Consider the following 48,950-nt stretch of genomic DNA (forward strand, 5'->3'; position numbering starts at 1 on the left):
CTGCGCGCCGTGACCGAGGGCGGTGCCGGCTTCCTGCTCAAGGACACCGCGCCGCACGAGCTGATCCAGGCCGTCCGGGCGGCGGCGGGCGGGAACGCCTTCCTCTCGCCGGCCGCGACCCGGCACATCGTCGACTCGCTGGCCTCCGGGCGCAGCGCCTCGCTGGCCGCCCGCGCCGTCGCGGCGCGGCGTCGGCTGGAGGTGCTCACCCCGCGCGAGCTGGAGGTGTTGGCCCTGCTCGGAGAGGGTCTGTCCAACGCCGACGCGGGGGCGCGGATCCACATGAGCGAGGCGACGGTGAAGACCTACGTCAGCCGGATCCTGGCCAAGCTGGGCTGCGACAACCGGGTCCAGGCGGCGCTGTTGGCGCGGGACGCGGAGCTCGACGGCCGTCGCTGAGGGTGTTCGCGCGGTCGCCGTACGTGTCGGGCGTGACGGATGCCACTCGACGGCGGCGCGGAACCGGGAACTCCGGGTGCGGTGGTGACGGTGCGTCAGTTGACGGTTCCTCCGCGTGGATGGTGTGACGGCTTTCTCGGGCGGACAGGTGTGAGTGAGGGCACGGAATTTGACCGTTTGATCTTGGAAATCTGGTCAAAAATGGTCAAATCGGGCATGATTTTTTGACCCGTACCGCCGGTAACAGTCAACTGACCTGCGACGTCGAAGAATTGCTTGCTGCGTCCGGGTGATGCCCCCTAGCTTCATTGGCGGCGCAACGAGCGCCACCCGGGTTCACCCCGACGCACTGCCCGCCGACTGACCCGCGGCGTGAGGGCGGTGCCCGCCGACGAGACCGGCTCGAACAGGCCGTCGGCGTGCGGAGGTGACCGGGGCGGCACGGCACGTCCGACACGTGTCCGGCCGCCCGTCGAGTGAGGTGAGCGAAAGACTGCCGGCCCATGTCCCGGGCCTGGTTCCGCATGCCCACCCGGGACTTGTCGAGAGGAACTGTATGAATCCCCGTCACGAGACCGCCGCTGCCACCGACACCACCGCCACCACCAAGCGCCACCGCGTGCGGATGGCGGTCCTCGCGGGCGCCGCCGTCGCGGCCCTGCCGGTGGCCGGCCTCGTCACGGCCACCTCGGCCTCCGCCGCTACCTCCTCGACCTGGGACGCCGTCGCCCAGTGCGAGAGCGGCGGGAACTGGAGCACCAGCACCGGCAACGGCTTCCACGGAGGACTGCAGTTCAGCCCGTCCACCTGGGCCGCGTACGGCGGGACCGCGTACGCCTCCCAGGCCAACCAGGCGACCAAGGCGCAGCAGATCGCCGTCGCGGAGAAGGTCCTCGCCTCGCAGGGTGCGGGCGCCTGGCCCGTCTGCTCGCAGAGGGCGGGCCTGGGCAAGGGCGGCGCCCCGGCCGTCGCCGACACCTCGGGCGGCACGGCGGCCAAGGCGGCCAAGCCCGCCGCCAAGCCGGCCACGAAGGCCGCCAAGCCCGCGGCCAAGCCCGCCGCCAAGCCGGCGGCCGCGCAGCAGGCGCCCAAGGGGCAGCCCTCGGCCAAGCCGGCGCAGTCCGCGCCGGTCGCGCCGAAGAACACCGCCGCGGGCGGCTACACCGTCAGGAGCGGTGACACCCTGAGCGACATCGCGGCCAAGTTCGACACCGACACGGACAGCCTGTACCAGAAGAACCTGCGCACCATCGGCGCCGACCCGGACCTGATCTTCCCGGGCCAGACGCTGACCGTCTGACCGACTGACCGTCTGACGGCTGTCCGACCGGCCGATCGTCCGACGGGGCGCCGCCCGACGGAGCCCTGCCGACCGGCCGAGCGGCCGCCCCCATCAGGGCGGCCGCTCGGCCGGTCCCGGCGCGTTCGCGGTCCGTTCCCGCTGGAGCCCCGGACCGGGCGGCCGGCGGTCGGACCGCACCACCGGTGGTCGGCGCACACGCCGGGGCACGGGAGCACGTCGAGACTTGGTTGAACGTTGAACGCAACGTCCGAATACCGCCGGAGGTTTGAAGGTCCCCGGGCCAGGATCGAGTCATGTCCGAGATCGGAACGAGGAGTTCTGGAGATATGACGATGAACGGTGCGGCAGTGCTCGACAGCCTCGACGGCAAGGTGGCCCTGGTGACCGGCGGCAGCCGGGGGATCGGGGCGGCGGTCGCCCTGCGGCTCGCCGAGGACGGCGCCCACGTGGTGCTGACCTACCAGGGCGGCGCGGAGCGGGCCGAGGAGGTCGCCGCGAAGATCACCGCGATGGGGCGGACCGGCTGGGCCGTACGGGCGGACAGCGCCGACCCGGAGGCGGTGCGGGGCGTGGTCGAGGCCGTCGTCGAGCGGTTCGGGAGGCTGGACGTCCTGGTGAACAACGCGGGCGTCGGCGTCCTCGGCCCGATCGGCGACCTCACGCTGGAGGATGTCGACCGGGTCCTGGAGGTGAACGTCCGGGCACCCTTCCTGTACGCCCGGGCCGCCTCCGCGCACCTGACCGAGGGCGGGCGGATCGTCAACCTCGGCAGCTGCATAGCCCAGCGCGTCGCCTTCCCCGGCGCCACGCTGTACGGGACCAGCAAGGCCGCGCTGATCGGCCTGACCAAGGCGCTGGCCCGGGAGCTCGGGCCGCGCGGGATCACCGCCAACCTGGTCCACCCGGGGCCGATCGACACCGACATGAACCCGGCCGGCGGCCCCGCGGCGGAGGGCCAGCGCGAGCTCACCGCGCTCGGCCGCTTCGGCACCGGTGCGGAGGTCGCCGCCGCGGTCTCCTACCTGGTCGGCGAGGGCGGCCGGTACGTCACCGGCGCCGAGCTGGCGGTGGACGGCGGCTTCGCCGCCTGACGCGGGTTCGACGGCAGGTCCCCGGGGCGTGTCCCGCAGGCCCGGCAGGGATCCGCGGGGCGCGCCCCAGGCGGCGGCGGGCCCGGTGTCGCGCCGGGCGGTTGTCGGCGCACGCGCTTACGATCGCCCGGCACGACCCGTGCTCCCGGACCGGGACCCGTACCGAGAGGTGTGCCATGACCGCAGCGGAAGACCCGATCGGGCTGCTCGCCCGGGCGCTCGCGCAGACCGCCGGGCTGATCGACGGCACCGGCGTCGAGCTGGCCGGCCACCCGACGCCCTGCCGCTCCTGGGACGTCGGGGACCTGGTCAGCCACCTCCTGCACGACCTGCGGCAGTTCACCGTCCGGGCGAAGGGCGGGCAGCCGGACTGGTCGCAGCCCTTCGAACGGGTCGAGGAGGACTGGCTGCACGCCTTCGAGGCCGGGGCGGAGGAGCTGGTCGACGCCTGGCGCGCGGCCGGCGACCTCGGCGGCACCCTGGAGGTCCCCGGCGTCGGCACCCTCCCGGCCCGCTTCCCGGTGGACCAGCAGACCACCGAATTCGCCGTCCACGGCTGGGACTTGGCCCATGCCACCGGCCAGTCCACCGAGGGCCTGGACCACGAGGTCGCGCTCGCCGCGCTCGCCTGGGCGACCGGCGCGCTCAAACCCGAGTACCGGGGCACCGAGGAGGAGCAGCACGCCTTCGGGCCCGCCGTCGACGTCCCCGAGGACGCCCCGGCGTACGACCGGCTCGCCGCCTTCTTCGGCCGCGACCCGGCGGCCACCTGACGGGGTCGGCGCCTACCGGCGGCTCCAGCGGAACTCGATCTCCGGGTGGCGCGGGGACGGGGCGTCGAGGAGCGGGGCGGGGCGGTCGCGGAGGAAGTGGTCGGCGAAGGCCAGGACGTAGGCGCGGGTGAGTGCGGTGGCGCGGGCGGGGGCGATGGTGCCGAGCAGGGCGGCGTAGAGCTCGGGGGGCAGGTGGCCCGGGAGGTTGCCGGGGACGGCGGCGTGCGGCAGGTCGGTGAAGCTGAAGTGGCCCGCGCCCAGGGTGCGCAGTTGGCGGCCCCAGGCGTGGTGGTGCTCGCGCCAGCGCCGCCAGGTGTCGTGGTCGTCGAGCGAGGTGAGCAGCAGGAACGGCCGGTCCAGCCCGAGCTCCGGGACGGGGGAGCCGAACAGGCCGCCGTCCAGGTCGAGGCCGATCCGGAAGCGCGGGTCCTGGCGCAGCGCCTCGGCGGCCGCGGCTCCGCCCATGGAGTGGCCGAGCACGCCGATCCGCGCTTCGTCGACCCGGAACGGCAGCCGGCCGCCGGTCAGTTGGCCGGTCACGAAGCGCAGGTCGCCGACCCGCGCGGCGATCTCCTCGCGCTCGGCGGCGTCCCAGTCCGGCGGCTCCTCCGACAGGACGCTGCGCACCAGCCGGCCGTCCGGGAACTCGACGGCGGCGGCGTCGTAGGTGTGGTCGAGAGCCGCGACGAGGTAGCCGTGCGCGGCCAACTCCTCAGCCAGCGCGGTGCAGTTGCTGCGCCCGCCCTTACGGCCGTGGCCGAGCAGCAGCAGGGGGAGCGGGCCGGGGTGGGCGGGCGCGCCGGCGCGGGCGGTGGGGCGGACCAGGCCGAGGGTGCCCGGGTCCATCGGCAGGGCCTGTTCGATCACGGCCGCGACCCGGGGGGTGGTGTACGGCGCGAGGGGCCGGCCGGCGGTGCCGCGCGCCGGGTACCAGAGCTGCACCATCAGCTCGCGCGCGCCGGGCGTGGGCGCGAAGGGGTCGAGCCGGTCGTGGTCGACCAGGTGCAGGCTGGTGGTGCCGACCGGCCGGCCGACGGTGGGCGCGGGGAGGTCGATGGTGCGCGGCGGGGCGGTCGGGGCGGTCGGGGCGGTCGGGGCGGCGAGGCCGGGCCCGGCGGGGAGCAGGGCGGCGGTCCCGCCCAGGCCGGTGAGGGCGAGCAGTGAACGGCGCCTGATCATGCGTCATCCTTGCCGGCTCGGCGACGGGGCCCGGTCAGTCTAGGCCCTCTCTTTCGGATCACGCCGGGCGCGCGACGCCGGAGCACGCACCTCGCCGCGTTGTCGTCGGTCGCCGATGCTCCGCATGGACTCCCTCCTCCGCCTTGCGATGCACGCACTCCGACGCCGCGCGCTGATCCGACGTGATCCGAAAGAGAGGACCTGGGTGGTCTGGACCGGTGACGCCAGGGTTCGGGCTGGCAGCGGGACCGAACCCGAACCCGAACCCGGGCCCAGGGCTCAGGGCTTGGCGCCCTGCCGGGTGGCGGCCTGCTTGATCGCCTCGCGGATGCGCGGGTACGTGCCGCAGCGGCAGATGTTCTGGATCTGGTCGATGTCCGCGTCCGTCGGGTTCGGGGTGCGGCGCAGCAGGGCGACGGCGGTCATGATCTGGCCCGGCTGGCAGAAGCCGCACTGGGCGACGTCGCAGGCGAGCCAGGCCTCCTGGACGGGGTGGAGCACCTCGCCGTCGGCCAGGCCCTCGATGGTGGTGACGGTGTGGCCCGCGCAGTCCTTGACGGAACGGGTGCAGGGCTGGAACTCCTGGCCGTCCAGGTGGCTGGTGCAGGCGCGGCAGACGCCCACCCCGCAGCCGTACTTGGGGCCGGTGACGCCGAGCTTGTCGCGCAGCACCCAGAGCAGGGGCATGTCGTCCGGGGCCTCGACGGTCACGGGCTGCCCGTTGAGGACGAAGGTGTGGCTGGGCATGGGGGTCGCGGTTCCTCGGCTGGCTCGGCTGGTGGTCAGAAGTTGATCGGGAAGGAGCGCGGGCTGGTGCCGGTCGCGCGGGCGTAGGCGTTGGCGACGGCGGCGGAGGCGGCCGGGACGCCCAGCTCGCCCGCGCCGCCGGGCGGTCCGCTCGGCGGCATCAGGTGGATCTCGACCACCGGCGGGGTGTGCCGCTGCCGGGCGTAGTGGAAGTCGCCGTAACTGCCTTCCCGGAAGGCGCCGTTGTCCAGGTGGTTGCCGGCCTGGAGGATCACCGAGATGCCGTCGACCAGCGCGCCGGTGAGCTGGGCCTCCAGGCCGGTGGGGTTGATCACCCGGCCGACGTCGGCGACGACGACGGCCTTGGTGACCCGGGGGTTGGCGCGGTCGGTGGCGTCCAGCTCGACGAGGTAGGCGACGCAGGCGCTGTGCTCGTCGTGGTAGCCGATGCCCTGGGCCTGGCCGGGGGGCATCGGGCGGCCCCAGCGGCCCCGCTTGGCGAGCTCGTCCAGCACCGCCCGCCCGGTGGTGCTGCGCATCCGGTCGCGGCGGAAGGCCAGTTCGTCCTGGCCCATCCGGCGGGCGAGTTCGTCCATCATGATCTCGTCGGAGACCCGGACGGTGCCGGAGTAGACGGAGCGCCAGCTGCCGGTGTGCAGTTCCAGCGGCACCTCGGCGAGCAGCTGGTTGGTCACCCCGACGTCGTACGGGATCTTCTCGGTGAGCAGGAAGAACAGTTCGGCGCCGGTGAGTCCGGCCAGCGGGAGCTTGTAGCCGGCGGCGGTGAACACGTCGCCGAGGCCGTGTCCGAGGTCGGTGCGGACGCCGGCCACGTGGTGTTCCCAGCTGAACACCTGGCCGAGGCCGTAGGTGGCCCGGACGATGTGGTGGCTGGCGGGGCGCATCCGGCCGTGGCGCATGTCGTCGTTGCGGGTCCACATCAGCTTGACCGGGTGGCCGGCGGCCTTGGAGACCTGGGCGGCCTCCAGGGCGGCGTCGAAGAACAGCCGGCGGCCGAACGAGCCGCCGCCGCGCACCACGTGGACGGTGACGGCGTTCGTCGGCAGGCCGAGTTCGGCGGCGATGGTGCCCTGGGCGAGGATCGGACTCTGCGCGGCGAACCACAGCTCGGCCCGGTTCGGCCGGACGTCGGCGACGGCGGTGAGCACCTCCATCGGGGCGTGGTTGACGAAGGCGAAGTCGAACTCGCCCTCCACCCGGTGGGAGAGCAGCGGCGGTGGGAGGGACGGCAGGTGGGCGGCGCGCAGCCGGGACCGTACGTCGGCGTCGGACAGGCCGGCGACCGGCCCCGGGTTCCAGGTGGTGCGCAGTGCGTCGCGGGCCTTGAGCGCCTGGTCGAAGGTCTCGGCGAGGACGGCGACGCCGGTCGGGATCCGCACCACCCCGAGGACTCCGGGCATGGCGCGGGCGGCGGAGGCGTCCAGGGACTTGAGGGTGCCGTTGACGGTGGTCGGGCGGGCGACCACGGTGGGCACGGCGCCCGGGACGTCGAGGTCCCCGGCGTACTTGGCACGGCCGGTGACGATGTCGCGGGCGTCGATCCGGCCGGTCGGCCGGCCGACCAGGCGCAGCTGGTCGGGGGTCTTGGGGAGGGCCGGGACGGCGGGCGCGGCGACGGTGGCCGCCTCGGCGGCGAGGTCGCCGTAGCCGAGCCGGCGGCCGTCGGGGGCGAGGACGGCGGAGTCGGCGGTGCGCAGGGTGGGCGCGGGAACGTTCCAGCGCCTGGCGGCGGCGGTCACCAGCCGGGCCCGGGCGGCGGCGGCCGCGGCGCGCACCGGGTCGTACAGCGAGCGGATCGAGTTGGAGCCGCCGGTCAGCTGGTTGAAGAGCAGTTCGGGGCGGGCGTCGGAGAGCGGGACGTCGACGTCGGAGAGCCGGGCGTCGAGCTCCTCGGCGACGATGACGGCGATCGCGGTGGTGAGGCCCTGGCCGACCTCCAGCCGGGGCAGGTGCAGCACGGCGCGTCCGGCGGGGGTGACTTCGAGGACCAGCAGGTGGGCGGTCGGCAGCCCGGCGATGATCATCGCGTCGCCGAGGTCGACGATGTCCGGGATGCCGGGCAGGCCGATCAGCTGCTGGGGGAGGGCGGTCTCGCGGACCGGCACGGCGGCCGCGGCGGGGGACGGGACGGGGCGCGGGGCGGCCTGTGCGGTGGCGGGTGCGACGGCGTCGGCGCCGAGGCGGGCGCCGACGGTGAGGGTGGGCGCGGCCAACAGGTAGGTGAGGAAGCGCCGGCGGCGGGTGCCCTCCGGGCCCGGGGCGTCCGGGTCGGCCGGAGCGCCGGAGGTGCCCGGGGCGTCCGGGTCGGCCGGAGCGCCGGCGGTGCCCGGGGCGTCCGTGGCAGCAGCCGTACCGTGCGGGTGCCCGGCGTCGCGCGGTCGGCCGTTGGAGTCCGAGGGGGCGAGGGAGGTGCTGATGGGAGGACACCCTTCGGGCCGGAGACGGCGACGGAACGGGCGGGCGGGGCGGCCCCGGGCCGGTGCCGGATCGCGAACGCCGTTGAGCATAAAAGGAGGCTACTGACGGGTCAACACGGTCAAAGTTGGCCCTTGGTCGGCCCGATCACGGTTGTGCGGCGGTCGGCGGGAGCGGAGTCGGAGCGGGTACGGACGGCGCTTCGGAGCTGCGGGCGGGGCCGGAGCAGGGCCGCCGGGACGGGCTCGGAGGCGCCAACTGGCGCCCCTCGCACGCGGGTTCAGGGGTCGGTCGACGGTGCGGCGGCAGGGGGAATTGGCCCAGGAAATTCCTTGATCACTGGACCGTTCCACTGGGCCGGTTCTTCCGTAGGCTGGGGGCGCACCCGAACCGGCGGTTGCGAAGACCGACTCCGCGCGCCGCCCGTCCGGGGGCCGCGAACAAGGGTGACGGTCCGTGAGGCGTTTACGGCCGCGGGGCGTTGACGGCCCTGGGGGCGCGTGCGGGCGACCGCCCGGACGCCTCCGGCCGGTGGCGCCCGCGAACGAGTGAAGGAGGGGCATGCCGTCCGACCGAACCGCCCGTTGGGGCGCCCTGCCGCCCGCCGGGCCCCAGCGGACCCTCGCGGCCGCCCAGTTGGCCGCCGCCGTGGGCGACGGCGCGTACTACACCTGCTCCGCCCTCTACTTCACCCGGGTGGTCGGGATGTCCCCGACCGCCCTCGGGCTCGGCCTCACCCTCGCCTGGGCGCTCGGCTCCCTCGCCGGCGTCCCGCTCGGACACCTCGCCGACCAGCGGGGCCCGCGCCGCACCTCGATGGCGCTCGCGCTCGGCACGGCGGCCGTGGTCGCCGCCTTCCTGGTGATCCGCTCCTACCCGCTGTTCCTGCTCGCGGTCTGCCTCTACGCCACCGCGCAGTCCGGCCTGACCGCCGCCCGGCAGGCGCTGGTCGCCGCCCTGGTGCCGCCCGCGCAGCGGACCGCGCTGCTCGCCCACATCCAGTCGACCCTCAACGGCGGACTGGCCGTCGGCGCGGCGATCGGCGGCATCGCGCTCAGCGTCGGCACCCGCGCCGCCTACCTGGCCGCCTTCGCCGTCACCGCGCTCGGCTTCCTGATCGGCGCGCTGGTCCTGCGGCGGCTGCCCGAAGCCCCGCCCGCGACCGGGCCGTCGGACGCCGGGCCGCGCCTGGCCGTGCTGCGCGACCGCCGGTACGCCGCCGTCACCGCGGTCAACGCCGTCCTGCTGCTGCGGATGCCGCTGCTCAGCCTGATCATCCCGCTCTGGATCGCCGCGCGCGCCCCCGGGATCGGCTGGCTCGGCTCGGCGCTGTTCGTGCTCAACACCCTCGCGGTGCTGGCCTTCCAGGTCCGGGCGGCCCGCGGCATCACCGGACTGGAACCGGCCGCCCGGGCGGTCCGCTCCGCCGGGCTGCTGCTGCTCGGCTCCTGCGCCGTGTTCGGGCTGTCCGCGCTGGACGTGCCGGTCTGGGCGGTCGGCGTGCTGCTGGTCGCCGCCTCCGTCCTGCAGGTGGCCGGGGAGATGCGGCAGTCGGCCGGCAGCTGGCAGATCGCCTTCGACCTCGCCCCGCCCGGGCGGATCGGCCAGTACCAGGGCTTCTTCGGCACCGGCGTCGCCGTCGCCCGCACCCTCGGACCGCTGCTGCTCACCGCGCTGTTGCTGGAGGGGGGCCTGGCCGGCTGGCTGGTCCTGGGCGGGGTGTTCCTCGCGGCGGGGTACGCGATGGGGCCGGTCGCCCGCTGGGCGGCCCGGGACCGCGGTCACGCGGTGTCACCGCCGGCGCCCCCGGTGGTGGCGGGAGCGGCGCCGGGGGCCTGACCGTACGGGACGGGAACCCCCAAGGCGGCCCGGGGAGCGTCCGACGGGACCGGACCGGACCGGACCGGAAACCCGGTGGCCCCGGGCCGCCGCCCGCTGGCATGCTGGCCGCGTGGACCGACCCCAGATCCAGCTCGACTTCGCCCCCGAGCTGCACCTCTTCGTCTCCGCGCCCCGGCGGGCCGGCCGTACCGCGCTGCGCACCGACGGCGCCTCCACCCTCGGCCACGTCGTCGAGTCCCTGGGGGTGCCGCTCACCGAGGTCGGCGCCCTGCTGGTGGACGGCCGGGCGGTGCCCGACAGCCACGTCCCGGCCGACGGCGAGGAGATCACCGTCCGGGCCGTGGCCAGGCCGCAGCCCTCGCCCGTCCCGGCGCGCTTCCTGCTGGACGTCCACCTCGGCACCCTCGCCCGCCGGCTGCGCCTGCTCGGCGTGGACGCCGCGTACGAGAACCCCGACATCGGCGACGCCGCCCTGGCCGCCCGCTCGGCCGCCGAGCAGCGGATCATGCTCTCCCGCGACCGCGGCCTGCTGCGCCGCCGCGAACTGTGGGCCGGCGCCTATGTCTACAGCCACCGCCCCGCCGAGCAACTGCGCGACGTGCTCTCCCGCTTCGCGCCGCCGCTCGCCCCGTGGAGCCGCTGCACCGCCTGCAACGGCAGGCTGCACCCGGCCACCAAGACCTCGGTGCGCGAGCAGCTGCGGGACGGCACCGAGCGCTCGTACGACGCCTTCGCCCAGTGCGAGGACTGCGGCCAGGCCTACTGGCGCGGCGCCCACCACGCCCGGCTGGAGGCGATCGTCGCCGAGGCGGTGCGCGACTTCGGGCCAGGCCGGGCGGGCGGACCGGGCCAGGAGCCCGGGCCGGTCGGGGAGTTCGGGGAGGTCCACGGGTCCGGGGAGGGCCAGGGCCGGATCGGGGTCGTCTCAGGGTAGCGCGCTCTGGCGGACGGCCCGGCGCCCGTGGTCCCATCGGCGGTGGGGGACGAGACCACGCTACTCGCTCGCAGGAGAGAGGCCAGGTCGTCGTATGAGTACTCAGCCAGGGCAACAGCCCTTCCGCACCACGGACACGGGGGTTGCCGCGGTGCCGACCGCCCCGGACGGGGCCGGGGGGTACCCACCGCCGCTGCTCAAGGTATCCGGGACCGACGGCGGGGCACGCCCGGAGGAAGGCCCCCGGAAGGCGACCGTCCGATGAGGCGGGGAGTGCTGCGCCGCCCGCTGGCGGCGCTGGTCGCCGCCGCGGCCGTGCTCGGGCTCTCGGTCGCCCCGGCGGCCGCCGCCGGGCCGTCCGGGCCCGCCGAGCCGCATCTGCGGTCGCGCTACGTGACCATGCCGGACGGGGTCCGCCTCGCCGTCGACGTCTACCTGCCCGAGGGCACCCGGGCCGGCGCCGACCTGCCCACCGTCCTGGTCACCCAGCGCTACTGGCGGGCCAGGGTCAAGGCCGGCCAACCCGGCGGCACCAGTGGCGAGGCCGAGCGGTGGACCGCCCGCGGCTACGCCTACGTGGTCGCCGACCTGCGCGGCACCGGCGCCTCCTTCGGCACCCTCACCTCCGAACTCGGCGCCGACGTGACCGCCGACAGCGGCCCGCTCAGCGACTGGATCGCCGCCCAGCCCTGGTCCAACGGCCGGATCGGCACCACCGGCATCTCCTACGGCGGCGACACCGCGATGCTCGCCACCTCCCTCGGCAACCACCACATCACCGCCGCCGCCCCGATCTCCTACGACTTTGACCCCTACGAGGACCTGGTGCGCCCCGGCGGCCTGCTCATCGAACCCCGGGTCGCCCCGTACGCGCTGCTGCTGCGCATCCTCGACCAGGCCGGCGGCACCACCTGCGAGACGGACGAGGACACCCGGCAGCTCTGCGCGCGCATCGGCCTCACCGGCCTCCAGCCCCGGCCGGTCGACGGGCCCGACGGCCCCGCCCTGCTCGCCGCCGCGCGCGCCGAGCACGCGAACAACGCCAACCTGGTCGAGATGGCGCACTCCGGCGTCCACCGCGACTACCGGGACGGGCCGAAGAGCTGGACGGTCGGCAGCGTCGGCGAGCGGACCGACGCCGTCGAGGCCGGCGGGGTGCCGGTCCTGACAAGGGCCGGCTGGCTCGACGCGGGCACCGCCAACGGGGTGCTCTCCCAGTTCACCGGCCTGTCCAACACCCAGGACGACTGGATCGGCCCGTGGAACCACGGCGCCGGCTGGTTCGCCGACCCGTTCCAGCCCGCCCGCCCGCTCACCGGGCAGGAGCACCAGGAGAACGACCAGCGGGTGCTCGACTTCTTCGACCGCTACGTCCGCGGCGACGCCCGCCCCGACGGCACCCGGCGGGTGCACTACTACACCTTCAACGAGGGCGTCTGGCGCACCACCACCCGCTGGCCGGTGCCCGGCACCCGCACCCGGCGGTTCGACCTCGGCGCGGGCCGCTCGCTCACCGACCACCCGCCCACGGGCCCTTCGTCCGTCGACGGGGCGGACGACCGCCGCGGCGGCTCCGACCAGCTGCTCCTCGACCCGACCGCGGGCACCGGCCCGCTGGACCGCTGGAACACCAACCTCAGCGGCGACGAGGTCAGTTACCCCGACCGCGCCGCCGTCGACGCCAAGCTGCTCGGCTACACCACCGCACCGCTGGGCGCCGACACCCGGGTCACCGGCAACGGCAAGGTCACCCTCGACGTCACCGGCCTGGCGGGCTCGGCCCGCGGCGCCCTGCACGTCTACCTGGAGGACGTCGCGCCGGACGGCCGGGTCACCTATCTGACGGAGGGTCAACTCTCGCTGGCCGACCGGGCAGTGGCGGACCGCTCGGACAATCCCGACTGGCGCCGGCTGCGCACGCCGCGCAGCTACGCGGCCGAGGACGCCGAGGACTTCCCGCAGGGCCGCGCGCAGCGCGTCACCATCGACCTCCAGCCGGTCTCGGTGCTGTTCCGGGCCGGTGAGCGGATCCGGCTCACCGTCGCGGCCGCCAACCCCGACTCCTTCCAGCTGCTCCCGGCCGACGGGAAGGCGGGCTACCGGATCGGCTGGGGCGGCGACCGCGGCTCGGCGCTGGAGCTGCCCGTCGTGCGCTGAGGGGTGCGACGCGGGGCACCCGGTCTCGGCCGGGTGCCCCGCGTCGGCACCTCACCTCACGTCGTGCCGCGCCGGGTCAGGCGTCCACGACCTCCAGGCCGTACGCGGTCACGGCCTGCCGCAGCCCGCCCGGGTACCCGGCGAGGGCCGGGGTGAACTCCCAGTCCCCGGAGGGCTCGCGGTCGAACCGGCCGAGCCGCATCGCGGTGTTGGTCTCCGCGCCGTCCGCCAGGTGCACCACGGCCGCGTCCTGTCCGGCGCCGGCCTCCAGGATCAGCGCGGGCCCGGCGAACCCGCCCATGGTGGCCCCGGGGTGGTTCTCGGTGTCCGCGGCGGCGATGACCACCAGCCGGTCGACGTCGGCGGGCAGCGCGTCGAAGTCGACCATCAGGCAGGCGTTCGCGTCGCCGTAGCCGGTCACCAGCCGCACCGAACCGTCCGGCGTGGAGCCGTTGTTGTAGAACACCAGGTGGTCGTCGGAGAGCGCCACGTTGCCCCGGCAGACCAGGGCGGCGATGTCGTACTCCTCCTCCCCGGTCCAGTGCAGGAGCAGCCGGGAGGGCTCGGCGGCCACCTCGATCGCGGGCAGTCCGTCCAGGGCGCCGGCCTCGGCGGAGGCCTCGTCCTGGACGGCCGTGAAGACCTCGTGGAAGCCGTGGTGCTTGAGCAGGCCGACCAGCTCGGAGCCGTTCAGCAGGGTGATCGGCTTGCCCGCGACGAACTGGTGCGAGCTGGGGCCGAACCTGCTGGTGGTGACCAGGACGGCCTTGGTCGCGGCCTGGTCGTGGCGCAGCGTCCCGTACAGGTCCCGCACCGCGGTGGGCGCCACCGTGTCCCGGTACCGCTTCACCTGCACGATGACGTTGCCGCCGCGGAACGGGTCGGGGTCGATGCCGCGGACGTCCACCCCGCCGTCCCGGGACCGGGCGGTGAGCTCGACCTTCATGCCCATCGCCTCCATCAGCCGGGCGATGAGGCCTTCGAACTCGACCGGGTCCATCGCCAGCAGGAGCTGGAGTTCGCGGACGCGCCGGGCCATCCGGCCGCGGTTGGCGTTGGTGTCGTCGCGGAGGTGACGGAAGAGCGCGCGCTGGGCGCGGCGTTCGTCGGCGTCGGGGTTGCTGAGGCGGTGGAGCTTCCGGCTCCGGGACATGGGCGTGCCCCCTCTTGCATGGTGACGGCTGTTGCAGGCGTCACCGTAGAGGAATCGTGGACGAAGAATTGTCGGGCCGTCACTTCCGCCGCACAATCGAGACCTGGCGCACGGGTACCGGCGTGCGCACGGGCCTCGGGCGGCGCGGGGGCGGCTCGACGGCGGGGGTGCTTCCGGTGGCCGTCCGGACGGCGGACAATCCCCCCAGGAGCCGAGGAGGAGGCCAGCGGTGGAGTTCGAGGTCATGATCGAGACCCCGCAGGGGTCGCGGAACAAGTACGTGATGGACTTCGTGGCGGGCCGGATCCGGCTGGACCGCACCCTCTTCACGGCCACCGCCTACCCCGCCGACTACGGCTACGTCGAGGGCACCCTCGGCGGCGACGGCGAGCCGCTGGACGCCCTGGTGCTCGGCGGCGAGCCGGCCGTCCCCGGCTGCGTGCTCACCTGCCGGGCGGTGGGCGTGTGGGTGATGCGCGACGAACGCGGCCCGGACCAGAAGGTGCTCTGCGTCCCGGCCCACGACCCGCGCTACGCCGACCTGCGGGACATCGGCGACCTGCGCGAGTTCGACCTGCTGGAGATCACCCACTTCTTCCAGGTGTACAAGGACCTGGAGCGCGGCAAGTCCGTCGAGGGCTCGCACTGGGCGGGCCGCGACGCCGCCTACGCGGAGATCGCCGAGTCGCGGGCCCGCGCGGCGGGCACCCGCTTCGCCGACCCGGCGTAGCGGGCGCCCCCCGGGCCGCCCCGGACCGTCCGCGGACCGTCCCCGGGACGTGCCCGGACGGTCCGTCAGAGCCTGGCGGCGCTCAGGATCGCGCGGACCTCGTCGCCGATCGCGGCCTCGTTCTGCTCGAACTCCGGTGCGGTGAGCCGGTCCGGGTCGGCCGGCAGGCCGTTCAGGACCGGGGTGTGCAGATGGCCGCCGGGGAGGTCCGGGGCGAGGAACAGGCGCAGCCGGTTGGAGCGGTAGGCGACCTCGTTGGAGAGGTACCCGCCGCCGCCACCGGAGACCGCGCGGGAGCCGGGGGTGGGGCCGTCCGGCCGGAAGACCGGCCCGGTGGCGCCCGCCGGGATCTCGGTGACGAAGGTGTTGAGCAGCACCGGGAAGGGCTGCTGGACGGCCCGCATGGCGTCGGTCGGCAGGGTGGTGCGGACGAACTGCGGCCCGGGGGCCAGCCCCGGGGCGTCCACCGGGTGCTGGGAGGTGCCGCCGGAGAGCGCGGCCACGTTGTCGGTGGCCGGGTCGGCGGAGCGGGCGCGCCCGGCCCACTCCTCCAGGGTGAACTTGCCCGGGTAGCCCTGGCTGATGCTGGTGATCAGGTCGGCGGACTGCCGGCCCGGCCGCAGGTGCGGGGTGAAGGCGCGCTCCACGATGCCCTTGTCGAAGTCCCCGTAGCGCACCGGCAGGACGACCGCCCGGACCTCGGCGGCGCTGCCGTCGGCGAGGGTGATCCGCTGCCCGTGCAGCTGCAGGACGGCGGACCCGGAGGGGTTGGCGCGGCGCGCCTCAGCGTCCAGGCCGAACGGGTCGAAGCCGCTGACGAAGATCCGCCGGACGCCGGGGGCGGCGCTGAAACCGTCGTCCAGGCCGCGTGAAGCGTCCTCGAAACGGGCCCGCAGCGCGGCGTGGTCGACGTCGAACCGGGGCTGCCAGCGGGCGAGCTGGACGGTCATGGCGAGCCTGGTCCAGTACAGCGGGCGGTCGTCCCGGGCGGGCAGTTCGCCGCTCGGCCGCCGGCCCTGGGCGCGGTTCACGCCCGCCTGCCAGAGCGTCCGGCCCCAGGTGTCGGCCACCCGCTCGGCCTGCCGGGCGTTGCGGGCGGCGCACAGCGCGGAGGGGAAGCCGCCGAGCAGCTCGCCCAGGCCGGAGCGCTCGGTGAAGCCGGCCGTGCGGGCGTCCTGGAGGCGGGCCTGCTCGGCGTCCAGCGGCACCGTGGCGGAGGTGCGGCAGCCGGCCGGGGCGGCCTGGGCGGCGGCCGGGGCCAGCAGGGCGACGAGGGTTCCGGCGAGCGCGGCGGCCAGTCCGGCGGTGCGGCGTAGACATGTCATGTGCGCTGACAATAGGTCCGGACCTGACGGCCCGCCAGAGTGCCGACACGGCGCGCCGTACGCCGGTCCAAGGGCCGCCGGACCGGCCCGTCCGGTACCGGGAGGCGCCGCCGCGGGCCCCTCGGGCGGCGTTCCGCCGCTGGTGGGACGGCGTTCCGGCCCGGACGGAAAGCCGGCGGTTCGACCGGGAACCGCCGCGAGTTCTACAGCGTTGTCGTGGTCGAACAGCGGTACTCGTACGGTGGTGGAGGAAGTTCCATGAGCGTGGCCCTGACGAAGGGTGGCAACGTCTCCCTGGGCAAGCAGGCCCCCGGGGTGCGGGTGGTGCGGGTGGGCCTGGGCTGGACGGCCGGTGACGGGTACGACCTGGACGCCAGCGCGCTGCTCTGCGGGGCGGACGGGAAGGTCGCCTCGGACCAGCACTTCGTCTTCTTCAACAACCTGCGGAGCCCGGACGGCTCGGTCCGCCACCTGGGCGGGGCCGGCGGCGGCGCCGACCGCGAGCAGGTCGAGGTCCGGCTCGCGGAGGTCCCCGCCGGGGTGGAGAAGGTCGTCTTCGCGGTGGCGATCTACGACGCGGCGCAGCGGCGGCAGTCCTTCGGGCAGGTCCGCGGCGCCCACATCCGGGTCCTCGACCCGGACAGCGGCACCGAGGTGGCCCGGTACGACGTGGCGTCGGAGGCCGGCAGCGAGACGGCGATGGTGTTCGGCGAGCTGTACCGGCACGGCGCGGACTGGAAGTTCCGGGCGGTCGGGCAGGGGTATGCCGAGGGGCTCGCGGGCATCGCCACCGACTTCGGGGTGGACGTCCTGCAGCCGGCGCCCGCCGCCGCCCCGCCCGCCCCGGTGAAGCCGCCGGTCGCGCCGCCCGCCCCGCCCGTGGCTCCGCCCGCCGCGCCGCCGGCGCCGGTCGCGGCCCCGGTGCCGGCCGTGCTGCCCGCCGCCGCGCCCGCCGTTCCGATGACCCAGCAAGGACCAGGGAGTTACCCCGTGACGTGTTTCTTCGACCCCTCGCACGGCGCCGGCACCACGGCGGTGTACTGGTCGCCGCAGTGGGGCGTGCCGCGCCAGATCGAGGCCTGCGTGGCCTGCGCCCAGCGGGTGCAGACCAACGTCCCGCCGTTCTACACCCCGGCGCAGGCGGGCTACCCGCAGCCGGTCCAGCAGGGCCAGCCGCCGCAGGTGCCCGGCCAGCAGGCCCAGGGCGGACGGCGCTTCGGCACCGGCGCGCTGATCGGCGCCGGCGCGGCCGGCCTGGTCGGCGGCGCGCTGCTGAACGAGGCCTTCGACGACGACCCGCAGGTGGTCGTCAACAACTACTACGAGGACGACGGCTTCTTCTAAACCGTCTTCTGAACCGTCAGGTCGCGGCCGCGGCGGGGGCCGCCGGGGGAGCCCCCCCCGGCGGCCCCCGCCGTCGGTCGGATGATGTCGGAGCGTCGTTCCGGCCTTTCAGGGCCCTCGCCGCGCCCGGCGGCCGCACAACGCTTCGGCGCTGTGCGGCCGTTCGCGTTCCTAGCCGTCCCGGCGCCGGTACGCCCCGGCGCGGGCCGCCGCCTCGGCGGCCTCCGCCGCGCGGTCCGCGGCCGCCTCGTCCAGCGGCTCGGCGGTGGTGAGCATCCGGTAGTAGAGCGGCGCCGAGACCGCCCGGACGACCTCGAACCCGTCGGTGTCCGGCGGGAGTTCGCCGCGCTCGACGGCCGCGGCGACGCACGGCGCCCACTCCTCGACCCGGCGCCGGTAGAAGTGCCGCAGGGCCTCGGCCGCGTCCGGGTCGCAGGTCGCCGCCACGATGACGGCACGGAACAGCGCGCCCTGCCGGGGGTCGGCCAGGGTGCGCCGGACGAGCCGGGCGTTGGCCCGGAGGTCCCCGGCGAGGGAGCCGCTGTCGGTGCGCGGCAGCGACTGCTCGGCCATGTCCGCGAGCAGGTCGGCGACCAGCGCGGTGGTGCTGCCCCAGCGGCGGTAGACGGTGGTGCGGCCGACCTCGGCCCGCTGGGCGATGTCGCCGAGGTCGAGGCCGCTGAAGCCGCGCTCGACCAGGGCGTCCTCGGCGGCGCGCAGGACGGCGGCGCGGACCCGGGCGGTCCGGCCGCCGGGGCGGACCGTGCCGGGCGTGGAGGGCTCGACGGCCATTAACGGGATTCCTGTTCCATTAGATGGGTGGACTCTGCTAGGTTCAGAGCATCCTAACGGAACAGCGGTCCCATTAGGGGCTTCGAGGGGAGAAATCCGCCATGACCATCGCCACCGACATGGAGTACCGCCGGCTCGGCGCGTCCGGACTCAAGGTGCCCGCGCTCAGTCTCGGCACCGGCACCTTCGGCGGGCGCGGCCCGCTGTTCGGCGCCTGGGGCACCACCGACGTCCAGGAGGCCCGCCGGCTCCTCGACATCTCCATCGACGCCGGAGTCACCCTCTTCGACACCGCCGACGTCTACTCCGACGGCGCCTCCGAGGAGGTGCTCGGTCAGGCGGTCCGCGGCCGCCGCGACCAGGTGCTGATCTCCACCAAGGCCGGACTGCCCACCGGCGACGGCCCGCAGGACGCCGGCACCTCGCGCGCCCGGCTGGTCCGGAGCGTCGACGACGCGCTGCGCCGCCTCGGCACCGACTACCTGGACCTGTTCCAGCTGCACGCCTACGACGCCGGCACCCCGATCGAGGAGGTGCTCGCCACCCTGGAGGACCTGGTCCGGGCCGGCAAGATCCGCTACACCGGCGTCTCCAACTTCTCCGGCTGGCAGCTGATGAAGTCCCTCGCCCTCGCCGACCGGCACGGCCGCCCCCGGTATGCCGCCCACCAGGTCTACTACTCGCTCGTCGGCCGCGACTACGAGTGGGAACTGATGCCGCTCGCACAGGAGGAAGGCGTCGGCGCCCTGGTCTGGAGCCCGCTCGGCTGGGGCCGGCTCACGGGGAAGATCCGCCGCGGGCAGCCGCTCCCGGACGGCAGCCGGCTGCACGACACCGCCGACTACGGCCCGCCGGTGGAGGACGAGCTGCTGTACCGGGTGGTCGACGCGCTGGTCGAGGTCGCCGCCGAGACCGAACGCACCGTCCCCCAGGTGGCGATCAACTGGCTGCTGCGCCGTCCGACCGTCTCCTCGGTCATCATCGGCGCCCGCAACGAGGAGCAGCTGCGGCAGAACCTCGGCGCGGTCGGCTGGTCCCTGACGGAGGAGCAGGTGGCCCGGCTGGACGCGGCGAGCGCCCGCACCGCGCCGTACCCGTACTTCCCGTACCGGCGGCAGGAGGCGTTCGCCCGGCTCAACCCGCCCCTGGCGGGCTGAGGCGCGCAGGGAGGGACGGGGAGGGGCGTGGCGACCAGCGGAGGCGAGGGAGGCCCGAGCGGCGTGGGCCCCGGCCCGGGAGATGTCCGGGCCGGGGCCGGACCGGCTGTCGCGGGGCGGCGGTCGGCCCCGTGCCGGTGGACTCCGCGTCGGCGCCGCTACCGCTACCGCTGGTGCCAGGCGGCGAGGAGTTCGGCCTCCCGCTCGGGGTCGAGGGTGCCCGGCACGCGCTCGAACGGCTGGATGTCGCGGGCGCTGTCGGCCACCGGCCGGAGGGCGAGGCCGGTGGCGAGGGCGGCCGCCGGGTCGGCGGTGCTGGTGGCGCGGCTCTCCGGGTCGGCGGGCCAGAGCGGGAGGGCGCGCTCCTGGACGCCGACGGCCCGGAGGAAGTCCTCGTCCACCCAGGTGAGGGTGGTGCCGGGCGGGGCGACCGCCGCGGCGACGGCGTCGAGCAGGTCGCCGATGCCGAACGGCGGGGGAGTGGCGGCGTGGTAGGCGCCGGAGGCGCCCCGCTCCAGCAGGGCGAGCATCCAGGCGGCGAGGTCGCGGACGTCGACCACCTGGAGCGGCGCGTCCGGCCGGCCCGGGGCGAGCACCTCGCCGCCCCGGGCGAGGCGCTCCACCCAGTAGTCGAAGCGGTGGGTGTAGTCGCGGGGGCCGATCACGTACGTCGGGCGGACCAGCAGGGTCTCCGGGCCGAAGGCCTGCCGGGCGGCGCGCTCGCACTGGACCTTGAGGACGCCGTAGGTCTCGGCGGTGATCTCCTCGGCCTCCGGGCCGTCGGCGGGGAGCAGGGCGGAGTCCTCGGCGTAGCCCGGGGCGGCCGGGACGTCGTACACCGAGAGCGAGGAGACCAGCAGGTAGCGCCCGGCGGCGCCGGGGTCGAGGGCGGCCGCCAACTCCCGGACCTGGCGCGGGTAGTAGGCGCAGAGGTCGACGGTGGCGTCCCAGTGCCGGCCGCGCAGCGCGGACAGGTCGGCGTCGCGGTCGGCGATCAGGTGGGTGGCGTCCGGGAGGAGTCCGGCGCCGGAGCGGCCCCGGTGCACCACCGTGACCTCGTGCCCGGCGGCCAGTGCCGCCTCGGCGAAGTGGAATCCGATGAAGCGGGTGCCGCCGATGACCAGAATGCGCATTCGGACATCGTGCCAGTCCGCCCCGGGGCGGGGCCAGCCGGTGGCCGGTTGTTGCCCAAGTTGTGGGTGGGGTGGGTGAGTCGGGGCCCGGTGTGGACGGTTCCGGGGGGAAGAGTGTTCGACGGTCAACGGTGCGGTACGGTGACGGCCGGGGGCGGCGGGCCGCAGCAGGCGGATCGGCGCTGGTCAACGGCTCGACGGCCGGGGCCGGATGAGCAGCCGTGACGGCCTCGTAACGTCTGATCTCCTGTCAAAGTTCCTTGTTTCCCGGCGAACTTGTGTGAAGTCCCTTTAAGCTCCCGTTAACAATGGCGGCTTTCCGCCACTCGCGAACTCGCTCCCGAGGTCGGGCGGCAGGCCCAACTGGATGATGAGAGCAGGGATGACGACGACAAATGATCGAACCGTCGGTGCCGCGCGCGGCTCCGGCGGGCGGCGGACGGGTCCACCCGGCCGCCGCGCCGCGGGCCTTCGCACCGCGGGCGGCGCGGTGACGCTGGCCGTACTGGCCGGTTCCTGGTCCCTGGCGGCGGCCCCGCCGGCCTTCCCCCAGACCGGCGACGGCACGGTGGCGGTCCACGTGATCCGGGCCGTGGACACCGACGGTGTGTGGACGCCCGGGCTGGAATCGGGCATGGCGGGCGTGAAGGTGACGCTCACCGACGAGGCCGGGGTCGCCATCGAGGGCACCACGGCGGCGGACGGCACGGTGACGCTGGCGCCGGCCGCGAGCAAGCTGACCGGCGGCAAGTACCGCGTCCAGGTGGTGAACCCGAAGCCGGGCGTGCTGTACCCGGCCTTCGCCTCCCGCGAGGGTCTGGACGGCGGGCCGAACAAGCTGAGCTCCAACGAGGAGTTCGTCGACCTCTCCGGCGGCAAGAAGGTGGAGATCACCACGGGGCTCTGGAGCCCGGGTGACTACTGCCAGAAGAACGCGCCGCTGGTGTCGACCTGTCAGAACCCGCCCCAGGACGGGGCCGCCCAGCACACGCTGGTGTCCTTCCCGTACGAGTCCCGGGGCACGGCCGGCACCGGCTTCACCCTGACCGACGTGGCCACGGCCGGGCAGACCGGCAACCTGTACGGCATCGCCTGGAACAAGGCCGACAAGCGGGTGTTCTCCTCGGCCCAGGCCAAGCGGACCACCGCCTACGGCCCCGGCGGCCCCGGCGGGATCTACGTCACCGACTGGGCGACGAAGAAGACCACGCTGTTCGCCACCGTCCCGGACGCGGGCACCACCCCGCACGGCCCGGGCAACGACGACGGCTTCCTGGCCCCGGTGGGCAAGGAGAGCCTCGGCGGCATCAAGATCACCGACGACGGCAAGGACCTCTTCGTCGTCAACCTGAACGACCGCAAGCTCTACCGCTACGACGCCACCGCGGCGACGGCGGCCGCGCCCAAGGCCGCCTACGCCATCCCGGACCCGGGCTGCCCGGCGCCGGGGGACTGGCGTCCGTACGGCCTCGGCATCCAGGACGGCACCGGCTTCCTCGGCGGCGTCTGCTCGGGCGAGTCCACCGGCAAGGCCACGGACCTGCGCGCCGTGGTGCTGCCGTTCGACCTGTCCACCGGCGCGTTCAAGCCGGCCGTGCTGAACCAGCCGCTCGACTACCCGCGCGGCACCACGGTCGGCGGCCCGTGCCCGGGCACCGCCTGGTTCCCGTGGCAGGACACCTTCCCGACCACCCAGAACGGCCAGGCCTGCGGGGCCGACTACCTGGCCAACCCCGAGCCGGCGGTCGCCGAGATCGCCTTCGAGACCGACGGCTCGATGCTGCTCGCCTTCCGGGACCGCTTCGGCGACCAGTCGGCGGCCAGCCCGACGGGCAGCGCGATGTCCAAGGTCCTGCCCGGCGGCGACCTCCTCAAGGCCTGCCCGGAGAACGGCACGTACGTGCTGGACACCAACCTGGGCTGCGGGTCCAAGGCCCGGGGCCAGCGGTTCTTCGACAACGCCCGGATCGGCCACAACAACCCGGCCAACGCCGGGATGGCGTTCTCGAAGGTCGAGGACTCCATCGTGACCTCGGGCTACGACAGCGACAGCCAGGCCTTCGGTTACGGCAGCGCCTTCCAGAAGCGCGACGGCAAGGCGGACGGCGGCGTGCGGCTCAACACGGGCCCGGGCATCCCGCCGTTCGGCAAGGGCGCCGCGATGGGCGACCTGGAGGTGCTCTGCGACCAGGCACCGCTCCAGATCGGCAACCGGGTCTGGTACGACCCCGAGCGCAGCGGCCTCCAACTGCCGGGCCAGAAGCCGGTTCCGGGTGCCACCGTCCACCTGTACGACGAGTCGGGGAAGCTCGTCGGCACCACCAAGACGACCAAGCGCGGCGAGTACTACTTCGACGACAGCAACGTCGACGGCGGCCTCAAGCCGAGGACCAAGTACACGATCAAGCTGGACAACCCGGCGGACTACGCCAAGGACGGCCCCCTCTTCCAGTGGGTGCCGACCGACCACGACGTCGGTGACAACCACTTCATCGACTCCAAGGGCATCGTTCCGAAGGACGGCAGGTTCCCGGAGCGGGCGCTGACCACCGGCGGCCCCGGCGAGAACGACCACACCTACGACTTCGGCTTCCGGCTCCAGGAGGGCGCGCTGCGCCTGGTCAAGCACGACCAGGACGGCAAGCCGCTGGCCGGCGCCAAGTTCCAGCTGTGGCACGAGACCAACGGGACCGACGGGCTCCAGCCGACCGGCGACAAGCCCGACACCAAGGTCGGTGAGCCCTGCACGACCGGCGCCGACGGCATCTGCCAGGGCACCGGCGTGCCGGGGACGTACTACTGGCAGGAGCTGAGCCCGCCGGACGGCTACGCGGCGCCGGAGGTCACCGTCTTCGGCCCGCTGAAGCTGACCTCGGCGAACCTCGACGCCGGTGTGGAGGTGACGGCCGTCAACAAGCTGATCCCGACGCCGACACCGACGCCCACCCCGACCGAGACGCCGACCCCGGCGCCGACGACGGCGGCCCCGGTGCCGCCGGCCCCGGCGCCCCCGGCGTCCGGGCACCTGCCCAACACCGGTGCGGGTGAAGGGATGCCGATCGTGTTGACCAGCGCGGCGGCGCTGATCGCCCTCGGCACCGCCACGGTGCTGGTGGCCCGCAGGCGCAAGGCCGCCCAGCGCGGCTAGCCGCAGACGGGGTGTTCGTACCGGGCCCGGTGCGGGGAGACCGGCACCGGGCCCGAATCGGGCGGGTTCGTGGGACCGTTGGTCCCCGGGCCCGCCCGACTGTCGTGTCCGACCGAGGAGAGGGAGCGGCTGCATGCCCCGCAAGACGAAGGCCGACGGCCGCGGGCCCCGGCGGTCCCACTGGCTCAAGGCCCTGATCGCGATCGTGGTGTGCGGCGCCGCGGCGGGCGGCGTGGCCGTCTACCGGACGGTCTCCGACGAGGCCGTCGAACGCCCGGTGACCACCGACGAGGCCGGCCGGCTCGCCCTGTCGCGGCTGAACCTCTACCAGGCGAGCCCGGTGGCGGTGACGCTCACGGCCGAGGAGGGCGGGGGCGTCACCATCCGGGTCGACGGGGTCGTCGACTACCGCAACCACCGGGGGGTCGGCCGCTACCGGACCACCGGCGCGAGCGGGGCGCTGGACCACGGCCTGATCGTCTGGGACACCGGCGGCCTCGGGCTGGCCCCCGACCAGGCCGGCACCGCCCCCGCCACCGACGCCCCGGCCTGGGAGCAGGCCGAGCGCATCCCGCGCCAGGGCTGGTCGCCGCGCACCTACACGGCGGATCCGCTGGACGCCGGACTGAACCTGCTGGTCCAGCTCGGCGCGGACCGCCCCGACAACCCGCTTCTGCTCGCCCAGTCCGGGGCCCGCTGGCTGGGCCGGGACCGGATCGACGGCAAGGGCTACGACCGCTTCGCCGGTCCGCGCGCCCAGGGGGCCGCGCCCGACGGCGCCCGTTCGCCGCTGACCTACTGGGTCGACGGCGACGGCGGGCTGCGCCGGGTGACGATGCGGATGCCGGGGCTGGGCACCCCCACCACCGTCGAGCTCGCCGGACGGCAGGCGGACGCCAAGCTGCCCGAGGCCCCGTGGCTCACCGGCTGACCGGCGCACCGGTCGGCCGGCCGACCGGTTGACCGGCGACCAGGCTGGCCCGGTACGGCCGGAAGCCGCAGGACAGGGCGGTCAGCCGTACAAAAATCGTTGGTGAGGCAGCAATAGCTTCATCATCTTCCGTTCACCCGGACCCGGCTGCCAGCATCGGCGCACCGTCACCGCCCGAGGGAGTAGCCGATGAACCGCCCCCGTTCCCTGCGCTGTCTGGCCGCACTGTCCCTGGTCGTCCTGGCCGCCACCGCCTGCGGGCGCTCCGACCAGGGCGGCTCCCCGGCCGCCGGCGCGGCCCAGGCCGCGCAGAACGCCGGGAAGAGCGCCGCCGAGCTGCTCCCGGCGAAGAACAAGCAGAGCGGCGTGCTCAGAGTCGCCACCTCCGTCGGCTACCCGCCGATGGAGATGTACAAGCTCGGCACCACCGAGCTGACCGGGGTCGACCCGGACCTCGCCGCCGCCGTCGCCGGGAGGCTCGGCCTGAAGCTGGAGCTCGCCAACTCCTCCTTCGACGGCCTGATCCCCGGCCTCCAGGCCGGCCGCTACGACCTGGTGATGTCCTCCATGACGGACAGCGCCCAGCGCCGCCAGGCCGTCGACTTCGTCGACTACTTCCGCACCGGCGGCGTGATCATGACGAAGAAGGGCAACCCCGAGGGCATCAAGTCCCTGGAGGACCTCTGCGGCAAGAAGGTGGTCCTCGCCAAGGGCAGCTCCAACCTGGAGATCGGCGAGCAGCAGAACGCCAAGTGCGCCACCAGGATGACGATCTCGCAGAGCGAGGACGCCCCGACCGGGCTGCTCCAGCTGGACAGCGAGCGGGCCGTGGCCACGATCGTGGACTACCCGGTGGCGCAGATGTTCGTGCAGAGCAGCGGCTCCTACGAGGTGCTGCCGGACCAGTACGGGACGGCGCCCTGGGGCATCGCGGTGGCGAAGAAGGACTCCGGGCTGCGCGACGCGGTGCAGAAGGCACTCCAGGAGCTGATCGAGAGCGGCGAGTACCGCACGGTGCTGGACACCTACCAGGTCGGCGGCAGCGCGGTGGAGCGCGCCACCGTCAACGCGGCGCAGTGAGAACGGCGGCACCGACGAGATGAGCACCGACATGAGAGACCCCGCGATGCCCGCACCGGCCGGCCGAGTCCCGACCGCCGAGGCCGCGGCCGACGACGACCTGGCCTTCGAGGTCACCGGCCGGCCCCGCCCGGCGCGCTGGTTCGCCGTGCTGGCGGCGGCCTTCGTCGCCGTCTGGCTGGCCTGGACGATCATCGTCAACCCCAACCTGCACTGGGACATCGTCGCCCGGTACCAGTTCGACGGCGTGATCCTGGAAGGGCTCTGGGTGACGGTCCAACTCACCCTGATCTCCCAGGTGGTGGGCATCGTCATCGGCGTGGTGGTCGCGGTGATGCAGCTGTCCGACAGCCCGGTGCTGCGGACCACCGCCGGGGCGTACACCTGGTTCTTCCGCGGCACCCCGCTGCTGGTCCAGCTGATCTTCTGGTTCAACCTGGCGCTGCTCTTCCCGGAGATCAGCATCGGCATCCCGTTCGACGGGCCCAAGCTGGTCAGCTGGCAGTCCAACACCCTGATCACCGGCTTCGTGGCGGCGCTGCTCGGCCTGTCGATCAACGAGGGCGCCTACATGTCCGAGATCGTCCGGGCCGGCATCCAGAGCGTCGACCCCGGGCAGCGCGAGGCCGGCGCCTCGCTCGGCATGTCCAACCGGCAGATCCTCACCCGGGTGGTGCTGCCGCAGGCGATGCGGGTGATCATCCCGCCGTTCGGCAACCAGTTCATCTCGATGCTGAAGACCACCTCGCTGGTCTCCGTCATCGCCGGCGCCGACCTGATGACCGTCTCCCAGCACCTCTACCTCGCCAACTTCGAGGTGATAGCGCTGCTGATCGTCGCGTCCCTCTGGTACCTGGTGCTCACCACCATCGCGAGCGTCGCCCAGCACGCGGTGGAGCGGAAGTTCAACCCGGCCGGCGCTCCGCCGGCCCTGCACCGCCGGGTGCTGGCCAACCTGCGGCCGGGGCGCGGCGCAGCACAGAAGCGCGTGAAGAAGGGGGAGGGCAAGTGACGGGTACGGATCCGGCGAAGCCGACCGCCGAGGTGGTCCTGTCGGCCCGGAAGGTACGCAAGCACTTCGGGGACCTGGAGGTGCTGCGCGGCATCGACCTGGAGGTCCGGGCGGGGGAGGTGCTCTGCGTGATCGGCCCCTCCGGCTCCGGCAAGTCCACCCTGCTGCGCTGCTTCAACCACCTGGAGAAGATCGACGCCGGGCGGATCGAGGTGGACGGCGAACTGGTCGGCTACGAGCCGCACGGCGCCTCCGGCAGCAGGCTGCGCGAGCGCCGGCCGCGCGACATCCGCCACCAGCGCGAGCGGATCGGCATGGTCTTCCAGCGCTTCCACCTCTTCCCGCACCGCACCGCGCTGCAGAACGTGATGGAGGGCCCGATCGCGGTCAAGGGGCGCCCGCGCCAGGAGGCCGAGCGCCGGGCCCGCGAGCTGCTCGCCCGGGTCGGCCTGGCCGACCGCGCCGACCACTACCCGGCCCAGCTCTCCGGCGGCCAGCAGCAGCGGGTGGCGATCGCCCGGGCGCTGGCCATGGAACCGACCCTGATGCTCTTCGACGAGCCCACCTCCGCGCTCGACCCGGAGCTGGTCGGCGAGGTGCTCGGCGTGATGCGCGACCTCGCCCGCAGCGGCATGACGATGATCGTCGTCACCCACGAGATGGGCTTCGCCCGCGAGGTCGCCGACCGGGTCGTCTTCATGGACGAGGGCGCCGTCGTGGAGGCCGGCAGCCCGGCCGAGGTGTTCACCGCCCCGCGGCACGACCGCACCCGGGCCTTCCTCTCGACGGTGCTCTGATGGGAGCGACAGGACTGATGGGAGCGGACGTGACCACGACCCCGGCCGACCTGCTGCTGCGCGGCGGCACCCTGGTGGACGGCACCGGGGCGCCCGGCCGCGCGGCCGACCTCGCCGTCGCGGGGGGCCGGGTCACCGTCCTGCCGCCGGGCACCGCGGTGGCCGCGGCCGAGACGCTGGACGTCACCGGACGGGTCGTCACCCCCGGCTTCATCGACGTCCACACCCACTCGGACGCGCTCGCCGCCCCCTTCGGCGGCGGCACCCACACCGACGGCGACGCCCTGGACGAACTGCGGCTCGCCCCGCTGCTCCAGGGCGTCACCACCGAGATCAGCGGCAACTGCGGGATCAGCCTGTTCCCCGCCCTGCCCGAGCGGCTGCCCGAACTGGCCGGGCACCTGCGGGTCTCCTTCGGCCTCGGGCCGGTGCTGCCCGCCGAGGACTTCGACGCCTTCGCGGCCGGCCAGCGGCCCGAACTGCGCCGCAACCACATCGCCTCGCTGGTCGGCCACGGCACGCTGCGCGCCGGGGTGATGGGCTTCGAGGACCGCCCGCCCACCCCCGAGGAGCTGGCCGCCATGTGCGACCTGCTCGACCGGGCGCTGGCCCAGGGCGCGGCCGGCCTCTCCACCGGCCTGATCTACCCGCCCGGCGTCTACGCGGACACCGAGGAGATCGTGGCCCTGGCCAAGGTCGCCGCGCGGCACGGCAAGCCGTACGTGACGCACCTGCGCGACGAGATGTCCCAGGTGGAGAAGGCCCTGGAGGAGGCGCTGGAGATCGCGGTGCGCTCCGGCGCCGCGCTCCAGGTCTCCCACCACAAGACCGCCGGGCGGCACGCCTGGGGCGCCACCCTGCGCACCCTGCCGCGCCTGGAACAGGCCCGCGCCGACGGCGTGGACGTGCTCTGCGACGTCTACCCGTACACCGCCGGCAGCACCGTGCTGCACGCGATGCTGCCGCCGTGGACCAGCGAGGGCGGGCCGGCCGCCCTGCTGGAGCGGCTGCGCAGCAAGGAGGTGCGGGACCGGATCCGGGCGGACATCGCGAACGGCGTCGAGGGCTGGGAGAACACCGTCGGCAACGGCGGCTGGGACCTGATCTCGGTGGCCGCCGCGCCCGCCCGCCGTACCGCCGAGGGCCGCCGGATCGCCGACCTGGCCGCCGAGCGCGGCGCCGACCCGGTCGACTACGTGAGCGACCTGCTGCTGGAGGCGCAGGGCGAGGTGACCATCATCAGCCACTCGATGCGCGAGGACGACGTCCGCCGGGTGCTGGCCAGCCCGCTGTCCATGATCGGCTCGGACGGCGTGCCCAAACCCGGCCGCCCGCACCCCCGTTGGGCGGGCAGCTTCGCCCGGGTGCTCGGCCACTACGGGCGCGAGCAGGGCCTGCTGCCGCTGGAGCTCGCGGTGCACAAGATGACCGGCCTGCCCGCCGGGCGGTTCCGGCTGGCCGGGCGCGGGGTGGTCCGGGACGGCGCCGTCGCCGACCTGGTGGTGCTGGACCCGGCGGCCGTCCTGGACGGCGCGACCTTCGAGCGGCCGCTGCTGGCGCCGGCGGGCGTGGAGACCGTCGTGGTGGCCGGCCGGGTCGCGGTGCGCGGCGGCCGGCCGACCGCGAGCCGGGCCGGAGAGGTGGTGCGGGTCCGATGAGCCTCGCCCAGGTGGCCGCCGCCGCGCGCAGCTCGGCGGCGCTCCCGCTGACCCTCGCGGTGGCCGCCGTCGACGTGGACGGCGGCGAAGCGGTCGGGGTGGACGACACCGTCGTGCTGCCCGTCGCCAGCGCCTCCAAGCTGCTGCTGCTCGCCGAGGTCGCCCGGCGGCTGGACAACGGGGAACTGGCGGCCGGGCAGCCGGCCGCGATCCTCCCCGAGGACGTCACCGGCGGCACCGGCCTGCTCGGCCGACTCAGCCGCCCCGGCTGGACGGTGGAGGACCTGGCCTGGCTGACCGCCGCGGTCAGCGACAACACCGCCACCAACGCCCTGCTGCGGCTGGTCGGCCTGCCGGCCACCGCGCGGCTGGCCCACGACCTCGGGCTGGAACGGCTCACCCTGCACGACCGGGTGCGCGACGAGCGCGGGCCGGACGTCCCGCCGGTCTTCGCCACCGGCACCGCCCGCGACCTGGCCCGCCTGGTGGCCCTCGCGGTCCGGGGCACCATGGCCACCCCGGGGGCCTCGGCCCGGCTGCTCGGCTGGATGCGCGCCAACACCGACCACGGGCTGGTGCCCGCGCTGATCGACCACGACCCGTACGCCCCCGGCTTCCCCGAACCGCTGCCCGGCCGCCTGTTGGTGGCCAACAAGACCGGTACGGACACCGGGGTGCGGGCCGACGCGGGCGTCATCGTGGGCGCCCGGCGGGTGGCCTACGCGGTCGTCGCGCACTGGGACGTGGCGCTCGGGCCCAGCACCGAGCGGGCCGCCGTGCACGCGATCCGGGACGTCGGCGGCGCCCTCGCGGCCTGGGCCCAGCGGCCGGCCTGACGGGCTCCGGGCCGGGGAGGTCCGAGTCGGGCATAGTCCGGGCCGGGGAGGTCAGGCCCAGCGCATGTCGAGCAGCGACCTGATCTCCCCGGCCGCCGCGCCGAGTTCGGCGAGGAAGGACCGCAGCACCGGGTTGCGGTTGGTGGTCCGGGTGGCCACCCCGATCCGGCGGTGCAGCTGCGGGTGGTCCAGCCGGCAGACGTGCACCCCGGCGCTGTCGGCCAGGCCGAGCGCCGGGATCAGCGCGACGCCCATGCCGGCCCGCGCGAGGTTGATGGTCACCTGGTAGTGGTCGCTGCGGCAGCGCACCCGGGGGCGGAACCCCTCGGCCGCGCAGGCGCGTTCGAGCACCGGCTCGCCGGTGCTGCCGCCGTGGGTGCCGATCCAGCTCTCGCCCTCCAGCTCGGCCAGCCGCACCAGCGAGCGCCGCCCGAGCCGGTGCCGCAGTGGCACCACGACCAGCTGCGGCTCCTCGAAGTACATCCGCACGTCCACCGCCGCCTGGCGGCACCACGGGTCCAGCGGGTGCTCGAAGACGACGGCCGCGTCCAGCCGGCCGGCCTCCAGGTCCGGGACCAGCTCGTGCGGCTGGCCCATGATCAGCTCCAGCTCCACCTGCGGGTTCGCGGCGGAGAACGCGGCCAGCGCCCGGGGCAGCAGGTCCAGCCCGGCGGAGGCGAAGAAGCCGATCCGCAGCACCCCGGCCGCGCCCTCGGCGTGCGCCCGCAGGTCGTCCTGGGCGACGGCCATCAGATCGGCGATCGCCTGGGCGTGCTCGGCCAGCCGGACACCCGCGGGCGTCAGGCGCAGGGACTGCGGAGCCCGTTCCACCAGCGCGACACCCAGCTCCTGCTCCAGGCGGGCGAGCTGGTGCGAGATGGCGGACGGGCTCAGGTGCAGGGCCTGCGCCGCGGCCACGATGGTGCCCCGGCGGGCGATCTCCAGGAGGACGTGCAGTCGGGCGCTGTTCAGCATCGGCCCAGGTTAGACGGCATGCGACCGCTGCGCAGCCACCGGTTCCCCGAGGCCGTCGCCGGCGGCCACGTCCAGCCGGAGCAGGTCGTGCTCGGTCTCCCGGCGCACCACCAGGCGGGCCTCGCCGTTGCGGACGAAGACCACGGCGGGCCGCGGCAGCTTGTTGTAGTTGGACGCCATGGCGTAGCCGTAGGCGCCGGTCACCGGGGTGGCCAGCAGGTCGCCGACCCGCAGGTCGGCGGGGAGCGCGGCGTCGTCGATGATCACGTCGCCGCTCTCGCAGTGCTTGCCGACCAGCCGGGCGTGCCCCGGCCGGGGCGCCTCGGGGCAGCGCGGCAGGAAGGCCTCGTAGCGGGCGCCGTACAGCGCCGGGCGCAGGTTGTCGCTCATTCCGCCGTCCACGCTGACGTAGGTGCGCACGCCCTCGATCCGCTTGACGGTGCCGACCCGGTACAGCGTCAGCCCGGCCCGGGCGGCGATCGAGCGGCCGGGCTCGACGCCCACCTCGCCGCTCCAGCCGGCGCCGCGCACCGCCGCGCGGACCCGCTCGGCCCAGACCGCGAAGGAGGGGGCGCTCTGCCCGCTCAGGTAGGCCACGCCCAGGCCGCCGCCGACGGTCAGCCGGCGCAGTCCGTGCTCCACCGCGAACCGGGCCACCGCGGCGGCGCCGTCGGCCAGCTCGGCCGGGTCCAGCACCTGGGAGCCGACGTGGGCGTGGACGCCCTCCAGCCGTACGGCGGCGGAGCCCCGGGCGCGGCGCACCGCGGCCGCGGCGGCGCCGTCGGCCAGGCCGAAGCCGAACTTGGAGTCGTGGCCGCCGGTCTGGATGGCCTGGTGGGCGCCGGCCGCGACCCCGGGTGCCACCCGCAGCTGGACCCGGGCCGGGGGCAGGCCCTCCTCGCGGTGCAGCCGCTCGATCCGGTCCAGCTCGTCGAAGCTGTCCACCACGATGTGGCGCAGGCCGACGGTCAGCGCGGTGCGCAGCTCGGCCTCGTCCTTGTTGTTGCCGTGCAGCACGATCCGGTCCGGGTCGACCCCGGCGTACAGCGCGGTGCGCAGCTCGCCGCCGGAGGCGACGTCCAGCAGCAGGCCCTCCTCGGTGGCGAGGCGGGCCATTGCGGTGCAGAGGAAGGCCTTGGAGGCGTAGGCGACGTTGCCCCGGCCGAAGGCGGCCACCGCCTCCCGGCAGCGCCGGCGCAGGTGCTCCTCGTCGTAGACGAACAGCGGCGTGCCGTACCGGCGGGCCGCCTCGTCCAGGAGCACGCCGCCGACGGCCAGGCCCTCGGGGCGGAATTCGGCGGTGAGCGGCAGCAGGCCCGGGTCGACGGGCGGCAGGCCCGGGTCGACGGGCGGCAGGGCCGGGTCGAGGGGCGGCAGGGCTGGGGACACAGGGGACAAGGCTTCCTCCCGGCAGGCTGGTTGGCCCCGCCCATCCTCGGCCCTGCGGGAGGGGGTGAGAAAGCGCATTCTTCCGGCCCTGAGCAGTACCGAAACCGATGCTCCCGGCCCGGGGCACGGCTCTGTCCCGACCGTTGCATCTAAGCTTGCATCTATGGTGCTACGGTGTGGTCCATGGCCGACACCCCGCCCCCCGCCCGCGTCCCGGCCGCGGACCGCGCGTACGACCTGACCAAGGACCTCATCCTCGGCGGCGGCCTCCCCGGCGGCACGCTGATCAGCGAGGGCGAGATCGCCGAGCGCGCCTCGCTCAGCCGCACCCCGGTCCGGGAGGCCTTCCTGCGGCTGCAGGCCGAGGGCCTGCTCCAGCTCTTCCCCAAGCGCGGAGCCGTCGTGGTGCCGGTCGGCCCCGGCGAGGCCGAGGACGTGCTGGAACTGCGCGAGGCGCTGGAGAGCACCGCCGTCCGCCGGATCACCCGCCGCCCCGACGGCCTCGACGCGCTCGTCCGGCAGCTGTCCGAGCTGATCGACCAGCAGCGCGAACCCGCCCGCCGGGCCGACCTCGGCGCCTTCGCCGACGCCGACGAGGCCTTCCACCGGGGCATCGTGACGGCCTCCGGCAACGAGCTCGCCGAACGGTTCTACGGGACGCTGCGCGACCGCCAGCGCCGGATGGCCGTCCAGCTGCTCCAGGTGCAGCCGGAGGGGCAGCGGCAGCGGCTGGCCTCGCTGGTCGAGGAGCACACCGTGCTCGTCGAACGGATCGCCGCCCGCGACGCCGAGGGCTTCACCGCCGCCCTGCGCGCCCACCTGGACGCCCACCGCGCCGTCACCGACCGCTGACCTTCCCCCATCGCGCGCCGACGCGTTCGCGTACCGACGGGCGTTTCGCGCGCACAGCCCCGACGGACCGCCGGGACCTCCCATCCGACAAGGAGCAGCACCACCATGAGCACCACCCGGCCACCGTCCGCCGGTCCCGTCGCACCGTCCGGCCGGGGGCGGCCGTGGCTGCTCGCCGCCCTGGCCATGTTCTGCTGCGGGTGGGGCGGCAACCAGTTCACCCCGCTGCTGCTGATGTACCGCCACCTCGGCGGCTACTCGGAGGTCACCGTGGACGCCTTCCTGGGGGCGTACGTCCTCGGGCTGGTCCCCGGACTGCTGGTCGGCGGCGCCGCCTCGGACCGCTACGGGCGCCGCCCGCTGATGATCGGCGCGGTGGCCGCCTCGCTCGCCGCCAGCGGGGTGCTGTGCGGCGGTGTGACCGGTGAACTCCCCATCTACGCCGGGCGGTTCCTCACCGGCATAGCCGTCGGCATCGCGATGGCCGTCGGCACCAGCTGGGTCAAGGAGCTCTCCCAGGCCCCGCACGACCCGGCCGCCGACCAGGGGGCCGGCGCCCGCCGCGCCTCCCTCGCCCTGACCCTCGGCTTCGGCCTCGGCGCCGGGGTGGCCGGCGTGCTCGCCCAGTGGGGCCCCTGGCCGATGGTCACCCCGTACCTCGCCCACCTGCTGGTCACCCTGCCCGCGCTGTTCCTGCTCCCGAAGGCCGTCGAGACCCGGGCGCGGGCGACCGCCGCCGTCCGCGGCCTCTGGGCCGACCTCAAGGTCCCGGCGGCCGGGCACCGGCGCTTCGTCCGGGTGGTCCTGCCGATGGCCCCCTGGGTGTTCGGCTCGGCCGGCGTCGCGTACGCGGTGACCCCGCAGCTGGTCGGCGACCGGCTCGGCCACTGGTCGCTGGCCTACGCGACCCTGCTGACCGTCCTCACCCTCGGCACCGGCGCCCTCGTCCAGCCCTTCGCCAAGCGACTGGACTCGCTCTCCTCGGCGCGCGGCGTCATCGTCTCCATGGTGCTGATGGCCTGCGGCATGGCCGTCTGCGCCGCCGACGCGGCGCTGCGCTCCCCGCTGCTCGGCCTGGCCGGCGCGGTCCTCCTCGGCGCCGCCTACGGCATCGGGGCGGTCTCCGGCCTGCTGGAGATCCAGCGCATCGTCACCCCCGACGACCTGGCCGGCATCACCGGCGTCTACTACGCGCTCTGCTACTCCGGCTTCCTGCTCCCCGCGGTGCTCGCGGCGCTCTCCTCGCTGGCCTCCTACACCGTGATGCTCAGCGTGGTGACGGCCCTCGCCCTCGCCAGCCTCGCCGTGATCACCCTCTCCTCCCGCCGCACCGCTCCCGCCGAGGCCTCCCGCTGACCCCACCGCCGCCGCCGCCCCCGCCCATCCCCGGGCGGGGGCGGCGTGCTGTCAGACCTTGGCGTCGTCCTTGGGGCGGGCGTGGGCGGGGAGGCCGTTGGCGAGGTCCTCGACCAGGAGGCGCCAGGCGATGGTGTCGGCGGCGGCCCTGAGCTGGGGGCTGCGGGGGCGGCCGGCGTCGGCGTCGAGGCGGGCGTTGAGCCAGTCGGACCAGGCGCCCGCGAGGGTGCGGACCTCGTGGGTGCCGGCCTCGGTGGGGGAGAGGCGGTCGCCGTCGCGGCGGAGGTAGCCCTCGGCGGCCATCCGGTCGAAGACCGGTTCCAGGACCTCGGGCGGTACCCGTTTGCGGGCGGCGATGAGGTCGAGCGAGGCGTGGCCGACGGCCTTCTTGTGGCCGGCCACCTCCATCAGCGCCCAGGCCCCGGCGAGGTCCACCCGGGTGTCGGCGCCGGAGACGATGGTGCGGACGGTGTCGAGGTCGACCCCGCGGACGATCTTGCAGACCGAGTACTCCAGGTGCGGGTCGGAGTCGGCGGTGGTCGGTTGGGCGAAGCCCTCGCCCATGTCGGTGGAGCCCGCCCGGGCGGTGTCGCGCAGCTGTACCTGCTTGAGGAAGAGCGCCACCACGAAGCCGACCACGGCCACCGGGATGGTCCACAGGTACACGGTGTGCAGGGCGTCGGAGTAGGCCTGGACGATCGGCGCGGCCTGGTCGGCCGGCAGGCGGTGCAGGCCCTGCGGGCTCTCCGCCGCGTGGGCGAGCACGGCCGGGTCGGCGCCGGTGAGCCGGGCGGCGGTGCCGATCCCGTGGGCGAGTTCGGTCTTCAGGCTGTTGGCGTAGATGGTGCCGAACACGGCGGTGCCGAAGGAACTGCCGATGGTGCGGAAGAAGGTCACCCCGGAGGTGGCGGTGCCGAGGTCGGCGTAGTCGACGGTGTTCTGCACGGCGATGGTGAGGACCTGCATGCTCAGCCCGATGCCGGCGCCGAGCACGAACATGTAGAGCGAGGCCAGCGCGGTGCCGGTGCCGGGTTCCAGCCGGGAGAGCAGGTAGAGGCCGACGGCCATCACCGCGGTGCCGACGATCGGGAACAGCCGGTACTTCCCGGTCTTGCTGACGGCGTTGCCGCTGCCGACCGAGGCGATCAGCAGACCGATCACCATCGGCAGCGTCCGGACGCCGGAGACGGTCGCCGAGTCGCCGTCCACGTACTGGAGGAAGGTCGGCAGGAAGGTCAGCGCGCCGAGCATGGCGAAGCCGACGATGAAGCTGAGCACCGAGCAGACCGTGAACACCGGGTTACGGAACAGCCGCATCGGCAGCATGGGTTCGACGGCCCGGGTCTCCACCCAGCAGAACAGGCCGAGTGCCAGCGCGCCGCCGACGAACAGGCCGATGATCACCCCGGAGCCCCAGGGGTACTCGTTGCCGCCCCAACTGGTCGCCAGGATCAGCGCGCCGGCGCCGACCGCGACCAGCACGATGCCCAGGTAGTCGACGACCGGGCGGGTCGCCGAGCGGACCGAGGGGATGGTCCGGGCGGCCGCGGCGACCACCACGACCGCGATCGGCACGTTGACGTAGAACGCCCAGCGCCAGGACAGGTGGTCGGTGAACAGCCCGCCCAGCAGCGGCCCGATCACCGTGGCCACGCCGAACACCGCGCCGATCGCGCCCTGGTACTTGCCGCGCTCGCGCAGCGGGATGACGTCCGCGATCAGCGCCATGGCGGTGACCATCAGGCCGCCCGCGCCGAGGCCCTGGACGGCCCGCCAGGCGATCAGCAGGGTCATGTTGGTGGACAGCCCGCACAGGAACGAGCCGCCGACGAAGACGATCGCCGAGATCTGGAACAGCAGCTTGCGCCCGTACAGGTCGCCGAACTTGCCGGCCAGGACGGTGGCCACCGTCTCGGCCAGCAGATAGGACGTCACCACCCAGGACATGTGGGCGGCCCCGCCGAGGTCCGAGACGATGGTGGGCAGGGCGGTGCCGACGATGGTCTGGTCGAGGGCGGCCAGCAGCATGCCGAGCACGATGGTGGCGAAGACGACGTTCCGCTGCCGGACGTCCAGCACCGGAGGGGCGGAGGGCGGGGGCTCGGTGGCGACGGTCATGCCGTCAGCCTCCGGGGTGCGGGCGGTGGCCGCGATCCGGTTCGGCCGTCCGGGTGAGGCCGGGTGACGAGGGCCCGGACGGCCTTCCCGGTCGAGGCCCGGTCGAGGCCCGGTCGGTGACCCGGTGGCGGTCCCGGTGGCGGCCCCGGACGGGCCGGGCGACGATGAGCCGGACGAAGCCGAGCGAATTCGAACGAATCTGATTCGAAGCCGGTCGAAGCCGACCGACGTTCGTCCGGGTGCCACGACGCCCGGCCCCCGGGAAGGGGCTCCCATGAACGCCGACCCCCCGCGCAGCACCGCGCACCCGGCGCAGCCCGGCGCCACCGCCGTGGGCGGCCGGGCCGCCGCCCGTCGCTGGCGGGCGCTCGCGGTCTGCCTGGTCGCCGGCTTCATGACCCTGCTGGACGTCAGCATCGTCAACGTCGCGCTGCCGACCGTACGGGCCGGGCTGCACATGTCCGACAGCGGCCTGCAGTGGGTGCTCAGCGGCTACGCGCTGGCCTTCGGCCTGGTGCTGGTGCCCTCCGGGCGGCTCGGCGACGCGCGCAGCCGGCGGGCCGTCTTCCTCGCCGGGCTCGCCCTGTTCACCGTGGCCAGCGCGCTCGCCGGGGCGGCGCAGAGCCAGGAGTGGCTGGTGCTGGCCCGGCTGTTCCAGGGCGCGGCCGGCGGGGTGCTGGTGCCGCAGGTGTCCGGCTTCATCCAGGTGCTGTTCCAGGGCCCCGAGCGCGGCCGGGCCTTCGGCGCGCTGGGCGCGACCATCGGGCTGTCCACCGCCGTCGGGCCGCTGCTCGGCGGGCTGCTGATCCACGTGGTCGGCCCGCAGGACGGCTGGCGCTGGGTGTTCCTGGTCAACCTGCCGATCGGCGTGGCCGCGCTGCCCGTCGCCTACCGGCTGCTCCCCGCGCCCCCGCCCGCCGGCGACCGGGCCGGGCACCGGGACTTCGACCCGGTCGGCGTGCTGCTGCTCGGCGCCGGGACGGTCTCGCTGCTGCTGCCGTTCGTCCAGGCGCAGCAGTGGCACGGCCCGACCCGCTGGCTGCTGCTGCCGCTGGCGGCGGTGCTGCTCGCCGCCTTCGTCGGCTGGGAGCTGCACTACGGGCGGCGGCGCGAACCGCTGGTGAGCATGGCGCTGTTCGCGGTGCGGCCGTACGCGGCGGGGGTGCTGCTGTCGCTGGTGTACTTCGCCGGGTTCACCGCGATCTTCTTCATCTTCACGCTCTACCTCCAGGCGGGCCTGCACTACTCGGCGCTGACGGCGGGCCTGGCGATCACGCCGTTCGCGGTCGGCTCGGGGGTGTCCGCGGCGGTGGGCGGGCGCCTGGTGAGCCGGCTGGGGCGGCGGCTGGTGGTGGCCGGACTGGTGCTGGTGCTGGCCGGGCTGCTGGCCTCGGCGCTCGCGGTGCAGCTGTGGTCGGGGCCCCGGGTGGGCTGGACGACGGCGCTGCCGCTGCTGGTCGCCGGGGTGGGCAGCGGACTGGTGATCGCCCCGAACCAGACGCTGACCCTCCAGCAGGTGCCGGTGGCCCGGGCGGGCAGCGCGGGCGGGGTGCTGCAGACCGCGCAGCGGGTCGGCTCGGCGGTGGGCATCGCCGTCGTCGGCTCGGTGTTCTTCGCCCATGCCGCGGGGCCCCGCCCGGACTGGTCGCTGGCCTTCCAGCTGGGTGTGACGGTCGCGGCCGGGCTGGTGCTGGCGGCGCTGCTGGTGGCGGTCGCCGACCTGGCCTCGGGCCGGGGCGGCCGGCCGTAGGAGCGCACCGGGCGGCCGTAGCGCGCCGGCCGGGCGGCCCGGCGCGCGTATCGGCCGTCAGCGGTCCCGGCGGTGGTCCCGTCAGTGGTCCCGGCGGTGGACGGCGGCCGCCGCGACGGCGACCGAGGCCAGCGCCCACACCGCGTAGGTGGTCCAGGCCCCCGTGACGGTGGCCGGGTACTCGGACGGCCGCAGGCCCGTCAGGGTGGTCCGGGCCAGGCGCTGCCAGGCGGACAGCGGCAGGGCGTGCAGCAGGTCGGCGCTCCACCGGTAGCGCTCGGTGACCAGCGAGGGGATGAAGAACAGCACCACGACGGTGCCCACCACGGCCCCCGCGCTGTGCCGGATCAGCGCGCCGAGGCCGAGTCCGACCAGGGCGCAGACCGGGCCGAACAGCACTGCCGCCGTGATGTACCGCAGCGCGGCTGGGTCCGTGACGGACTGCCCGATGCCGGTCCCGGACAGGACCGCCTGGCTGATGCCGAAGGAGGCGCCGACGGCGAGCACGCCGTAGCCGGACAGGACGGCGGCCAGCACGCAGGCCTTGGCGGCGAGCACCGCCCGGCGGTCGGGCACGGCGGCCAGGGTGGTGCGGATCAGCCCGGTCGCGTACTCGCCCGTGATGACGAGCGCGCCGAGGCCGCCCGCGACCAGCATCAGGATGTCGGCGGAGGCGGCACCGAAGGCGTTGTTCAGCGCCACCTGCGCCATCATCACCGGGTCGTCCTCGCCCGGCGTGTAGTGGTCGCGGGTGTACAGCGCGGACTTGAGGCCGGCGGCGACGATCGCCAGGGCGCTGAGGCCGAGCACCCAGGGGACGGAGCGCAGCGACCAGAACTTGATCCACTCGGCGGCCAGCAGGTCGCCGAACCGGGCGCGCGGCTCGGCGGCGCGGGTGTCGGCGCGGGTGCCGGTGCGGGGGTCGGCGGGAACGGTGCCCAGCGGGGTGTTCGAGGAGGTGTTCAACGGGGCTCTCCGGCGGGGTACTCGACGCTGTCGGCGGTCAGGTCCATGAACGCCTCCTCCAGGGAGGCGCCCCTGGGGGTCAGGGCGTGCAGCAACAGGCGGTGCTCCAGGGCGAGTTCGCCGATCCGGGTGGCGTCCACGCCGGTCGCCGCGAGGGCGCCGTCCGGGCCGGGCCGCACGGCGGCGCCGGCCGCCGTCAACACGGCCGCCAGCCGGTCGGGTTCGGCGGCCCGGACGGTGACGGTGCCCCGGCCGGCCCGGGCGGCGAATGCGGACAGGCTCTCGTCCGCGAGCAGCCGGCCGCGTCCGACCACCACCAGGTGGTCGGCGGTGTGCTCCATCTCGGCCATCATGTGGCTGGAGACGAAGACGGTGCGCCCCTCGGCGGCGAGCCGGCGGAACAGCCCGCGCACCCAGAGCACGCCCTCCGGGTCCAGCCCGTTGAGCGGTTCGTCGAAGAGCAGCACCGGCGGGTCGCCGAGCAGCGCGCCGGCGATGCCGAGCCGCTGCCTCATGCCCAGCGAGTAGCCGCCGATCCGGCGCCCGCCCGCCTCGGCGAGCCCGACCTCGTGCAGTACCTGCTCGACCCGGGCGGCCGGGATCGCGTTGGTGCGGGCGAGCGCCCGCAGGTGGGCCCGGCCGGTCCGCCCGCCGTGGGCGTCGCCCGCGTCCAGCAGCGCGCCGGCGTGCCGCAGGCCGCGCGGCCTGCCGCGGAAGGGGCGGCCGTCGACGGTGACGGCGCCGGAGGTGGGGGCGCTCAGGCCGAGGACCAGCCGCAGGGTGGTGGACTTGCCGGCGCCGTTGGGGCCGAGGAAGCCGGTGACCCGGCCGGGCCGGACGGTGAAGGAGAGACGGTCGACGGCGGTGCGGACGCGGTGGCCGCGGCCGTAGCGCTTCGTCAGCTCGGTGACTTCGATCATGGGCTCCACGGTGCCCGTCCGGCCCGTACGGCAGCATCGGACCGGCGTCGACAGTGCCCGTCACCCCCGGCCGTACAACCACGGCTGGATGACGGCCTCGCCGGACCGTCGTTACGATCACGGACCATGTCACCGACGCCCTCCCCGCCGCTGCTCCGGCGCGTCCCGCCCGAGGTCTGGGTCGGCCTCGCCTGGTGCGTGGCCGCCGGCTACCCCGCCGTCCGGCTCGGCGGCGACGCCTCGCAGCACCCCGGCGCCGCCGCGCACGGCGGCTGGGCGTTCACCCTGGCCGACACGGTGGTGGCCTTCGCGGGAGCGGCGCTGGTACGACGGCTGCCGGTGCTCTCCGTCGCCCTGCTGCTGATCGCCGCGTTCACCGAGACCGACGGGTGGGCCGGCGGCGCCCAGGTGCCGCCCGGCGCGCTGCTCGCCGTGGACGTCGCGCTCTGCCTGATCACCGCGACCCGGCCGCGCCGCACCTCGCGGGCCGCCTTCACGCTGGTGATGGCCCTCCTGGTGGCGCACATCGGCATGGTGCACGGCAACACGGTGGGCATCTTCACCGGCACCCACATCGGCTCGGCCGACGGCGCCGCGCTGCTCGCGCTGGTCGCCTGGCTGGTCGGCCGCTCGGGGCGGCAGAACCGGGAGCACGCGGCGGCGCTCGGCGCCCGGGCGGCCGAGGAGGCGGTCACCGCCGAACGGCTGCGGATCGCCCGCGAGATGCACGACACCGTCGCGCACAGCCTCGGCATCGTCGCCCTCCAGGCGGGCGCCGCCCGCCGGGTGATCGACCGTCGGCCGGAGCGGGCCAAGCAGGCGCTGGGCGAGATCGAGGCGGCCGGGCGGGACACCCTGGCGGCGCTGCGCAGAATGCTGGTCGCGCTGCGGGAGGCCGACGGCGAGGCCTCGGCCCCGGTGCCGCAGGGCCTGGCCGACCTCGACCGGCTGGCCGGGGCGACCACCGCGGCGGGGGTGCGGGTGGAGGTGCGGCGGCGCGGCGAACCGGGGCCGCTGCCGCCGGAGGTGGACCTCGCGGCCTTCCGGATCGTCCAGGAGTCGGTCACCAACGTGGTGCGGCACGCGGACACCGACGCCTGTGTGGTGGCGGTGGACCACCGGACGGCGGGGGAGCTGTCCGTCGAGGTCACCGACCGGGGGCGGGGCCTGGGTCCGGTCCGGGGGGCCGGCGGCGGGTTCGGGCTGGCCGGGCTGCGGGAGCGGGTCGCCCTGCTGCGCGGGGAGTTCGAGGCCGGGCCGCTGCCCGGGGGCGGCTTCCGGGTGGCCGCCCGGCTGCCGGTGCCGGTGGCGGTGTCGGTACCGGGCTCGTCGGGCTTGTCGGCCGGGGAGGCGGGCGCGTGATCCGGGTCCTGCTGGTCGACGACCAGCCGCTGGTGCGCGCCGCGCTGGAGATGGTGATCGCGGAGACGGCGGACGTCGAGGTGGTCGGCGAGGCGGGCACCGGGGCGGAGGCCGTCCGGCTGGCCGCCGAACTGCGGCCGGACGTCGTGGTGATGGACATCCGGATGCCCGGCATGGACGGCATCGAGGCGACCAGGTTGGTGACCGCCGACGGCGGGCCGACCAGGGTGGTGGTGCTCACCACCTTCGACGAGGACGAGCACGTGTACGCGGCGCTGCACGCCGGGGCGTCCGGCTTCCTGGTCAAGGACATGGCGCTGGACGACATCCTCGGCGCGGTGCGGGTGGTCGCCGCCGGGGACGCGCTGATCGCGCCGGGCGTCACCCGGCGGCTGATCGGGGCGTTCGTCGGGGGCCGTCCGTCGCGGTCGGGGACCGGCGGGCCCGGGCCGGGTGCCCGGGGTGTCACCGCTGCGGCCGCCGCCGTCGCAGCCGAGCGGCGGCTGGCGGCGATCACCGGGCGCGAGCGCGAGATCCTGACTCTGGTCGGCCGAGGCCTGTCCAACACCGAGATCGCCGCCGAACTGGTGCTCAGCATCGCGACCGTCAAGACCTACATGACCCGGCTGCTGGCCAAGCTCGACGCCCGGGACCGGGTGCAGCTGGTCATCCTGGCCTACGAGGCGGGCCTGGTCTCGGTGTCCGGCTGACCGGGCCCGCCGCAGAAACGATTCAGCGCTTGATCGCCACGCCCGCGTACATCGCGATGTCCTGGTCGCGGACGGGCGCGGCACCGGCGTCCGGCCGCCAGTGGTGCACCAGCGTGACGCCCGGGTCGAGCAGCTCGTAGCCGTCGAAGAAGGCCTCCGTCTCGGCCTTGTCGCGGATCTGGAGCGGGATGCCGCGCGCGTTGTACTCACGGCCGACGCCGCCCACGCCCACCGGGTCGGTGTCCCCGGTGAAGACCGTCAGGGCGAGGAAGCTGCCGGGGGCCAGGGCGTCCATGAAGCGGCGCACGATGCCCTGCGGGTCGTCCTCGTCCAGCACGAAGTGAACGATCGCGATCAGCGACAGCGCCACCGGCTGCGAGAAGTCGAGCACCTCGCGCAGCCGGGGGTTGCCGATGATCGACTCCGGGTCGCGGAAGTCGGCCTCCACGTAACAGGTGCGGCCCTCGGGCGTGCTGTCCATCAGGGCCCGCGCGTGGGTCAGCACGATCGGGTCGTTGTCCACGTAGGCGACCCGGGCCTCGGGGTCGACCGCCTGGGCGACCTCGTGCACGTTCGGCGAGGTCGGGATGCCGGTGCCGATGTCGAGGAACTGCCGTACGCCGTACTGCTCGGCGAGTCTGCGCACCGAGCGCTGCATGAACTCGCGGGTGGTGCGCATCGAGGTCGGCAGCGCCGGCCAGGCCCGCACCGAGGCGTGCGCCGCGACCCGGTCCGCCTCGAAGTTGGTCTTGCCGCCGATGAGGTAGTCGTAGACCCGGGCGGAGTGCGGAACGTCCATCCGCAGGTCCACCGACGGGTAGTCCTCGCGCGGACCGTGCTCTGCCCGGACCTCGTTCGCCATGTTCGTTCTCCCGCCGCTGGGCATCCGTCACCAACCGCCCTGGTGGCGGTTCATGGTGCGCATGGTAACGGTCGCCCGCCGCACGGGAATGACAGGGTCTCAGGCGTGCGCCTCCGGGTGCTTCGGGTCGAGCGCGTCGGCGCCCGGCTGGCGGGGGACCACGGCGCTGTCGGCGTCGCGCCGCCCGTGCGCCGCGAGTTCGAGGGCGGCGCCCGTCCAGGCGAGGCCGAAGGCCCAGGTGGCCAGCCACTCGCCCAGGTACAGCGGCCGCACCGGCCAGTCGGAGCCGACGCCCGTCACCCCGGCCAGCAGCGAGAGCGCCAGGGCGGCCAGGATCACCACCCCGGCCACCAGGTACGCCGTGCCCACCCGGGCCGGCTGGGCGGAGCGGGGGTTGCGGAAGGAGTAGAGGCAGAAGACCGCCAGCATGACGAACAGCAGGCCGGCGAAGACCAGGTGGAACACCCCGACGGTGCGGTCGAGGCCGGACCCGCCCCCGGTGTACGTCGGGCAGAGCGCGACCCCGAGCGCGAAGAACCCGGCCGCCGTGCTCCAGCGGTCGTCCCGTCGGTCGAAGCGGTAGCAGATCAGGAACACCCCGAGGGCGCACAGCGCGCCGACGAAGACGTTCCGGGTGTCGGTGTAGTACGCGCCGCTCATCGAGTTCGGCCAGAAGCCGTCGGTGCCGCGCCCCGTCAGCTCGGCGGCCAGCCAGTTGCCGAACGGCAGGGCCACCGGCAGCAGGATGCCGATCAGGCCGACGCCGAGGCGCAGGATCGCGATGGTCCGAACGTCCTGGGTGCTCCGCCGGACAGCGGGGGAGTTCTGCGTGCGCACGTCGTGAGTCACGGACGCCTCCTTGCCTTTCGCACGGGCGCGTGGGCCCGCTCGTCCTCCGGCCGCGCGGGACGGGGTGGGGCGGCGTCGGACGGGCGCCGCCACACACCTGAGCGACCGTCAACTGGTGTACCCGCATTGGCGTTCGAAGCACCACCGATTTGAGCGGTTTAGACCCCCGATGACCGTCCGGAGCGCCCCGGACGACCATCCACTACGGACCCGGAGGGCCCGACGGTTCAACTCCCGCGCGGAGAGCGGGACAACGGCCCCCACCAGCCCCAACCGTGCCTGGACGAGCCTGGATCGATCTGTACCATTCCCTTCCGATCGGTGATCGGATCTGACAGCATCGTCCGGCGACCGGTCGCCGGTGATCCGTGCGCGGTGCGCGCACGACGCGTCCACCCGCGGCCCCTCCGGCGGCCGCCGTCCTGCTGCGCCTCGTGGAGGAGACGTGACCGCCAAGGCCGGCACCCCCGGGGCCGCCCACCGCCCGGCGCACTGGGTCCGCACCCGGCTGCGCGCCGACCCGGGCACCGCCCTGTTGACGGCGGCCCTCGCGTTCGTCACTGTCCTGCTGTCCGTGGCCGTCCCCCGCGTCACCGACCGGGGCGCGGACGCGGCGCTGCGGGACTACGTGCACCGGCAGGGCATCCACGCGACCAGCCTGCACTTCTCCTCCAAGGCCCGGCCGAGCGACACCGCCGCCGACCTCGACGCCGTCGACCGGCAGCTCGTCGAACGGGTCGGCGGGAAGCTCGCGCTGTCCCCGGCGGGCCTGGCGCACGGCTCCGTGACCGATTCCGTCCCGATGTTCAACCCGGGCTACCGCCGGGTGAGCGACAGCGCCCCGCCCAGGCTCTCCCTGGCCCACCTGGCCGGCCTCGCCGACCGGGTCACCCTGACCGAGGGCAGCCGCCCGGGCCCCGCCACCGCCGGAGCCCCGCTGCCGGTGATGGTCAGCCGGACGGCCGCCGAACTGGTCGGCATCAAGGTCGGTGACGTCGTCGACAGCGGCAGCACCGGCCCCGACAGCCGGCGGACCGCCGTGGTGACCGGCCTGTTCCGGGTCAACGACCCGCTGGACCCGTTCTGGACCGGCCTCGGCTGCCCGGACCGCCCCTGCCTGAACATCGACCTGGAGCACGGCAACTGGCTGGGGGCCACCGGCTTCGTCGACGGCGACAGCCTGGCCGGGCTGACCGGCTGGGGCACGTCCGTCCAGAACTTCTGGCGGGTGGCCGTGGACCCCGCCCCGCTGCGCGCCGACCGGCTGGAGCGGACCCGTGCCGACGTCCTGCCCCTCGTGTCCGGGCCGGGTGTCGCGGCCCTGGCCGACGCGACCGGGCGCGCCGACCTGCGGTCCGTCTCGACGCTGCCCGTCATCCTCGACCGGGCGGCCGAGCGCTACCGGGCCGCGATGGCGCTGAGCGCGATCGGGCCGGCCGGCGTCGCGGGCGTCGCCGTGGTGGTGCTCTGCCTGGCCGCCGCGCTCGGCACCGACCGCCGCGCCGCCGAACTCGGGCTGCTCCGGGCCCGCGGCGGCTCGCGCGGCGGGGTGCTGCTGCGGCTGCTCGGCGAGGGCGCGGTGACCGTGCTGCCCGCCGCCGCGCTCGGGGCGGTGCTCGCCCTGGTGCTGCTGCCCACCCCGCGCTGGGGCCTCGCGGTGGCGGCCGGCCTCGGCACGACCCTGCTCGCGCTGCTCGCCCTCCCGGCCCGCGCCGCCCTGCTGTGGGACCGCCCCCGGCCGACCGGCCGCGGGCGCCGGGTGGTCGGCGAACTCGCGCTGCTGGCCGTCACCGCCGTGGCGGTGGCCGAGGTCCGCCGGCGCGGCGTCGGCCACTCCGGCCGGGGCGTGGACCCGCTGCTGGTGGCCGCCCCGCTGCTGCTCGCCGTCGCCGGCGGGCTGCTGCTGGCGCGGATCGAGCCGGTGGCGACCGGCCGGCTGGCCGCGCTCGTCGGCCGCGGCCGGGGCCTGATCGGCTTCCTCGGCCTCGCCCGGGCCGCCCGGGACGGCTCCGGGCGCCGCCGGCCCTCCGCGCTGCCGCTGCTCGCCCTGCTGATCGCCGTCACCGCGACCGGCTTCGGCGCCACCCTGCTCGCCTCCGTGGACCACGGCAGGCTGCACGCCGGACGGGTCGCGACCGGCGGCGACATCGCCGTCTCCGTCCCGGACTACGCGACCCTGCCGGACCCGTTCCTCAAGGCCGTGGGCGGACTCCCGGAGGCCCGGAGCGCGACCGCGGTCCGGGTGGACCAGCGCGCGCGGTTCGTCGGCGCCGGCCCCAACGACTACACCAAGGTGACCCTGGTGGTCGCCGAGCCGACCGCGTACGCCGCGATCGCCCGCACCCTCGGGGCCGGCGCGTTCGACCCGGCGAAGCTCGCCGGCACCCCCGGCGGCCCGGACACCCCGGTACCCGCGCTGTTCAGCCGCGACCTGGCCGCGCGCCTGGCCGCCGGCGCGCCGACGCTGCACCTGTCCACCGCGAGCGAACTGCGCACCACCGTCGCCGGGATCGTCACCGCGACCCCGGCGCTGCCGGAGCCGGAGCAGCCGTTCGTCGTGGTGCCCAGCGGCCCCGCCGTGGAGCGCCTGCCGGAACTCGGCCGGTGGACCGGGTGGCTGGCCGTCGGCGACGGCCTCGACCCCGGGCGGATCAGGTCGCTCCTCCTGGAGCGGGGCCTGGTCGAGCCGACCGGCCTCGACAAGCTGATCGCGGACGAGGCCGCGGCGGCCGGCCGGGGCAGCCACGGACTGCCGCCCGCCTACCGGGTCGGCAGCAGCCGCGAGTACGCCGCGCAGCTCGCGGACGACCCGTTGCAGCAGGCCGCCGGACGGCTGTTCTGGTACGCGGCCCCGGCCAGCGCCGGATTCGCCGTCCTCGCCGTCCTGTTGACGCTGCTGCGGGCCGCGCCCGACCGTACGGCGGTGCTCGCCCGGCTGCGCACCATGGGCCTTCGGCCACGGCAGGGGCTGGCGCTGATCATCGCCGAGGCGCTGCCGCGGACCCTGGCGGCCTCCGCCGGCGGCGCCGGGGTCGCGGTGCTGGCGGCCGTCCTGCTGGGGCCGGCCTTCGACCTCTCGACCCTGGTCGGGGCCGGGACGGGCGGCTCCCTCGATCCCGCGCCGCTGCCGGTGCTGCTGCCCACCGCGGGCCTGACGCTGGTGGCCTGCCTCGGGGTGGTGCTGGAGACGCTGGTCGCCGGACGGCGGCAGATCGCCACCGAACTGCGCGCGGGGGAGTCCTGAGGGGAGCGGGGGTGAGTGCGGCGAGGGGAGTCGGAACGGCGAGGCGGCCCGGTCGTGGTGACCGGACCGCCGGGTACCCCGCCGCCGAAACGATTCAGCCGGTGGGCTGCCGGGTGCGGGCGATCAGCGCGTTGAGCAGTGCGGCCCCGCGCTCGGCGTCGTCGACGCTGACCGCGAAGTCCGTGCCCCGACGGGTGCGGACCACCAGGCAGACGCCCGGGCGCACCATCACGGTGGTGCCGAGCCCGTTGATCCGGTAGCCCCAGCCGCCCGACTGCGCGGCGGTGCGCCGCTCGGCACGGGCGGAGTCGAGCTCGGCGGGGGACCAGCGGCGGGCGGGCCACCCGAACGGGCCGAAGCCGACGGTCAGGCCGCGGGCGGTCACCCGGGTCCGTACCGAGGAGCAGCCGAGGAGCGCGAGGGCGCCGACGGCGAGCGGCAGCACCAGCACCCAGTCCAGGTCGACGACCCCGCTCGCGGTGAGCAGCACCCCCGCCACCGAGAGCAGCCCGAGCACCGCGGCGGACAGCTGCAGCCACGGGCTGGCGGCCTGGGAGAGCCAGACGACCTGCTCGCCCGGCGGCACCTCCAGCGCCGGTGCCCCGGCCGCCGGGTGCCGCTCCGGACGGCCGCCGTAGCGCCGGCCCGCCAGCACCGCCAGCAGCCCGGCGAGGCCGGTGGCCAGCAGGATCAGGACCACCTCGATGCCCATCGGGGCGGCGTCCTGCCAGCGGGCGCGGTCCAGGTTGGCGTGCACGATGGAGGCCTGCGCCCCCGTCAGCAGCACCCCGCCGGCCGCCAGCATCGCCGACCCGGCCCCGGGCGTCCGGCCGGCCCAGTACCGCCGCAGGACCACCGAGATCAGCACCAGGACCGCCCAGAACGCGGCCGGGAAGACCGTGGCCGCCGTCAGCGACATCGAGCCGTCCGGTTCCCGCCCGCCCCAGTGGGTGGCCAGTGGGTCCGGCAGCCGGTGGCGCGCCACCAGCGGCAGGGCGACCAGCAGCGCCAGCACCCCGACCGACCAGGCCGCCGCGGCCCAGACGGCGCCACCGGGTGCCGGTGGCCGCGCGGCGGCCGGCTCCGTGGTCGGTTCCGTGGTGTTTCCCGAGTCCGTCACGACATCCCCCTGATCATGTCCACGAGATCGTTCCTGCTGTAGCCGGCCCGGGCCGCGTCCTCGACCAACTGCCGTACCCGGTCCACAAGTTCGGAGCGGGTGTCGGCGCCGGTCGCGATCGTGATGCCGCGGCCCCGGCGGAACTCCAGCACCCCCTCGTCGCGCAGCGTGCGCAGCCCGCGCAGGACGGTGTTGGTGTTCACCCCCAGGGCCCGGGAGAGCTCCCGGGCCGGGGGCAGCTTGTCCCCGGGGGCGCACTCGCCCTCGGCGACGGCTCGTCTGATCGCGCCGGCGACCTGTTCGTGCAGTGGTCGGGTGTCCCCGATGTCCAGCTTCAGCAACATGGTGCTAGTGACGATAGCACCATTCACGTCTGGTGCCACGGCCCTGGGACGGCGGAACGGGCAGCGGTGGGGGGGGGGGGCCCGGGCCCCCCCCCCCCCCCCCCCCCCCCCCCCCCCCCGCCCCGGCCCCCCCCCCCCCCCCGGCCCCCCGCGGGGCGGGCCCCCGCCCGGGGGGG

The 48,950-nt window shown here is 75.1% G+C and carries 38 protein-coding genes and 1 pseudogene (1 of these 39 cut by a window edge); 23 read left to right on the forward strand and 16 right to left on the reverse strand.

What is annotated here, in order from left to right:
* From ACLWS4_RS30155 to ACLWS4_RS30170, 4 genes are all read left to right on the forward strand, one after another.
* Positions 1–399, forward strand: partial view of a response regulator transcription factor gene (locus tag ACLWS4_RS30155; protein WP_049652130.1) — the 3' portion only. It extends 270 nt beyond the left edge of the window; only the last 399 of its 669 coding nucleotides appear in the window; its start codon lies off the left edge, out of view; it ends in the stop codon at positions 397–399.
* Positions 400–955: 556 nt separating this feature from the next.
* A complete protein-coding gene (locus ACLWS4_RS30160; RefSeq protein ID WP_416875774.1) occupies positions 956–1,699 on the forward strand; it encodes a transglycosylase family protein in 744 nt (247 codons plus the stop codon).
* Between the two features lie 329 nt (positions 1,700–2,028).
* Positions 2,029–2,793: an SDR family NAD(P)-dependent oxidoreductase gene (locus tag ACLWS4_RS30165; protein ID WP_198959499.1), complete on the forward strand. Its 765-nt coding sequence runs from the start codon at positions 2,029–2,031 to the stop codon at positions 2,791–2,793.
* Positions 2,794–2,969: 176 nt separating this feature from the next.
* Positions 2,970–3,566, forward strand: coding sequence for a TIGR03086 family metal-binding protein (locus ACLWS4_RS30170; protein WP_416875775.1), 597 nt, complete (start codon positions 2,970–2,972; stop codon positions 3,564–3,566).
* Between the two features lie 12 nt (positions 3,567–3,578).
* Here the strand turns inward: ACLWS4_RS30170 and ACLWS4_RS30175 are convergent, their stop codons facing one another.
* The 3 genes from ACLWS4_RS30175 to ACLWS4_RS30185 all read right to left on the reverse strand — a co-directional run bounded on the left by ACLWS4_RS30175 (position 3,579) and on the right by ACLWS4_RS30185 (position 8,020).
* Positions 3,579–4,745 carry an alpha/beta hydrolase family protein gene (locus ACLWS4_RS30175; protein ID WP_416875776.1) on the reverse strand — a complete coding sequence of 389 codons (1,167 nt, stop codon included), beginning with the start codon at positions 4,743–4,745 and terminating at the stop codon, positions 3,579–3,581.
* 279 nt (positions 4,746–5,024) lie between these two features.
* Positions 5,025–5,492 carry a (2Fe-2S)-binding protein gene (locus ACLWS4_RS30180; protein WP_049652133.1) on the reverse strand — a complete coding sequence of 156 codons (468 nt, stop codon included), beginning with the start codon at positions 5,490–5,492 and terminating at the stop codon, positions 5,025–5,027.
* Between the two features lie 35 nt (positions 5,493–5,527).
* The gene (locus ACLWS4_RS30185; protein WP_416875777.1) at positions 5,528–8,020 is read right to left on the reverse strand and encodes a molybdopterin cofactor-binding domain-containing protein; all 2,493 of its coding nucleotides are present in this window, start codon (positions 8,018–8,020) and stop codon (positions 5,528–5,530) included.
* A 469-nt stretch (positions 8,021–8,489) separates the two neighbouring features.
* On the opposite strand from ACLWS4_RS30185, the gene ACLWS4_RS30190 reads away from it, so the two are divergent.
* From ACLWS4_RS30190 to ACLWS4_RS30200, 3 genes are all read left to right on the forward strand, one after another.
* Entirely contained in the window at positions 8,490–9,767 is a 1,278-nt protein-coding gene (locus tag ACLWS4_RS30190) for an MFS transporter (protein ID WP_416875778.1), read from the forward strand.
* A gap of 112 nt (positions 9,768–9,879) precedes the next feature.
* The gene (locus ACLWS4_RS30195) at positions 9,880–10,704 is read left to right on the forward strand and encodes a Mut7-C RNAse domain-containing protein (RefSeq protein ID WP_082345763.1); all 825 of its coding nucleotides are present in this window, start codon (positions 9,880–9,882) and stop codon (positions 10,702–10,704) included.
* Between the two features lie 261 nt (positions 10,705–10,965).
* Positions 10,966–12,861, forward strand: a complete 1,896-nt coding sequence (locus tag ACLWS4_RS30200) for a CocE/NonD family hydrolase (protein WP_416875779.1) — start codon at positions 10,966–10,968, stop codon at positions 12,859–12,861.
* Positions 12,862–12,937: 76 nt separating this feature from the next.
* Here the strand turns inward: ACLWS4_RS30200 and ACLWS4_RS30205 are convergent, their stop codons facing one another.
* Positions 12,938–14,014 (reverse strand): restriction endonuclease, encoded by a 1,077-nt coding sequence (locus tag ACLWS4_RS30205; protein ID WP_416875780.1) that lies wholly within the window; start codon positions 14,012–14,014, stop codon positions 12,938–12,940.
* Positions 14,015–14,243: 229 nt separating this feature from the next.
* On the opposite strand from ACLWS4_RS30205, the gene ACLWS4_RS30210 reads away from it, so the two are divergent.
* On the forward strand, positions 14,244–14,744 hold the full coding sequence (locus ACLWS4_RS30210; protein WP_049652137.1) for an inorganic diphosphatase: 501 nt from the start codon (positions 14,244–14,246) through the stop codon (positions 14,742–14,744).
* A 65-nt stretch (positions 14,745–14,809) separates the two neighbouring features.
* On the opposite strand, the gene ACLWS4_RS30215 is transcribed toward ACLWS4_RS30210, so the two are convergent.
* Positions 14,810–16,069, reverse strand: coding sequence for a pyroglutamyl peptidase (locus ACLWS4_RS30215; RefSeq protein WP_416875781.1), 1,260 nt, complete (start codon positions 16,067–16,069; stop codon positions 14,810–14,812).
* Positions 16,070–16,327: 258 nt separating this feature from the next.
* Here ACLWS4_RS30215 and ACLWS4_RS30220 point away from each other — a divergent pair.
* Positions 16,328–16,879, forward strand: a pseudogene (locus tag ACLWS4_RS30220) (TerD family protein); the annotation flags it as partial.
* A gap of 705 nt (positions 16,880–17,584) precedes the next feature.
* Here the strand turns inward: ACLWS4_RS30220 and ACLWS4_RS30225 are convergent.
* A complete protein-coding gene (locus ACLWS4_RS30225; RefSeq protein ID WP_117492889.1) occupies positions 17,585–18,205 on the reverse strand; it encodes a TetR/AcrR family transcriptional regulator in 621 nt (206 codons plus the stop codon).
* 119 nt (positions 18,206–18,324) lie between these two features.
* On the opposite strand from ACLWS4_RS30225, the gene ACLWS4_RS30230 reads away from it, so the two are divergent.
* A complete protein-coding gene (locus ACLWS4_RS30230; protein ID WP_074005803.1) occupies positions 18,325–19,362 on the forward strand; it encodes an aldo/keto reductase in 1,038 nt (345 codons plus the stop codon).
* Between the two features lie 164 nt (positions 19,363–19,526).
* Here ACLWS4_RS30230 and ACLWS4_RS30235 read toward each other — a convergent pair whose 3' ends face one another.
* A complete protein-coding gene (locus tag ACLWS4_RS30235) occupies positions 19,527–20,495 on the reverse strand; it encodes an NAD-dependent epimerase/dehydratase family protein (protein ID WP_416875782.1) in 969 nt (322 codons plus the stop codon).
* Between the two features lie 490 nt (positions 20,496–20,985).
* On the opposite strand from ACLWS4_RS30235, the gene ACLWS4_RS30240 reads away from it, so the two are divergent.
* The 7 genes from ACLWS4_RS30240 (at position 20,986) to ACLWS4_RS30270 (ending at position 29,957) form a co-directional block, all read left to right on the forward strand.
* Positions 20,986–23,643 (forward strand): SdrD B-like domain-containing protein, encoded by a 2,658-nt coding sequence (locus ACLWS4_RS30240; protein WP_416875783.1) that lies wholly within the window; start codon positions 20,986–20,988, stop codon positions 23,641–23,643.
* A 133-nt stretch (positions 23,644–23,776) separates the two neighbouring features.
* Positions 23,777–24,574 (forward strand): hypothetical protein, encoded by a 798-nt coding sequence (locus ACLWS4_RS30245; RefSeq protein ID WP_074005754.1) that lies wholly within the window; start codon positions 23,777–23,779, stop codon positions 24,572–24,574.
* Positions 24,575–24,763: 189 nt separating this feature from the next.
* Entirely contained in the window at positions 24,764–25,654 is an 891-nt protein-coding gene (locus ACLWS4_RS30250; protein WP_416875784.1) for an ABC transporter substrate-binding protein, read from the forward strand.
* Positions 25,655–25,685: 31 nt separating this feature from the next.
* Positions 25,686–26,666, forward strand: a complete 981-nt coding sequence (locus ACLWS4_RS30255; protein WP_259316988.1) for an amino acid ABC transporter permease — start codon at positions 25,686–25,688, stop codon at positions 26,664–26,666.
* Complete coding sequence (locus ACLWS4_RS30260; RefSeq protein ID WP_380741473.1) at positions 26,663–27,463, forward strand: amino acid ABC transporter ATP-binding protein; 801 nt, start codon at positions 26,663–26,665, stop codon at positions 27,461–27,463. Before ACLWS4_RS30255 ends, ACLWS4_RS30260 begins: the two co-directional genes overlap by 4 nt.
* Before the next feature lie 29 nt (positions 27,464–27,492).
* On the forward strand, positions 27,493–29,121 hold the full coding sequence (locus ACLWS4_RS30265) for an N-acyl-D-amino-acid deacylase family protein (protein WP_416875785.1): 1,629 nt from the start codon (positions 27,493–27,495) through the stop codon (positions 29,119–29,121).
* Positions 29,118–29,957, forward strand: a complete 840-nt coding sequence (locus ACLWS4_RS30270) for a serine hydrolase (protein WP_053112553.1) — start codon at positions 29,118–29,120, stop codon at positions 29,955–29,957. The genes ACLWS4_RS30265 and ACLWS4_RS30270 overlap by 4 nt, the downstream gene beginning before the upstream one ends.
* 51 nt (positions 29,958–30,008) lie before the next feature.
* On the opposite strand, the gene ACLWS4_RS30275 is transcribed toward ACLWS4_RS30270, so the two are convergent.
* Entirely contained in the window at positions 30,009–30,932 is a 924-nt protein-coding gene (locus ACLWS4_RS30275; protein WP_049660390.1) for a LysR family transcriptional regulator, read from the reverse strand.
* 9 nt (positions 30,933–30,941) lie between these two features.
* Entirely contained in the window at positions 30,942–32,321 is a 1,380-nt protein-coding gene (gene lysA / locus ACLWS4_RS30280) for a diaminopimelate decarboxylase (RefSeq protein ID WP_416875786.1), read from the reverse strand.
* Positions 32,322–32,504: 183 nt separating this feature from the next.
* Here lysA and ACLWS4_RS30285 point away from each other — a divergent pair, with 183 nt between their 5' ends.
* On the forward strand, positions 32,505–33,173 hold the full coding sequence (locus ACLWS4_RS30285) for a GntR family transcriptional regulator (protein WP_380777080.1): 669 nt from the start codon (positions 32,505–32,507) through the stop codon (positions 33,171–33,173).
* A gap of 105 nt (positions 33,174–33,278) precedes the next feature.
* Positions 33,279–34,529, forward strand: coding sequence for an MFS transporter (locus ACLWS4_RS30290; protein WP_416875787.1), 1,251 nt, complete (start codon positions 33,279–33,281; stop codon positions 34,527–34,529).
* 51 nt (positions 34,530–34,580) lie between these two features.
* Here the strand turns inward: ACLWS4_RS30290 and ACLWS4_RS30295 are convergent, their stop codons facing one another.
* Positions 34,581–36,647, reverse strand: a complete 2,067-nt coding sequence (locus ACLWS4_RS30295; RefSeq protein ID WP_375875713.1) for an MDR family MFS transporter — start codon at positions 36,645–36,647, stop codon at positions 34,581–34,583.
* Positions 36,648–36,921: 274 nt separating this feature from the next.
* On the opposite strand from ACLWS4_RS30295, the gene ACLWS4_RS30300 reads away from it, so the two are divergent.
* Positions 36,922–38,397, forward strand: coding sequence for an MFS transporter (locus tag ACLWS4_RS30300; RefSeq protein ID WP_053112161.1), 1,476 nt, complete (start codon positions 36,922–36,924; stop codon positions 38,395–38,397).
* Between the two features lie 81 nt (positions 38,398–38,478).
* Here ACLWS4_RS30300 and ACLWS4_RS30305 read toward each other — a convergent pair whose 3' ends face one another.
* Positions 38,479–39,363, reverse strand: a complete 885-nt coding sequence (locus tag ACLWS4_RS30305; RefSeq protein ID WP_380777082.1) for an ABC transporter permease subunit — start codon at positions 39,361–39,363, stop codon at positions 38,479–38,481.
* A complete protein-coding gene (locus ACLWS4_RS30310) occupies positions 39,360–40,283 on the reverse strand; it encodes an ATP-binding cassette domain-containing protein (protein ID WP_416875788.1) in 924 nt (307 codons plus the stop codon). Before ACLWS4_RS30310 ends, ACLWS4_RS30305 begins: the two co-directional genes overlap by 4 nt.
* A 126-nt stretch (positions 40,284–40,409) precedes the next feature.
* Between ACLWS4_RS30310 and ACLWS4_RS30315 the strand changes: the two genes are divergently transcribed.
* Positions 40,410–41,645, forward strand: a complete 1,236-nt coding sequence (locus ACLWS4_RS30315; RefSeq protein WP_416875789.1) for a sensor histidine kinase — start codon at positions 40,410–40,412, stop codon at positions 41,643–41,645.
* Between the two features lie 50 nt (positions 41,646–41,695).
* Entirely contained in the window at positions 41,696–42,355 is a 660-nt protein-coding gene (locus ACLWS4_RS30320; RefSeq protein ID WP_049658752.1) for a response regulator, read from the forward strand.
* A 22-nt stretch (positions 42,356–42,377) separates the two neighbouring features.
* Here ACLWS4_RS30320 and ACLWS4_RS30325 read toward each other — a convergent pair whose 3' ends face one another.
* The gene (locus ACLWS4_RS30325; protein WP_074005743.1) at positions 42,378–43,217 is read right to left on the reverse strand and encodes an SAM-dependent methyltransferase; all 840 of its coding nucleotides are present in this window, start codon (positions 43,215–43,217) and stop codon (positions 42,378–42,380) included.
* A gap of 99 nt (positions 43,218–43,316) precedes the next feature.
* Entirely contained in the window at positions 43,317–44,066 is a 750-nt protein-coding gene (locus tag ACLWS4_RS30330) for a hypothetical protein (RefSeq protein ID WP_117492901.1), read from the reverse strand.
* Between the two features lie 445 nt (positions 44,067–44,511).
* Here ACLWS4_RS30330 and ACLWS4_RS30335 point away from each other — a divergent pair, with 445 nt between their 5' ends.
* Complete coding sequence (locus ACLWS4_RS30335) at positions 44,512–47,310, forward strand: hypothetical protein (RefSeq protein ID WP_416875790.1); 2,799 nt, start codon at positions 44,512–44,514, stop codon at positions 47,308–47,310.
* A 94-nt stretch (positions 47,311–47,404) separates the two neighbouring features.
* Here the strand turns inward: ACLWS4_RS30335 and ACLWS4_RS30340 are convergent, their stop codons facing one another.
* Both ACLWS4_RS30340 and ACLWS4_RS30345 read right to left on the reverse strand, forming a co-directional pair.
* Positions 47,405–48,430: a DUF1648 domain-containing protein gene (locus tag ACLWS4_RS30340; RefSeq protein ID WP_416875791.1), complete on the reverse strand. Its 1,026-nt coding sequence runs from the start codon at positions 48,428–48,430 to the stop codon at positions 47,405–47,407.
* Positions 48,427–48,774 (reverse strand): GntR family transcriptional regulator, encoded by a 348-nt coding sequence (locus ACLWS4_RS30345; protein ID WP_074005740.1) that lies wholly within the window; start codon positions 48,772–48,774, stop codon positions 48,427–48,429. Before ACLWS4_RS30345 ends, ACLWS4_RS30340 begins: the two co-directional genes overlap by 4 nt.
* Positions 48,775–48,950: the final 176 nt, after the last annotated feature.

This window comes from Kitasatospora sp. SC0581, from assembly GCF_048159585.1.
Taxonomy (GTDB): Bacteria; Actinomycetota; Actinomycetes; order Streptomycetales; family Streptomycetaceae; genus Kitasatospora.

Bases quoted from the DNA above. Each gene is read 5' to 3' on its own strand.
- ACLWS4_RS30225 (WP_117492889.1), bottom strand. From the start codon at position 18,205: ATGGCCGTCGAGCCCTCCACGCCCGGCACGGTCCGCCCCGGCGGCCGG.
- ACLWS4_RS30285 (WP_380777080.1), top strand. From the start codon at position 32,505: ATGGCCGACACCCCGCCCCCCGCCCGCGTCCCGGCCGCGGACCGCGCG.
- ACLWS4_RS30235 (WP_416875782.1), bottom strand. From the start codon at position 20,495: ATGCGCATTCTGGTCATCGGCGGCACCCGCTTCATCGGATTCCACTTC.
- ACLWS4_RS30170 (WP_416875775.1), top strand. From the start codon at position 2,970: ATGACCGCAGCGGAAGACCCGATCGGGCTGCTCGCCCGGGCGCTCGCG.
- ACLWS4_RS30315 (WP_416875789.1), top strand. From the start codon at position 40,410: ATGTCACCGACGCCCTCCCCGCCGCTGCTCCGGCGCGTCCCGCCCGAG.
- ACLWS4_RS30200 (WP_416875779.1), top strand. From the start codon at position 10,966: ATGAGGCGGGGAGTGCTGCGCCGCCCGCTGGCGGCGCTGGTCGCCGCC.
- ACLWS4_RS30250 (WP_416875784.1), top strand. From the start codon at position 24,764: ATGAACCGCCCCCGTTCCCTGCGCTGTCTGGCCGCACTGTCCCTGGTC.
- ACLWS4_RS30270 (WP_053112553.1), top strand. From the start codon at position 29,118: ATGAGCCTCGCCCAGGTGGCCGCCGCCGCGCGCAGCTCGGCGGCGCTC.
- ACLWS4_RS30310 (WP_416875788.1), bottom strand. From the start codon at position 40,283: ATGATCGAAGTCACCGAGCTGACGAAGCGCTACGGCCGCGGCCACCGC.
- ACLWS4_RS30180 (WP_049652133.1), bottom strand. From the start codon at position 5,492: ATGCCCAGCCACACCTTCGTCCTCAACGGGCAGCCCGTGACCGTCGAG.
- ACLWS4_RS30175 (WP_416875776.1), bottom strand. From the start codon at position 4,745: ATGATCAGGCGCCGTTCACTGCTCGCCCTCACCGGCCTGGGCGGGACC.
- ACLWS4_RS30245 (WP_074005754.1), top strand. From the start codon at position 23,777: ATGCCCCGCAAGACGAAGGCCGACGGCCGCGGGCCCCGGCGGTCCCAC.
- ACLWS4_RS30205 (WP_416875780.1), bottom strand. From the start codon at position 14,014: ATGTCCCGGAGCCGGAAGCTCCACCGCCTCAGCAACCCCGACGCCGAC.
- ACLWS4_RS30345 (WP_074005740.1), bottom strand. From the start codon at position 48,774: ATGTTGCTGAAGCTGGACATCGGGGACACCCGACCACTGCACGAACAG.
- ACLWS4_RS30190 (WP_416875778.1), top strand. From the start codon at position 8,490: ATGCCGTCCGACCGAACCGCCCGTTGGGGCGCCCTGCCGCCCGCCGGG.
- ACLWS4_RS30275 (WP_049660390.1), bottom strand. From the start codon at position 30,932: ATGCTGAACAGCGCCCGACTGCACGTCCTCCTGGAGATCGCCCGCCGG.
- ACLWS4_RS30320 (WP_049658752.1), top strand. From the start codon at position 41,696: ATGGTGATCGCGGAGACGGCGGACGTCGAGGTGGTCGGCGAGGCGGGC.
- ACLWS4_RS30230 (WP_074005803.1), top strand. From the start codon at position 18,325: ATGGAGTACCGCCGGCTCGGCGCGTCCGGACTCAAGGTGCCCGCGCTC.
- ACLWS4_RS30300 (WP_053112161.1), top strand. From the start codon at position 36,922: ATGAACGCCGACCCCCCGCGCAGCACCGCGCACCCGGCGCAGCCCGGC.
- ACLWS4_RS30185 (WP_416875777.1), bottom strand. From the start codon at position 8,020: ATGCTCAACGGCGTTCGCGATCCGGCACCGGCCCGGGGCCGCCCCGCC.
- ACLWS4_RS30215 (WP_416875781.1), bottom strand. From the start codon at position 16,069: ATGACATGTCTACGCCGCACCGCCGGACTGGCCGCCGCGCTCGCCGGA.
- ACLWS4_RS30165 (WP_198959499.1), top strand. From the start codon at position 2,029: ATGACGATGAACGGTGCGGCAGTGCTCGACAGCCTCGACGGCAAGGTG.
- ACLWS4_RS30295 (WP_375875713.1), bottom strand. From the start codon at position 36,647: ATGACCGTCGCCACCGAGCCCCCGCCCTCCGCCCCTCCGGTGCTGGAC.
- ACLWS4_RS30255 (WP_259316988.1), top strand. From the start codon at position 25,686: ATGAGAGACCCCGCGATGCCCGCACCGGCCGGCCGAGTCCCGACCGCC.
- ACLWS4_RS30160 (WP_416875774.1), top strand. From the start codon at position 956: ATGAATCCCCGTCACGAGACCGCCGCTGCCACCGACACCACCGCCACC.
- ACLWS4_RS30290 (WP_416875787.1), top strand. From the start codon at position 33,279: ATGAGCACCACCCGGCCACCGTCCGCCGGTCCCGTCGCACCGTCCGGC.
- ACLWS4_RS30325 (WP_074005743.1), bottom strand. From the start codon at position 43,217: ATGGCGAACGAGGTCCGGGCAGAGCACGGTCCGCGCGAGGACTACCCG.